The organism is Kitasatospora sp. NPDC023120 (assembly GCF_055560835.1).
Genome location: NZ_JBVHHY010000016.1, coordinates 168,816 through 212,587 on the forward strand (window position 1 = coordinate 168,816; position 43,772 = coordinate 212,587).

Here is a 43,772-nt window from a genome sequence, read left to right on the forward strand (position 1 = left end):
TGGCGGAGGGGCGCGGGGTGCACGCCGACCACGCGGACCTGCCCGAACTCCCGGGCTGGCACGCGGTCCAGGGGCCGGCGGCGGTGTTCGGGTTCGGCAACGAGCACCTGGCGGGCTGGCTCGCCGAGAACCGGGTGCTGCCGGCGCTGGTCCCGGCGCTGCGGTCGGAGCTGACCGGGGCGGGGCCGGTCGGGGTCAAGCTCTTCCTGGGCGGGAAGGCGGGGGACGACATCGCCGAGGTCCGGGTGGGCGGCGAGGTGTCGGAGGCGGCGTCGGCGGCGCTCCGCGCGCTCGACTGGCCGCGGGGCGAACGACTGTGCTGGGCAAGGCTGTTCGTCCTGCTGATGGCCGAACAGGCGGCACCGGAGCAGGCCGCGCCGGCGGGTGCCGTGGCACCCGCACCGATACGCGTCCCAGCCCCGGCGGCGGCGCGCCCCCGGGGTCTGTTCGCCCGCTGGCGGGAGGCCAGACGGGCCGGGCGGTGAGGGTTGCTCGCCCGCTCGCCTCCGGCGGGCGCGCCCGCATCAGCCTCCGGTGATGCTGGAGATGCTGTGCGCGAGGTTGGCCAGCAGGGAGTTGATCGAGGTCGCGACCGTGGTCTCGTGCAGCATGAAGCCGAACAGGGCGGCGACGATCGCGTGCGGGATCTTCATCTGCTTGTTGCGGATGAAGATGATGCTCAGGATCGCGAACAGGACCAGCGCGGAGACGGAGAGTGCCACCCGGACTCACTTCCTCGTTTTCATAGCGGGGTGCCACCACCCGGCGACACCAGCGAAAGCCGGACCCCGGCATGTCCGACGGTCCCGAGGCGGAATCGCGGACCGTCCGACACACCGCCGGTGAGGGAGCCCACGGTCGACCGCTGTCTGTCGTGCCGCACGTGACGCCCCCTATCCCCCGAATCCTGAACAGTCCCGCCCGGACTCAGTGTGGTCGACCGTGCCGATTGCGTAAAGGTCTGACTGTCGGCCCAACGCCGATATCCTGCGATGCGAGACGAGTTTCCGCCGACCGGGACGATAGCCGAGTCCCCCTGACGAATCGTCGGCGGGGCCTTGCTGAGCGGCCGGGAAGCGGTCGGGGGCGGTTAACGGAAGCCGCTGGTCCGGTCCGTCGACGGGCCGTCCGATTTGGCCGAAGATCAGCTGCCCTGCTTGACAGTTGCTGCCCCCGGCATGTGCCCCCGACCCCGGTAGGAGCCCCGGACGCCCGGCATGAGACCCGGGTTGCCACTCAATCGCGCCAGAGCAGCAGCACCGCGCGGTCGTCGTTGATGTCCCGGGCCACCGTCTCGATCAGCGCGGCGGCGGCGCCCGCGCCCGCGCCCCGGCCGCCGCCGGGCACCAGCCGGTCGGCCTCCCCCATCAGCCGGTCCATGCCCTCGGTGAGGTCCCGGCCCGGTGCCTCGACCATGCCGTCGGTGCACAGCAACAGCACGTCGCCCCGGTTCAACCGCCCGCGCACGCCCTCGAACTTGGCGCCGTCGTAGATCCCGAGCAGCGGGCCCTCGGCCTCCTTGACCTCCCAGCGGCCGGCGCCCGCGAGGCGCTGCATGCCCGGCAGGTGCCCGGCGGACAGCAGCTCGTACTCGCCGGTGTCCAGGTCCAGCACCAGGTGGACGGCGGTGGCGAAGCCCTCCTCCCAGGACTGGCGCAGCAGGTAGCCGTTGGCGGCGGGCAGGAAGTCGTGCGCGGGCAGCGAGCCGACCAGGCCGCCGAAGGCGCCGGAGAGCAGCAGCGCGCGGGAGCCGGCGTCCATGCCCTTGCCGGAGACGTCCGCGAGGACCACCTCCAGCAGCCGCTGGCCGGGGCCGGTGCGGGCGGCGACCACGAAGTCACCGGAGAAGGACTGGCCGCCGGCCGGGCGCAGCGCCATGTCCGCGTGCCAGCCGTCCGGCAGCGCGGGCACCCGGCTCTGCACCCGCAGCCGCTCGCGCAGGTCGAAGAGCATGGTGGAACCGCCCCACCAGGGCACGCCGACCCGGGCCCGGAACTGGGCCAGCAGCAGTCCGCCGACTCCGGCGGCGCCGACCACCAGGGCCGCGCCCGGGGTGACGCCGTAGAGGTAGGCCTCCGGGTTGTCGCTGGCGACCCGCTGGCCGGTGTGGATCACGGACTCGGCGGACAGGCCGAGCGCGGCCAGCGCGTAGAGCACCACCAGGCTGCCGGGGCGCAGCAGCAGCGCACCGGCCAGGATCGGCAGGACCAGGGAGGTGGGCGGCGCCCAGTCGGGGATCCAGATGTTGAGCAGGATCAGCACCGGGACGAGCAGGGCGAGCGCGCAGAGCACCGGCCAGTCGGCGGCGCCGCCGCGGAAGTAGTCCACACCGGCCGTGCGCAGCCTTCGGCGGACCCGGCGGAGCCTCTTGCGCAACCGGGCCGTCACGGGCTCGGACGCCGGGGCGGCGCCGGGCCTCGTCGCAGTCGTCTGGGGCGGTGCGCCCGGCGGTCTGCCAGCCATGGAGCCCGACCTTATCCACGGGTACGGCCCGGCGTCGACGGCTCGGACGCGGGCGGGGGCGCCGGGGTGCGCGGCGCTCAGTGGGTTTCGGCCGATCGGGGCGGGTTCGGGCGCGTCGTCAGGAGGCGTACGCAGGTTGGGCGTACGAAACCCGCGGGCGGCGTGTGCGCCCCGCGTGCGGGACCGTCCGCGCGCTGGGGCCTGTGGCCGATCCCACAGCTGCCGACGATCGTCGGCGGTCGCCCCGGGACGGCGGCGGCCGGCCGCACGGGAGCGTGCGGCCGGCCGTTGGGGAGGGTGGGTGGCGGCGGGATCAGCCCTGGGGGTGGTGGGCCGGGATCGGCGGGAGTTCGCCGGTGGTCTCGTACTCGCTCAGCATCTCGATCCGGCGGGTGTGCCGCGGCTCGCCGCTGTAGGGGGTGTTGAGGAAGATCTCGACGAACTTCGTGGCCTCCTCCAGCGTGTGCATGCGGCCGCCGATGGAGATCACGTTGGCGTTGTTGTGCTGGCGGCCGAGCTCGGCGGTCTGGGTGCTCCAGGCCAGCGCGGCCCGGACGCCCTTGACCTTGTTGGCGGCGATCGCCTCGCCGTTGCCCGAGCCGCCGATCACGATGCCCAGCGCCTCGGGGTCGGCGGCGGTGCGCTCGGCGGCGCGCAGGCAAAACGGCGGGTAGTCGTCCTCGGCGTCGTAGATGTGCGGCCCGCAGTCGACCGGCTCGTGGCCGGCCCCCTTCAGCCACTCCACCAGGTGGTTCTTCAGTTCGTATCCGGCATGGTCGGAGCCCAGGTACACGCGCATGCCCATGAGTGTGGCATGCGGGTGCGCCCGGGCTCCGCAGGGGGCGCTCGGCGGTTGCGCCCGGGCTCCGCGCGGGGGGCGGTCAGCGCTTGCCGACGAGCTTCCAGACCAGCGGCAGGGCGCCGGCGGCGAGGGCGGCCTTGAGGGCGTCGCCGACCAGGTACGGGTAGAGGCCGAGCTCGGCGGCGCGGGCGAGCGACACGTGCAGCGACAGGGCCAGGTACGGGACGCCGACCGCGTAGACGGCGAGGCTGCCGAGCGCCATGGTGACCGCGGTGTTCAGCGGGGTGCGGTCGGCGCCGCGCCGGGCCAGCGCGCCGGTGAGGGCGGCGGCGAGGACGAAGCCGAGCACGTAGCCGAGCGAGGGCATCGCCCAGCCGGAGGTGCCCTCGGCGAACCAGGGCATCCCGGCCATGCCGGCGAGGAGGTAGAGGCCGAGCGAGGCGGCGCCGCGGCGGGCGCCGAGCGCGGTGCCGACCAGCAGGGCGGCGAAGGTCTGGCCGGTGACCGGCACGGGCGAGCCGGGGACGTTCACCGACAGCTGGGCGGCCACGCCGGTCAGCGCGGCGCCGCCGGCCACCAGGGCCAGGTCGCGGACCTGGCCGCCGAGGCGGGTGGAGGCGGCGGGCAGCAGGTCGGCGAGGACGGCGCGGCGCGGTATCGGGGTGGTGGCAGTGGCCATCGGGGGTTCCTCCGTGGGGTCCAGGTGAGTGAACACCTGTGAACCTACGCGGTGATCCACTGCGCGAGCCGCACGGTTTCGGACAAAGCCCCGCCCTCGGGCGTTGTCGGAACCGGCCCGAAACGACGCACGGCGACGCCGCGCTCACTCCGAGTCGTCGCCCGGTCCGCAATGTGAGCCCGGACCGGACGCTCTTGGCATGGACAGAGGTGTCCCCGGATATTGGACAACTCATGTCGCATTCCGCACAGTCTGGAAACCCTATGGCCCCCACCTCCGCGCCCCCGGCGTCCGGGACCACCGACTCCGCCTCCCCGGAGTCGGGGCAACAGCTCTCCCACGGGCTGAAGCAGCGTCACCTGTCGATGATCGCCCTCGGCGGCGTGATCGGCGCGGGCCTCTTCGTCGGCTCGGGCGCGGGCATCGCTGCCGCGGGCCCGGCGATCATCCTGGCCTTCGTGCTCTCCGGCCTGCTCGTCATGCTGATCATGCGAATGCTCGGCGAGATGTCCGCGGCCCGCCCCGCCTCCGGCTCGTTCTCGGTGCACGCCGAGAAGGAGATCGGCCCGTGGGCCGGGATCACGGCGGGCTGGATGTACTGGGTGATGCTCTGCTGCGGCGTCGCCGCCGAGGCCACCGCCGCCGGGAAGATCGTCAACGGCTGGATACCGGGCGTCTCGTCCTGGGTCTGGGTCGCCCTGTTCATGGTCTTCTTCTGCGCCAGCAACCTCACCGCGGTGAAGAACTTCGGCGAGTTCGAGTTCTGGTTCGCCACCATCAAGGTCGCCGCGATCATCGCCTTCCTGGTCCTCGGCGGGCTCGGCATCGCCGGGGTGATCGGCCCCGGCGCCCCCGGCACCGAGAACCTCACCGGCCACGGCGGCTTCCTGCCCACCGGCGTCGACGGGCTGATCGTCGGTCTGCTCGCCTCGGTCTTCGCGTACGGCGGTCTGGAGACCGTCACCATCGCCGCCGCCGAGTCCGACGACCCCAAGAAGAACGTCGCCAACGCCGTGCGCACCGCGGTGTGGCGGATCGCGATCTTCTACATCGGCTCGATGGCCCTGGTGGTCACCCTGGTCTCCTGGAAGGACCCGGCGGTCGTCGCCGACGGGCCGTACGTCACCGTGCTGAGCCACCTCGGGGTGCCCGCCGCCGGGACGATCATGCAGATCGTGGTGCTGGTCGCGCTGCTGTCCGCGATGAACGCCAACATCTACGGCGCCTCGCGGATGGCGTACTCGCTGGTCGGCCGCGGCCAGGGCCCCAAGGCGCTGGCCAAGGTCAGCGGCGGGGTGCCGCGCCGGGCCGTGCTGGCCTCCTGCCTGTTCGGCTTCGGCGCCGTGCTGGCCGCCAAGTTCTGGCCGGACACCGTGTTCACCTGGCTGATGAACACCACCGGCGTCGCGATCCTGGTGGTCTGGCTGTTCATCTGCGTCGTCCAGCTGCGAATGCGCCGTCGGCTGGAGCGCGAGGCGCCCGAGCTGCTGACCGTGAAGATGTGGGGCTACCCGTACCTGACCTGGGTCGCGATGGCCGCCGTGGCCGGCATCCTCGCGCTGATGACCACCACCGAGGGCAACCGGGAGCAGCTGTACGCGGCCGGGGTGCTGGTCGCGCTGCTGGTCGTCGCCGGTCTGCTCAAGCAGCGCCGGGACGCGGCCGCCCGCTGAGTCCGTACGCGCGCACGGGGCCCGGTACCGCGAGCGGTACCGGGCCCTGTCGCGTCGCCGTCGCCGGCGCCGGGCTACTCGCGGGGGCCTACTCGAAGGACGGGCCGGCCGTCCGGGTGCGCTTGATCTCGTAGAAGCCCGGGGTGGAGGCCACCAGCAGGGTGCCGTCCCAGAGCCGGGCCGCGGCCTCGCCCTTCGGCGCCGGGGTGACCACCGGCCCGAAGAAGGCGACCCGCTCGCCGTCCGCGCCCTCCACCGCGATCACCGGGGTGCCGACGTCCTCGCCGACCAGGGTGATGCCCTCCTGGTGGGAGGCGCGCAGGGCGTCGTCGTGGATGTCCGTGTCGGCCGCGTCGGCCAGCTCGGCGGGCAGGCCCGCGGCCACCAGGGCGGCGGTTATGGTCTCCCGGTTCTGCGGCAGGCCCTGGTTGTGGAAGCGCAGGCCCAGCTCGGTGTAGAGCCGGCCGAGCACCTCCTCGCCGTGCTTCTCGGCGGCGGCGATGCACACCCGCACCGAGCCCCAGGCGTTGTTCAGCATCTCGCGGTAGTTGTCCGGGAGGTCCCGGTGCTCGTTCAGCACCGACAGGCTCATCACGTGCCAGCGCACGTCGACCGGGCGCAGCTGCTGGACCTCGATCAGCCAGCGGGAGGTCATCCACGCCCACGGGCAGGCCGGGTCGAACCAGAAGTCGGCGGTCTTGCGCTCAGCGGCAGTCGTCACTGCGAGTCGTCCTTCGTGAGGTGATCCGGGCAGGGGGAATTCCCCCCAAGAGCCCCAACACCCGCCCGGCGCCGCTGATTCCGGTGTCGACGCGTCGGTCTGTGCAATGGTACCGACGGAGCGGGGCGTGAAAGGATGACCCCGCGGGCACGGCCGACACCGCGCACCGAGACCGCACCACCCATCCGCGCACCACCGTGCGAGCCGGACAAAGGAGTACCGCCGTGCCGGGCAAGAACCTCAGCCGCGACGAAGCCCAGCAGCGGGCCAGCATCCTGGCCGTGGACGGCTACCGGGTCCGGCTCGACGTGACCTCGGCCCCGGATCCGGCGGCCGCCACCTTCCGGTCCACCACCACCATCGCCTTCCGCTGCTCCCAGCCCGGCGCGGACACCTTCCTCGACCTGCTCGCCCCGGCCGTCCGCTCGGTCACCCTCAACGGGCGCGCCCTCGACCCGGCCACCGCCTACGACGGCGCCCGGGTGCACGTGGACGGCCTGGCCGCCGAGAACGTGCTGACCGTCGAGGCGGACTGCGCCTACAGCCGCACCGGCGAGGGCCTGCACCGCTTCGTCGACCCGGTGGACGGCGAGACCTACCTCTACACCCACTACGAGCCGGCCGACGCCCGCCGGGTGTTCGCGACCTTCGAACAGCCCGACCTGAAGGCCCCGTTCACCTTCACCGTGACCGCCCCGGCCGCCTGGGACGTGTGGTCCAACGCCCCGCACGAGAACGTCACCGAGCAGGACGCCGCCGAGGAGGACACCGCCGGGCAGGACGGCGGCCGCACGTGGGAGTTCGCGCCGACCGAGCCGATCTCCACCTACCTCACCGCGGTCGTCGCCGGCCCGTACCACGTCGCCCGCGACCACTACAGCCGCGAGCTCGCCGACGGCACCACCCTGGAGATCCCGCTCTCCGCGATGTGCCGCAAGTCCCTGGCCCCGTACTTCGACGCGGAGGAGATCCTCGGCGTCACCAAGCTCGGGCTCGACTTCTTCCACGAGGAGTTCGACTACCCGTACCCCTTCGGCAAGTACGACCAGGCCTTCGTCCCCGAGTACAACATCGGCGCGATGGAGAACCCCGGCTGCGTCACCTTCCGCGAGGAGTTCGTCTTCCGCTCGAAGGTCACCGACGCCGCCTACGAGGCCCGGGCCAACGTCATCCTGCACGAGATGGCGCACATGTGGTTCGGCGACCTGGTCACCATGCGCTGGTGGGACGACCTCTGGCTGAAGGAGTCCTTCGCCGACTTCATGGGCTCCTACGGCCTGATCGGCGCCCGCACCCGCTACTCCTCCGCCTGGGTCACCTTCGCCAACCAGCGCAAGGCCTGGGCCTACAAGCAGGACCAGTTCCCCACCACGCACCCGATCACCGCGGACATCCGCGACCTCGAGGACGCCAAGCTCAACTTCGACGGCATCACGTACGCCAAGGGCGCCTCCGTCCTCAAGCAGCTGGTGGCGTACGCCGGTTCGGAGGCCTTCTTCGAAGGCGCCCGCCGCTACTTCAAGCGCCACGCCTTCGGCAACACCGAACTCACCGACCTGCTGGACATCCTGGAGGAGACCAGCGGTCGCGACCTCAAGTCCTGGGCCGCCGCCTGGCTGCAGACCGCCGGCGTCAACTCGCTCACCCCGCAGGTCACCACCGACGCCGAGGGCCGGATCACCGAGCTCGCCGTCCTGCAGGACGGCGAGGTCGTGCGCCCGCACCGGATCGCGGTCGGCCTGTACGACCGGGACGCCGACGGCGCCCTGGTGCGCACCGCGCGGATCGAGCTGGACGTCACCGGCAACCGCACCGTCGTCGCCGAGGCGGCCGGGCGCCCCCGCCCGGCGCTCGTCCTGCTCAACGACGACGACCTGACCTACTGCAAGATCCGCTTCGACGGGGACTCGCTGGAGACCCTGCGCACCGGCCTCGGCGACATCCGCGACGAGCTGTCCCGCGCCCTCGCCTGGTCCGCCGTCTGGAACCTCACCCGGGACGGCCTGATGCCGGCCCGCGACTACGTCGCCCTGGTGCTGCGCTTCGCCGGCCAGGAGGACAACATCGGCGTGCTGCAGTCGCTGCACCAGCAGGCCAAGACCGCCGTGGACCTGTACGCCGACCCGGCCTGGCGCGGCGAGGGCGGCCGGCTGCTCGCCGACGGCGCGCTGCGCGAGCTGCGCGACGCCGTCCCCGGCAGCGACCACCAGCTGGCCTGGGCCCGCTTCCTCGCCCAGACCGCGGGCGGCGCCGAACACCTCGGCCTGGTCCGCGGTCTGCTGGCCGGCAGCGCCCGGATCGACGGTCTGGAGGTCGACCAGGAGCTGCGCTGGTCGCTGTGGCTGGCCCTGGCCGCCGCCGGGCAGGCGTCCGACGAGGAACTGGCCGCCGAGCTCGCCGCCGACAACACCGCCGGCGGCAAGCGCCAGTACACCCAGTGCCTGGCCGCCCGGCCCACCCCGGAGGCCAAGGCCGCCGCCTGGTCGGCCGTGGTCGACTCGGACGAGCTGCCGAACGCCCTGGTCGAGGCCAACATCGCGGGCTTCGCGCTGCCCGCCCACCGCGACCTCACCGCCCTCTACGCGGCCCCGTACTTCAAGCTGCTGGAGAAGATCTGGGCCGAGCGGACCATCGAGATCGCGATGCGCTTCGTCGGCGGCTTCTTCCCGAGCGCCCACACCGACGAGCCGACCCTGGCCGAGGCCGACGCCTGGCTGGACGGGCACCCGCAGGCGGCGCCGGCGCTGCGCCGCCTGGTGCTGGAGCGCCGGGACGACCTGGCCCGCGCGCTGCGGGCGCAGGCCTGCGACCGGGCCTGACCGTCCTCGGGTGAAGGGCCCGCCGTGCTCGTCACGGCGGGCCCTTCGCCCATCGGCCGGCGCCGTCGCGGCCGTCGGCTCCGCGCGGCCGGCGTCGGCAGCCCCTGTCCGCCGAGCCGGCGTGCGCGACCCGGCGCCCGGTGATCGCCGGCAGGACCGCCAGGAACCGGGCCGCACCCGTGGAGGGGCGCGGCCCGGCCGCGTGGAGGCCCCAGGGCTGAGGCGCGAGTGGGCATACCGGACCTGTTCTCTGAAGCGGCATCAAATGGTCTGGACCAGATGGGGCAGAGGTTTAGTCCATCCGCCGTTCACCGCACAAGGGGGCCGGTCGGGGCGACGCAGCATGCAAAAGGGCCGGACCGCGGGTGCGGTCCGGCCCTTCAGGCGCCGGCGCGAGGCTCAGCCGCCGTGCTCGATCAGCCGATGAGCGAGCGCAGCACGTACTGCAGGATGCCGCCGTTGCGGTAGTAGTCCGCCTCGCCGGGGGTGTCGATGCGGACGACCGCGTCGAACTCCTTGTCACCGGCCTTGACCTTGACGGTCTTCGGGGTGCGGCCCTCGTTGAGCTCGGTCACGCCGGTGATGGAGAAGGTCTCCTCGCCGGTCAGGCCGAGGGAGTCGGCGTTCTCGCCCTCCGGGAACTGCAGCGGCAGGACGCCCATGCCGATCAGGTTCGAGCGGTGGATGCGCTCGTAGGACTCGGCGATGACGGCCTTGACGCCGAGCAGCGCGGTGCCCTTGGCGGCCCAGTCGCGGGACGAGCCGGAGCCGTACTCCTTGCCGGCCAGGACGACCAGCGGGATGCCGGCGGCCTGGTAGTTCTGCGAGGCGTCGTAGATGAACGACACCGGCGCGTCGGTCTGGGTGAAGTCGCGGGTGTAGCCGCCCTCGGTGCCCGGCGCGATCTGGTTGCGCAGGCGGATGTTGGCGAAGGTGCCGCGGATCATCACCTCGTGGTTGCCACGACGGGAACCGTAGGAGTTGAAGTCGCGCTTCTCAACACCGTTGGCGGTCAGGTACTGCGCCGCCGGGGTGCCCGGCTTGATGTTGCCGGCCGGGGAGATGTGGTCGGTGGTGACCGAGTCGCCCAGCTTGGCCAGGACGCGGGCGTCGGCGATGTCGGTCACCGGGCTCGGGGTCTTGGCCATGCCCTCGAAGTACGGGGGCTTGCGGACGTAGGTGGACTCGGCGTCCCACTCGAAGGTGTTGCCGGTCGGGACCGGGAGCGACTGCCAGCGGTGGTCGCCGGCGAAGACGTCCTGGTAGCCCTTGTCGAACATGGCCTCGTCGATGGAGCCGGCGACGACCTCGGCGACCTCCTGCTCGGACGGCCAGATGTCGGCGAGGAAGACGTCGTTGCCGTCGGCGTCCTGACCCAGGGCGTCCTTGGTGATGTCGACGTTCATGTTGCCGGCGAGGGCGTAGGCGACCACCAGCGGCGGGGAGGCCAGGTAGTTCATCTTGACGTCGGGATTGATCCGGCCCTCGAAGTTGCGGTTGCCGGAGAGCACCGAGACGACCGCGAGGTCGGCCTCGTTGACGGCGGCCGAGACCTCCTCGGGCAGCGGGCCCGAGTTGCCGATGCAGGTGACGCAGCCGTAGCCGACCAGGTTGAAGCCCAGCTTCTCCATGTACGGGAGCAGGCCGGCCTTCTCGTAGTAGTCCATGACGACCTTGGAGCCGGGCGCCAGGGTGGTCTTGACCCAGGGCTTGACGTGCAGGCCCTTCTCCACGGCCTTCTTCGCCAGCAGGGCGGCGCCCAGCATGACGGAGGGGTTGGAGGTGTTGGTGCAGGAGGTGATCGAGGCGATCACGACCGCGCCGTTGTCGATCTCGTAGGTCGAGCCGTCGGGGGCGGTGACGGCGGTCGGCTTCGAGGCCTCGGCGGAGTAGGTCGGCAGCGCCTCGGCGAACTTCTCGGCGGCCTCGGCCAGGATCACGCGGTCCTGCGGGCGCTTCGGGCCGGAGATCGACGGGACGATGGTGGAGACGTCCAGCTCGAGGTACTCGGAGTAGACCGGCTCGACCGACGGGTCGTGCCAGAGGCCCTGCTCCTTGGCGTACGCCTCGACCAGGGCGAGCTGCTGCTCGTCGCGGCCGGTCAGGCGCAGGTAGTTGATGGTCTCGGCGTCGATCGGGAAGATCGCGCAGGTCGAGCCGAACTCCGGCGACATGTTGCCGATGGTGGCGCGGTTGGCCAGCGGGATGGAGCCGATGCCGTCGCCGTAGAACTCGACGAACTTGCCGACCACACCGTGCTTGCGCAGCATCTCGGTGATGGTGAGCACCAGGTCGGTGGCGGTGGTGCCGGCCGGCAGCTCGCCGGTCAGCTTGAAGCCGACGACGCGCGGGATCAGCATGGAGACCGGCTGGCCGAGCATGGCGGCCTCGGCCTCGATGCCGCCGACGCCCCAGCCCAGCACGCCCAGGCCGTTGACCATGGTGGTGTGCGAGTCGGTGCCGACGCAGGTGTCCGGGTACGCCTGGCCGCCGCGGACCATGACCGTACGGGCCAGGTGCTCGATGTTCACCTGGTGGACGATGCCGGTGCCCGGCGGGACGACCTTGAACTCGTCGAACGCGGTCTGGCCCCAGCGCAGGAACTGGTAGCGCTCCTTGTTGCGGCCGTACTCGATCTCGACGTTCTGGGTGAACGCGTCCTTGGTGCCGAACTTGTCGGCGATGACCGAGTGGTCGATGACCAGCTCGGCCGGGGCCAGCGGGTTGATCTTGGCCGGGTCGCCGCCCAGCTCCTTGACGGCCTCACGCATGGTGGCGAGGTCGACCACGCACGGCACACCGGTGAAGTCCTGCATGATCACGCGGGCCGGGGTGAACTGGATCTCCTGGCTCGGCTGGGCGTTCTCGTCCCAGTTGCCGAGGGCGCGGATGTGGTCGGCGGTGATGTTCGCGCCGTCCTCCGTGCGGAGCAGGTTCTCCAGCAGCACCTTGAGGCTGTACGGCAGCCGCTCGGAACCCTCGACGGCGGAGAGCTTGAAGATCTCGTACGACTCGTCGCCCACCTGCAGCGAGCTGCGGGCGTCGAAGCTGTTCGCGGACACGACTGACTCCTTCTGGGTGCTTCGTGCGGTATCCGGCCGCCACGCGGTGGTAAGGTCAGCCTTAGTTAGGCCTACCTTCCCCGCATCGCCGGTGAGCGCCTCTCGGCAAGTATCTTGATGTCGAGATATATCGTAATGGGCAGTTATCTCGATGTCGAGATAAACCATAGTGCATGCCGTGGCTCACTCGTCGTCCGGGCCGCGCCGCTTGCGCTCCAGCCTGATCAGCCAGACCGCTCCCGCCACCACCGCGGCTGCCATCAGCAGCACCACCACAAGCTCACCACCGGAACCGTCGGTCGGCGAGGGGGCGATGTCCGCCAGCAGGATCGTCCTCATCTCTTCACCTCCGCTCCACGTGCGTTCTCCTCCGAGCCACCTGCGGGCTCCTCGCGCGCGCCGACGCCGACCAGCAGCATCAGCAGCACCGGGAACTCCAGGTAGGCGTGGTAGCTCGCCAGGGCCGCGTACAGCGACCGGCCCTGCGCGTAGTCCACCACGAACAGCAGCGCCAGCAGCGCGCCCGCCCCCGCGCCCAGCGCCCACGCCCGCGCGCCGCGCAGCGCGGGCACCCGGGCATCGAAGCGCTCCGCCGCCTCCGGCGCGTACCGGGGCAGGAACCAGACCCAGACCACGTAGTGCATCGTCTGCAGGAAGGCGAACACCGCCAGGAAGCGCAGGCCCACCACCGGCGTCAGCCAGCCCGGCGGGGTGTAGGCCGCCGCCAGCCGGTCCGTCCAGCCGCCCGGGCGCTGCGACAGCAGGCCGTCCCACAGACCGCTCAGCAACAGCGCCGGCACCAGCAGCACCCAGACGCCCTGCAGCGCCAGGAACGCCGCCCGACCGCGCCGCAGCCGACGCGACCACTCGGCCAGGAACAGCAGCGGCACCACGTTGTGCAGGTGGGCCAGCACCACGAAGTGGTACGCCGGGAAGGCCAGCGAGGCCGCGCCCGCCCCGGCCAGCAGCACCGCGCTCCCCGCCGACAGCCACCGCCGCCCGCGCAGCCCGTACCGGCAGGCCGCCGCCAGCAGGCCGTACGCGAGCAGGATCTCCGCACTCTGGGACACCCGGGAGGGCGGCAGCAGCCGGCACAGCACGATGCCCGTCACCAGCACCAGCAGCAGCCGCAGCAGCGGGCCGGTCAGGACGGCGGCGAAGCGGCCCGCCACGTAGCGCAGCTCCAGCACGTTGTGCAGCAGGCCGAAGACCGCCAGGCCCAGCACCGCCAGGCCGGTCGGGGCCCGCAGGGCCAGCGCCAGCGCCAGGAGCGCCGACACTGCGAAGCCGGCGTACGGCGCGGCGCCCAGCCGGGCCGCCGGGCCGGGCGCGGGCCAGGCCGCTACCGTCCTGACGTCGGTGGCCATCGTCCCCTCCCCGTGGCACGATCCCCGCCGTGCCCTACGCCCTCGCCCTGGCCCTGACCCTGCTGGTCGAGGTCCCCGTCTACACCGCCGCGCTCACCCGGGCCGGGGGCGTCCGGCCGCGGCGGGCGGCGGGCGCCGCCGTCCTGGTCAACCTGGCCACGCACCCGCTGCTCTGGTGCTCCCTGCGGCAGTTCTCCGCCGGGCCCGCCGCAGCGTACTGGACCGCCTTCGGGCTCGGCGAGGCGGCGGTCTGCGCGGTCGAGGGCGCCCTGCTCGCTCCGCTCACCGGGCTGTCGCCGCGCACCACGCTCCCCTGGGCCGCCGCCACCACCGCCAACGCCGCCTCGGTGCTCGCCGGGCTCCTGCTCGTCGGACTGCTGCCGGGGGGCTGAACCGTTTCCGGGGTCCGCCCCGGCTCCGGGTACGGTGGCCCCTGGTGTGACAGGCAGAGCTGACGCCCAGAGCCGACAGGCAGAGCGGGACAGGCAGAGGGGGCCTCCGATGATCGTGGTGGACGCGTCCGCGCTGGTGCTGGCGCTGGCCGACGAGGGCCCGCGCGGCGCCGCCGCCCGAGCCGAACTCGCCGCCGACAGCGAGTGGTTGGCGCCCGAGCACATCGTCGTCGAGGTGATGCAGTCGCTGCGCGGCCTCTACCTGGCCAAGGAGCTGACCGCCGAGCGGGTCGCCGGACTCACCGGCGAACTGGCCGCGGTGGCGATCCGCAAGGTCGAGGTGGCGCCGCTGCTCGGCCGGATCTGGGAGCTCAAAGACAACCTCACCCCGGACGACGCGGCCTACGTCGCGGTCGCCGAACGGTACGGGGCGCCGCTCGTCACCGCCGACCTGCGGCTGATGCGGGCCAGCGGGCCGCGCTGCGAGATCCGGGGGATCCGGCGCGAGTCCGCCTGAGGGCGGGTGGTCCCGTTGCGGGCGGCGTGCCTGGCGGGTCGGCGGTGACCTTTGCGGGCCGGCGATGTCCTCGGCGGGTCGGCGGTGTCCTCGGCGGGTCCACGCCGTTAGCAGGGTGACCGTCGCCCTGTCCGTGGAAGGCCCGACCGATGACCGCTCCGCTCGCCGCCGCCCTGCTGCCGCTGGCCCTGCTCGTCCCCGCCACCTCACCGGTCTCCGTCACCGAGGCCGCGTTCGACCCGGCCACCGCCTTCGTCCCGCCGACCGCCGTCAGCTACGCGAACGACCTGGTCCCGTACGGCTCGCGCGTCCGGCTCGTCACCGACCGCTCGGTGCCCGGACGGACGGTGCTGACCCTGACGGTGTCCGGGCTCGCCCCCGACCACGAGTTCCCGGCACACCTGCACGCCGGCAGCTGCGGGGCCGATCCGGCCTCCTCCGGGCCGCACTACCAGGACGTGGTCGACCCGGTGCAGCCGTCCACCGACCCGGCGTACGCCAACGAGCACAACGAGCTGCGGCTGGTGCTGCGCACCGACGGGCGCGGCGGGGGCACCGCGACGACCGCGGTGGACTGGCAGCCGCGGCCGGGCGAGGCGCGCTCGCTGGTACTGCACGCGGGCACCCCGGCCGGCCCGCACGCGGCGGGCGACCGGGTGGCCTGCGTCAAGCTGGAGCGCTGACCCGCACGGATCCCGGGGTCTTCACGAACCCCGCGCGCCTCGGGCCCTCAGGAGCCGAGGGTGGCGACCAGGACCGCCTTGATGGTGTGCAGGCGGTTCTCGGCCTGGTCGAACACGATGGAGTACGGCGACTCGAACAGCTCGTCGGTGCACTCCAGCTCGGTCATGCCGGTCGCCTCGTGCATCTGCCGTCCGACCACCGTGCCGAGGTCGTGGAAGGCGGGCAGGCAGTGCAGGAACTTCACGGCCGGGTTGCCGGTGGCCCGGACGGTGTCCATGGAGACCTGGTAGGGCTTGAGCAGCTCGATCCGCTCGGCCCAGACCTCCTTGGGCTCGCCCATCGAGACCCAGACGTCGGTGTAGAGGAAGTCGGCACCGGCCACGCCCTCGGCCACGTCCTCGGTCAGGGTGATCCGGGCGCCGGTCGACTCGGCCAGGGCCTGCGCCGACTTCTGCACGTCCTCGGTCGGCCAGAGGGCGCGCGGGGCGACGATCCGGATGTCCATGCCGAGCAGGGCGCCGGTGACCAGCAGTGAGTTGCCCATGTTGGAGCGGGCGTCGCCGAGGTAGGCGAGGGCGACGTCGGGCAGCGGCTTGACAGTGTGCTCGGTGACGGTGAGCACGTCGGCGAGCATCTGGGTGGGGTGCCACTCGTCGGTGAGCCCGTTCCAGACCGGGACGCCGGCGTGCTCGGCGAGCTCCTCGACGACCTCCTGGCCGTGGCCGCGGTACTCGATTCCGTCGAACATCCGGCCGAGCACCCGGGCGGTGTCTCTGATGGACTCCTTGTGGCCGATCTGCGAGGCCGACGGGTCCAGGTAGGTGGTGGAGGCACCCTGGTCGTGGGCGGCGACCTCGAAGGCGCAGCGGGTGCGGGTGGAGGTCTTCTCGAAGATCAGCGCGATGTTCTTGCCGCGCAGCCGGGGCTGCTCGGTGCCCGCGTACTTCGCCGCCTTGAGCGCGGCGGCGAGGTCCACCAGGAAGCGGAACTCCTGGGGCGTGAAGTCGAGCTCCTTGAGGAAGTGCCTGTTCCGGAGGTTGAAGGCCATACCGGGCTCCTGGGGTGACGGTCCGAGGGGGGAAGGCTGGCAAGTGTATACGACAGCCGGAATTTCTATACGGCACCGGTCCGGCTGAGGGGAGCCCCACCCGGTGGGACTCCCCTCGTGCCGCTACAGGCGCGGGTCGACCGGCTCGGACTCCAGCGCCAGCACCGCGAACACCGACTCGTGCACCCGCCACAGCGGCTCCCCTGCCGCCAGCCGGTCCAGCGCCTCCAGCCCCAGCGCGTACTCGCGCAGCGCCAGCGAGCGCTTGTGGCCGAGCGCGCGCTGGCGCAGCCGGTCGAGGTGCTCGGTGTAGTCCGGACCGTAGATGATCCGCAGGTACTCGCGGCCGCGCACCTTCAGCCCGGGCTGCACCAGCCCGCCCGGACGGCCCTCGCCGCGCGAGGTCCGCACCAGCGAGGCCAGCGGCTTGACCACCATGCCCTCACCGCCCGCGCCGGTCAGCTCCTCCCACCAGGCGGTGGCGGCTGCCATCGAGGCCTCGTCCTCGGTGTCCACCAGGACCCGGCCGGTGCGGTGCAGCACGGGCTCCTTCCCGGCGCCGGTGCCGACGGCGCCGGTGCCGACGGCGTCGGTGGCGGCGACGTCGGTGGCGGCGACGTCGGCCTCCACCAGGCGGTCGATCCAGGCCAGGTGCTCGTCGTGCGGACGCACCGCGAGGTTCGCCCCCTCGGCGGCCAGCAGCTGGAACGGCGCCAGCCGGATGCCCGACAGGCCCTCGGTCGGCCAGCAGTAGCGCCGGTACGCCTCGGTGAACGCCTGCGCGTCGACGGAGCGCTGCCGCTGGCGGGCGGTCAGCCCGGCCAGGTCCAGGCCGCGCCCGGCCGCCCGCTCCAGCGCGGACAGCACCTCCGGCAGGGCCGCCCCCGCCGCCGCGCCGACCGCCGCGTACTGACGGCGCAGCAGCTCCACCGCCTTCAGCGACCACGGCATCAGCTCGGCGTCCAGCAGCAGCCAGTCGGTGCCCAGCTCCTCGAAGAGGCCGGCGCGCTCGGCGGCCGCCCGTACCCGGTCGAGCACGGCGGCGGTCAGCCCGGCGTCGTTGAGGAAGGCGCGGCCGGTGCGGGTCCAGATCGCGCCCGGGCCGGCCACGCCGAAGCGGCGCTCCAGCGCGGAGTCGTCCCGGGCGACCAGCAGCACCGCGCGCGAGCCCATGTGCTTCTCCTCGCACACCAGGTGCCGCACGCCGTCCGCGCGGTAGGCGAAGAAGGCCTCCTCCGGGTGCTCCAGGTAGCCGTCCCGGCGGGAGGTGGCACTCGGCGCCATGGTCGGCGGCAGGTAGGCGAGCAGTCGCGGGTCCAGCGCGAAGCGGCTCATCACCTCCAGCGCGGCCGCCGCGTTCTCCTCCCTCACGGCGACCCGACCGTGCAGGCCGGTCTCGACGATCCGGCGCCCGGCGACGTCGGCGAGGTCCAGCGGACGGCCCTCGCGAGCGCCCGGCGCGTCGGTGATCAGCGGGCGCACCGGGGCGTACCACTCGCGCTCGGCCTCGACGCTCACCAGCTCGCGCTCCGGGTAGCGCAGCGCGGTCAGGCTGCCGCCGAAGACGCAGCCGGTGTCCAGGCAGATGGTGTTGTTGACGAAGCTCGCGGTCGGCACAGGCGTGTGCCCGTAGACCACCAGCGCCCGGCCGCGGTACTCCTCCGCCCACGGGTAGCGCACCGGCAGGCCGTACTCGTCGGTCTCGCCGGTGGTCTCCCCGTACAGCGCGTGCGAGCGGACCCGGCCCGAGTTACGGCCGTGGTACCTCTCCGGCAGACCGGCGTGGCAGACCACCAGGGCGCCGCCGTCCAGCAGGTAGTGGCTGACCAGGCCGCGCATGAACGCGCGCACCTCGGTCTTGAACTCCTCGGACTCGCCCGCCAGCTGGTCCAGCGACTCCTGCAGGCCGTGCGAGACGGTGACCTTCTTGCCGTCCATCGCCCGGCCGAGCTTGTTCTCGTGGTTGCCGGGCACGCAGATCGCGTGGCCGGCCGCGACCATGCCCATCACCAGGCGCAGCACGCCCGGCGTGTCGGGGCCGCGGTCGACCAGGTCGCCGACGAAGACGGCGGTACGGCCCGCGGGGTGCGCGGCGTCCACCGGGCGGCCCTCGGCGTCCCGGGTGAGGGCGTAGCCGAGGCGGGTCAGCAGGGTCTCCAGCTCGGAGCGGCAGCCGTGGATGTCGCCGACGATGTCGAACGGGCCGGTGAGGTGGCGCAGGTCGTTGTAGCGCTTCTCCAGCTCGATCTCGGCCGACGCCACCTCGGCCTCGCCGCGCAGGATGTGCACCTTGCGGAAGCCCTCGCGCTCCAGGCCGCGCAGCGAGCGGCGCAGCTCGCGGTTCTGGCGCGGGATGACGTGCGCGGGCAGCTGGCGGTCCGGACGCGAGCGGTTGCGCTCGGCGCACACCCCCGGCGGGACGTCCAGCACGATCGCGATCGGCAGCACGTCGTGCTCGCGGGCGATCCGGACCAGCTGGCGGCGGGCCTCGGGCTGGACGTTGGTGGCGTCCACGACGGTCAGCCGGCCGGCCGCCAGACGCTTGCCGACGATGTAGTGCAGGAGGTCGAAGGCCTCGGCGGAGGCGGACTGGTCGTTCTCGTCGTCGGAGACCAGACCGCGGCAGAAGTCGGAGGAGACGACCTGGGTGGGCAGGAAGTGGCGGCGGGCGAAGGTGGACTTGCCCGCGCCGCTGGTGCCGATCAGGACGACGAGCGAGACGTCCGTGACGGGGAGGCGGCGGGGGGCGGTGCTCTCGGTCGTTGCGTCGACCGCGGCGTCGGTCATCGGGGTTCGCCTCCTTCGGGCGTCGTGGTGTGGGTGGTGGTCGGCTGGTCGGCGGTGGCCCCTCGGGTGGCGGTGCCCGGCTGGGCGGTGGTGGCCCCTCGGGTGGCGGTGCCCGGCTGGGCGGTGATGGTCGGCGTTTCAGTGGTGGTGGTGAACAGGGCGAGCTGGGTCGGTGCGCCGACCTCCTCGTCCTGCGGACCGACCGGGCGCAGCACCACGGTGTAGCCGTAGGCGGCCGCGACCTTCTCGGCCCAGGCGCGGAACTCGGCGCGGGACCACTCGAAGCGGTGGTCGGCGTGCCGGACGCCGCCCGCCGGCAGGGTCTCCCAGCGGACGTTGTACTCGGCGTTCGGCGTGGTGACCACGACGGCCCGCGGACGGGCGGCGCCGAACACGGCGTACTCCAGGGCGGGCAGCCGCGGCAGGTCCAGGTGCTCGATCACCTCGCACAGCACCGCCGCGTCGAAGCCCTTCAGCCGGGCGTCGGTGTACGTCAGCGCACCCTGCGCCAGCGTCACCCGGGACACCTGCCGCTCCGGCAGCCGCGCCAGGCGCAGCTTGCGGCTCGCCGCCTGCAGCGCCCGCACGGACACGTCCACACCGAGGATCTCGGTGAACCGGGCGTCCTTCAGCAGCGCGCCGATCAGCTCGCCCTGGCCGCAGCCGAGGTCGGCGACGCGGGCTGCACCCGTCTCGCGCAGGGCGTCGAGGATCGCGGTGCGGCGCTGCTCGGCGAGGGACGGCGGGCGGGGCTGCTCCGGCTCCGGCTGCTCGTCATCGCTGCCCGGGGCGGCCCCGGCGCGCCGGCCGGTCTCGCTCCGCCGGTCGGTCTCGCTGCCCTGGCCGGACTCGCTGTGCCGGTCGGACTCCTCTTCGGGCCGGTCGTCGACCGCGTTGTCGATCTCCTCGACCTCGCGGTCGTCCGCCTCCGCGAGCCGGGCCAGCTCCACGCGCTCCATCGCGGCCCGGGTCAGCGACCAGCGCCGGGCGAGGTAGCGCCGGGTGATCAGGGCACGCTCCGGGTGGGCGGCCAGCCAGCCCTCGCCGGCGGCGAGCAGCTTGTCCACCTCGTCCGGGGCGACCCAGTAGTGCTTGGCACCGTCCAGCACCGGCAGCAGTACGTACAGCTGCTGGAGCGCGTCGGCGAGCCGTATGGTCTCGGCGGCGAGCGCGATCCGCACGTACCGGGAGTCGCCCCACTCCGGGAACGCCTCGTCCAGCGGGATCGCCGCGGCCTCGACCCGCCAGCCCAGCGGCTCGAACAGCCGGGCCACCATCGCCGGGCCGCCGCCCTCGCCCGTGCCGCTCGCGGGCACGGCGGGCAGCTCGATCCGCAGCGGACGGGCCCGCCCCGGCAGCTCGGGGCGGAGCGGGCAGGCGCCCTTCATCGCGGACCGGAACACCGTCCGCAGCGCCACCGCGAGCAGCGAGGACGCGGCGTACGGGCGGTCGTTGACGTACTGGGCGAGCGCGAAGTCGGGCGAGCCGCCGCGCCCCTTGCCGTCGCCCCGGCCCTTGCGGACCAGCGCGATCGGGTCGATGTCCAGCAGGAGCGCCGCCGTGCAGATCTCGTCCCCCGCCTCGGGGTAGAAGACGTGGGCCTCGCCGTGCGACGTCGTGAACCGCTGGACCTTGCCGGGGTGCTTGTGCAGCAGGAACCCGAGATCCGTGGCCGGGTCCTCGGCGCTGCCGGTGGTGGAGATCGACATGAACACCCGCCGAAGTATTGCCCAGCGGACGACCGCTGAGCACCGGGTTTTCCCGCCCCGCACCCCGCCGGCCGGGAAGTCCGCCGGGCATGTCCGCCCGGTGGTCGTGTTCGGCACCGGGGCCCCGTATTGGTTAACGTGCACGATGTGACTGCTGAATCCTCCTCGCTCGAATCCGCCTCCCCGGCGCCCGGCGCCGTGGCCGCCGGTCTGGCCACCGTCGCCGCCGACGGCACCGTCCTCGACACCTGGTACCCCGCCCCCGTGCTGGCCGCCGAGCCCGGCCCGGCCGGCACCGTCCGCCTGACCGCCGAGCAGGCCGAGGCCGAGCTCGGCTCCGGCGCGGCCGAGGCGCTGCGTGCCGACGCGCGCCGCGGCGTCGAGGTGGTCGCCGTGCGCACCACCATCGCCTCGCTGGACGAGAAGCCGCTCGACACGCACGACGTGTACCTGCGCCTGCACCTGCTCAGCCACCGCCTGGTCAAGCCGCACGGCCAGAACCTGGACGGCGTCTTCGGCCTGCTGGCCAACGTCGCGTGGACCAGCATCGGCCCCGTCCCGGTGGACAAGGTCGAGCAGGCCCGCCTCGCCGTGCGCGCCCAGGGCGGCCAGCTGGCCGTGTACGGGATCGACAAGTTCCCGCGGATGACCGACTACGTCGCCCCGACCGGTGTGCGCATCGCCCACGCCGACCGCGTCCGGCTCGGCGCGCACCTCGCCGTCGGCACCACCGTGATGCACGAGGGCTTCGTCAACTTCAACGCCGGCACCCTGGGCACCTCCATGGTCGAGGGCCGGATCAGCGCGGGCGTCGTCGTCGGCGACCACAGCGACATCGGCGGCGGCGCCTCGATCATGGGCACCCTGTCCGGCGGCGGCAAGCAGGTCGTCTCGGTCGGCGAGCGCTGCCTGCTCGGCGCCAACGCGGGCATCGGCATCTCGCTCGGCAGCGACTGCGTGGTCGAGGCCGGCCTCTACGTCACCGCCGGCACCCGGGTCACCACCCCGGACGGCACGGTGGCCAAGGCCGTCGAGCTGTCCGGCCAGGACAACCTGCTGTTCCGCCGCAACTCGCAGACCGGCGCGGTCGAGGTCATCGCCCGCTCCGGCTCCTGGGGCGGCCTGAACGCCGACCTTCACGCCCACAACTGACCTGCGGGCAGAGGCCGTCGGGGTCCGGTGCCGGATGGCGCCGGGCCCCGCTCGCGTTCCGGGGCCCGCACGCCCCTCGGGGTTCGCTCGTGTCTCGAGCCCCGCACGCTCCTCTGGCCCCGCTCGTGCCTCGGGCCGGGTCGAGGGGCGTCCGGTGGCTCACGCCCCTCGGGGCTTGCGGTGGCGTCCCCGCGCCTTCCGCGACCGCTGCGCCCGGTGCGCGGGGCGCAGCAGGCCGTCACCCTCGATGCCGTGCAGGATCCGCTGGGCCGCGGCGTAGTCCTCGGCCACCGTCTCCGGCAGCCACTGGTAGCCGTCCCACCGCACGATCAGCCTCGGCTCGCCCGGCGCCACATGGGCGCCCCGATGCCGCCCGTCCGCGAGCCGTACGGCCCGCAACTGCCCGACCGGCCGCAGCCGTTGCTCCCGCCTGGCCGCCCATGACGCCAGCGGTTCCTCCTCGTCCATCGCCCCAGTCTGGCCTCCGGACGCCGTCGGCCGACACCCGTGTCACTCGACCGGGCGACGGGGCGGTGGGGTGACGCGGCGGCGGGCGTTCCGGCCCCTGCGCGCGCTCCGCTCCTCTCCGTCCTCTCGGCTGCTCTCCGCTCCTCCCTGTTGCGCTCCCTCCCGTCTGTTGTGCCCCTCCCGTCTGTTGTGCCCCTCCCGACTCAGGAACTCCTGAGGACCACCAGCCGCTGGGTCGCCCGGGTCATCGCGACGTAGCGGTCGACGGCTCCCTCGATACCGCCGCCGAACGCCTCCGGGTCGACCAGGACGACCAGGTCGAACTCGAGCCCCTTGGACAGCTCCGGGGTCAGCGACCGGACCCGCGGGCGGGCCCGGAAGCCGGGTGCGCCGATCACGCAGGCGACCCCTTCGGCGTGCTCGGCGAGCCAGCCGTCCAGGACCGCGTCCAGCTCCGACACGGAGCCGTGCACGACGGGGATGCCGCTGCTGCGCACGGAGGTCGGCACGTTGGCGTCCGGCAGCGCGGCCCGGATGGCGGGCTCGGCCTCGGCCATGACCTCCTCCGGCGTCCGGTAGTTGATGGTCAGCGAGGCCACCGTGGCGCGGTCCAGTCCGATCCGCTCCAGCCGCTCCGGCCAGGACTCCGTGAAGCCGCGCCGGGCCTGCGCGCGGTCGCCGACGATGGTGAAGCTCCGGGACGGGCAGCGCAGGATCAGCATCTGCCACTCCGCGTCGGTCAGCTCCTGGGCCTCGTCCACGACGATGTGCGCGAACGGGCCGGCCAGCGGCTCCGGATCGGCGACGGGCAGGGCGGTCTCGTCCACCAGGGTGTCCTGGAGGTCCCGCCCTCGCAGCATCGTGACCGCGCCCTCACCGTCGTCGTCGGCCTGGAGCAGGTCGCCGATGACGTCGGCCATGCGGGCGCGCTCGGCGGCGGCCGCGGCCTCGCGCCGGCGCTGCCGCTGCGCCGCCTCCGGATAGCCGAGCCGCTGCCGGGCGGCGTCCAGCAGCGGCAGGTCGGACACCGTCCAGGCCTGCGGCGCGTGCTTGCGCTGCAGCGCGCGGACCTCCTCGGGCTGGAGCCAGGGCGCGCACATCCGCAGGTAGGCGGGCACCGACCAGAGGTCGCCGACCAGGTCGGCCGCTTCGAGCAGCGGCCACGCGCGGTTGAGGGTCTCCGCCAGCTCCCGGTCCTGGCGCAGCGAGCGGCGGAAGAGCTCGGGCGACACCTCCTCGTCGTCCGCGTCCAGCTTGTCCATCAGGATCGTGGCGAGCTCCTCCCAGATCTGCTCGCGCGCCTCGTTGTGCGGGGTGCCCGGGTCGGGCGCGTCGAACGCGTCGGCCCAGTCCTCGGCGCTCAGCCAGAGGTCGGACCAGTAGGTCGTGACCGCCATCCCCTCGGTGGGCGGCTCCTCGTAGAACCGGACTGCCTTCTCGATCGCCTTCACCATGTCGACCGAGGACTTCAGCCGGGCCACCTCCGGATCGGTCTCGATCCCCGCCTTCGCGCCCTCGGCGACGAGGTCCCGCACGGTGCAGGTCCGCACGCCCTCCTCGCCGAGGCTGGGCAGCACGTCCGCGACGTAGGCCAGGTACGGCTGGTGCGGGCCGACGAACAGCACGCCGCCCCTCCGGTGGCCGAGCCTGGGGTCGGAGTAGAGCAGGTACGCGGAGCGGTGCAGCGCGACGACGGTCTTGCCGGTGCCCGGTCCGCCGTCGACCACCAGGGCGCCCCGTGACCCGGCCCGGATGATGGCGTCCTGGTCCGTCTGGATGGTGGCCAGCACGTCCCTCATCCGGGCCGAGCGCTCGCTGCCCAGGCTGGCGATGAACGCGGACTGGTCGTCCAGCGCGGCGTGCCCCTCCAGGGCCTCGGTGCTGAACACCTCGTCCCAGTAGTCGGTGATCCGGCCGCCGGTCCAGCGGTACCTGCGGCGGCTCGCCAGGCCCATCGGGTCGGCGTGGGTCGCCGCGAAGAAGGGCTCGGCCGCGGGCGAGCGCCAGTCGACCAGCAACCGGCGCCCCTCGCTGTCGGTCAGCCCGAGCCGCCCGATGTACACCGGCTCGGGGTCGTCCGAGCCGACGACGCGTCCGAGGCAGAGGTCCAGGCCGAAGCGACGCAGGGCGCGCAGGCGACTGGTCAGCTTGTGGACCTCGATGTCCCGGTCCATCGCCTCCCGGCCGACGCCGCCCGGCGCCCGGCGCAGGGCGTCGAGGCGGTCGGACAGCTCGGCGATCGTCCGCTCGAGGCTCTCCGCGATGGCCGCGAAGTGCCGCTCGTCGCCGCCGATCAGCACCGGGTCGGCTTTGCCGGAGAGGCGGTCAGGCAGGTCGAACGCGCTGGTCGTCAGGGGGGTCATGGCATCAACTCCGATCTGAGGCCTGCGATTCTGCGGCACCGAGGGGGCCTTGCCGCAAGACCCCCCGTGCGCTATACCTTGAGAGTGGCAAGGGGTGGGTTCTTCCCCCTTCCTCCTCCTCTCCTTCCGCCGGCTTCGACCGGCGCTCCGGCTCGCGCTCGCGCGCGCCCGGCGGGAATCGCCGGACAGGGCCTAGCCGAGGCGCGCTGCGGCGGCAACCCCGACTCACCCGAGAGGCTTACGGCGTACCGGAGTTGGACCGCATCGGGTGGTGCCCGGTGACCGGCCGCCGGAACGGTTCGTTGGTCGCTGCGGCACACCGCACCACCGATCCGAAGAGGTCCCGTCATGTCCGAACCCTCTGCCACGCCGCAGCTCCCGAGCAGCCCGACGGGCTCGGCCGTCGGCGCCTGGGCCAGGCCCACCGCGCCCAAGAGCCTGCTGGAGCAGATGCAGGAGCTGCTCGCCTCGGTCACCGCGGATCTCGCCGAGCTGCAGTCCTCCGGCGCCGCCCGGGGTACCGGCCCCGCCGCTCACCCGACCGGCACGGACACCTCCGAGGCCCCCGCCGCGCCCGGTACCCGGTAGCCGGGCACCCGCTCCCGGCCCGGTGGCCCGCCCGCACCCGGCGGGCCGCCGCGCATCGGGCCGACCTCGCCCGGCAGCCCGTCCCCGTCCTGCGGCTCGTCCCCGTCCTGCGGCTCGCCCCTGTCCCGCGGCTCGTCCCCGTCCGGCGGATCGAGCCTGACGACGAGTAACGGCGAACCGCAGCCCGCCCGTTCGGTCTCCGCGCCGCCGAGCACCGTCCGCTCCTCTCCCCCGGCCCGGACCGCCGCCTCCCGCAGCCGCCCGGCGAGGTCCTTGCAGTCCGACATCGCGTCGACGCCGTCGATGCACGTCCAGTAGAGGCTCTCGGTGTCGGCCCCGCAGGCCAGCACCACGAGCGTCTCCCCGACCTCGTGCAGCAGCCCGTCCAGCGCTCCCAAAGCCGCTGCCGGCTCCCCGAGTTGGGTGAGCCGCGCGGCCCGGCCGCCGCTCACCAGGGCGGCTCGGACGACGGATCGGTCCAGGCAGACCGCCGCGTGCGCCCCGGCCTCGGCGAGCTGCTGGCCGAGGCCGGCGAGATCCTCGTCCTCCGACTCCGTCAGCCGCGCGCCCACCGCCTCGGTGAGCAGCGCGGCCTGCCGCGCCTCGGCCAGTACGTCCGGTACGTGCCGGGCCTCGGCCAGGGCGTGCCGGGCCGTCTTGATCAGTCGCAGCGCCTCCATGGCCACCGCTCCTCTCGCTCGCTGTCGCCGTCGACCCCGACCGCCGAGAGGGCGGCCGGATGGTCACGGCGACAGCGTGCGAGGAAGTGCGCGAACTCGCATCCGCCTTGTCGGAAGCTGTGGACAACTCGGGGGTTGTGGATAACTTTTGTCCCTCACAAGGGTTGGTCGCCCACGTCCGAGTTGACGTCGGTCGGCTTGTCCGACGCGGCCGACCCCTCCGGCACAGCCGAACGGTCCGACGCGGCCGGACCGTCCGGCACCGGGAAGCGGTGCTCGTTGCGCTCGATCTTGGCCGCGAGCGCCTCCAGCGGGTCCACCCCGACAGCCGTGCAGAACTGCAGCAGGTACGCCAGCACGTCCGCGACCTCGTCGCGCACCCGGTGCGCGCGCTCCGGCTCGGACATCACCGCGGCCGCCTGCTCGGGAGTCAGCCACTGGAAGATCTCGAGCAGCTCCCCCGCCTCCACGCTCAGTGCCGCCGCGAGGTTCTTCGGCGTGTGGAAGGGCTCCCACCGCCTGGCCGCCGCGAAATCCACCAACCGCTGCCGCAGGGCCTCCAGGGTCGGCTCCCCCGGTCCCGTCACTCGTTCGCTCACGCCTCCAGGTCTACCCCATCGCCGCCCGCCACCGGCCCGGCCCCCTCCGTCGCGGGTCCCTCCCCCACGACCCCGGCGGCAGCGTCGTTCCCGCCCCCGCTCCCATCCCCGTCCCCGCGCCCGCCCTGGGCCGGCACCCGGGCCGTCTCCGGCCGCAGCACCGTGAACCCCGAGCCGGGATCCCGCCGGCACTCGACGACCGCCACCGCGTCCGACCGCGGCTCGCCCCCGCCCAGCGCCTCCCGCACCGCCGCCGGCTCCTGCAGCGCGGCCACCACCCGCAGCTGGTTGCGCTCCGCCATGTCCCGCGCCAGCCGCAGCAGCGAGGCGGCCTGCTCGGTGGAGAGCCCGGCGCCCAGGTCCTCGGCCAACACGGTGAGCTGCCGGTGTGCCCACGGCACCTCAGCGGCCACATCGAGGTCGAGCACCCCGGCCCCGGTCAGCAGCACCGCGGCGAACGCGAGGTGGCGCAGCATGCCGTCGGAGGCCTGGTCGGCCCCGGTACGCCCGAGGACGCCCTCGTCGAAGACGGCCAGGACGCTCCGCACGCCCGCGTCGCTCTCCCGCTCCGCCACGGTCAGCCCGAGCAACGGGTGCGGCGCGGCGGACTGCACGACGCGCAGGAGCTGCCCGTACCGGCGCTGACACTCGTTGCCCAGCCGGGCGATGACGGCGGAGATGTTGGCGGCGTTGCCGCGCAGCCGGGCCTGCGGGTCGGCCCGGGCCCAGCCGCGCATCAGGGCGGGGACGGGGTGCAGCGGGAAGACCTCGCGCAGCGCGGTGAGCAGGTCCTCGGTGGCGGCCAGGACCAGGCACTCGCCGGCCGACGAGCCCGCGACCCGCAGCGGCAGCTGCGCGGTGATCATGGTGCCGCTGGGGAACGGCGCCCGGATGTCGCCCTGGCGGGTGTCGTTGTGCCAGCAGACGTTGACCCGCCGGTGGCGGACGTCCTGCTCGCCGGTGTCCACCAGGGTCTGCCCGTCCAGGGTGAGCGACTCCCGGGCGATCCGGACCGGGCCGTCGGTGCGGATCACGACGTCGAGCCGGATCCGGCCGTGTGGGGAGCGGACGGTGCAGCCGAGGATGATCGCGTCCCGCCCGTGCGGGACGCAGCCGTCCAGACCGCCCCGGACGGGCAGGGCGAGCGGGCCGGTGCGGTCGGGCAGCCCGTCCAGCGAGTCGGCGATCTCCTCGCCGAGCGCGAGGCGGGACAGCACCGCGAGCGCGTCGAGGGCGTTGGACTTGCCGACGCCGGCGGGCCCGTGCAGCACGGTGAGGGGCGCGAGGGGCAGCACCGCGCGCCGGTAGGACTTGAACGAGGTGAGCCGGAGCTCCTCGACGGTGGGGCGTGGCACGGGCGCCCGATCGGGCCCCGGGGCACCCGGTCGGAGGGGGGCCGGCCCAGCGGGCCTGGTGGCGTCGCGGTTCACCCGTCGGACGTTAGCTTCAGGCCGACCGGCAGAAACGTGTCTGCAGGACAGATTCATCCCAACGTGGCGCCCCGCCCCGACCCGATGACCGCCCGCGCCACCCGGGCACCGAATCGCCCCGAAACGACCGCACCGCTCCGAGGCACTCCAAGGCGCCCCGAGCGCCCCGAGCGCCCCGCGGCGCTCAGCGCCGGTAGGCGGCCACCGTCACCGAAGCGGTCACCTCGACCGGGTCCGGCAGCGCCGCCAGCGCGGCAGCGAGCCGCTCCGGGTCGGTGTGCCAGGCGCTGGGCCCCATGCCGACAACGGTACGCACGTCCTGCGGGCCGAGCCGCAGGGTGAACTCGACCTCCCGCCGCCCCGCCGGCGTCAGGTACGGCCCGAGCTTCTCGTCGATCCGCCGCTGCTTCTCCTCGTCCACCGACAGCAGCCCCAGCGCGTCGACGAGTTCGCGCAGGTGGCGGGCGGTGGGCGAGACCAGCAGCAGGGTGCCGCCGGGGCGCAGCACCCGGCGGATCTCGGGCCCGTTGCGCGGCGCGAAGACGTTGAGCATCAGCTCGGCGGAGGCGTCGCGCAGCGGCAGCGGGCGCCAGGCGTCGCAGACGACGGCACCGATCCGCGGGTGCGCCTTGGCGGCGCGGCGCAGCGCGTACTTGGAGATGTCGAGGGCGGCGCCGACCCGGCCGGGCAGGGCGTCGAGGACGTGGGCCAGGTAGTGCCCGGTACCGGCCCCGAGGTCGGCGACCAGGCCCTCGGACTCGGTCGAGGGGTCGGTGGAGGACTCAGTCGAGGGCTCGGTCGAGGGATCGGCCGAGGAATCGGTCGAGGAGCCGGTCGAGGAGCCGGTGCCGGGCTCGGCCATAGCCTCGGCGGCGGCCTCGGCGAGGGCGTCCGCGATGGGCCGGTAGTGCCCGGCGGCGAGGAAGTCCGCGCGGGCGGCGACCATCTCGGCGGTGTCCCCGGTGCCGGTGTGGGCGTCGCCGGCGAGGAGGCTGACGTAGCCCTGCTTGGCGAGGTCGAAGCTGTGCCCGGCGGGGCAGCGCAGGCTGCGGTCGTGCCGGGTGAGGTCCTGCGCGCAGAGGGGGCAGGCCAGGTAGCGCTCGATGTCCTGCAGCAACGTTCCGTCTTCTCTCGCCGTACGCCCCGGTCGGTCGGGGCGCCAGCCAGCCTAACGACCCGGCCCGCCCGACCGCGCGAACCGCCCCAGCGGAGCCCAGGCCCGGCAGTCCCGCGGCCCGGCAGCCCTCGGTCCCGGTGCCCCTACCGCACCTGCCCCGCCGGCACCCGCCCCCGCTCCGCCGCGACCCGCAGCGCGAACGCCGCGAGCGCCTCGGGCGCGCCTGCCCGGCCCCGGACCCCGGGGAAGGCGTTGACGTCCACGATGACGGGCTCGGCCGGCCCGTCGAGCAGATCGACCCCGTACACGTCGAGCCCGAACACCTCGCCGACGCGCAGCGCGAGCGCAGCCCGATCGGCGGGCGGCTCCCAGTCCTCCGCCGGCCCGGACTCCCCCGATCCGGAGGCGAGCTCGGACCGCCGCCGGGCGGCGAACACCTGCCCGTCGATCACCCACAGCTTCTGGTCCCAGCCGGTCCCCGGGACGAACGGCTGGGTGACGACCGGCTCTTCGGACCACTGCCCGGCGAGCCCGCGAAGCCGGTCCGGCCCGTCGACCCGCGCGACCAGGTCGTGGCGCCGACTGTGCCGGCTCTTGACCACGAACGGGTAGTCCGGGGCCGCGAGTTCGCCCAACCGCCCGGCGGCGAGCGTCACCGCGAACGGCAGCCCGGCGGCGCGCGCGAGGTCGGCCATCTGCACCCGGTCCTGGCACAGCTGCGTCGCCGCCGCCGAGTTCACCACCGGCACACCCAGACGCTCCAACTCCCGCGCCAGCTCCAGCGCCTGCGGCGTACGGGCCTTCAGCAGGCAGACGTCCACCGGCTCCCCCACCGCCCGCGCGGACGGTACGGCGACCACCTCGTGCCCCCGCTCCGCCAGCAGCGCAGCAGCCGCCGCCAGCACCGGGTGCCCGGGATCCCGGGCGATCAGCCCGATCCTCACAGCAACTCCCCCTCACCGAAGCGCAGTTGTCCGTACGAAGCCCCGCCCGCCGACACCAGCGCGACGGCCGGCCCACCAGGCACCGACACGGCCGGCTCACCGGGCACCGACACGGCAGGCTCTCCGGGCACCGAGACCGCGGTCCCGCTGCGCGCGAGCCGCAGCACCGCCCGGGCCACCCTGGCCACCGCGTCCGGCACCTGCCGGAAGCTCGGGAAGTCGTTGACGTCGACCACCACCGGCCCGTCGGGCCCGAGCAGCACGTCGACCCCGAACAGGTCCAGCCCGAACACCTCGCCGACCTGCGCCGCGATCCGCGCGACGCTCCCCGGCAGCGGCACCTGCCGCTCCCGGACGCCCTGCCCGGGGTGCAGCGGGGAGGAACGTTCCGTCGCGAAGAGCTCGCCGTCGACGCTGTACACCTTGAGGTCGGTGCCGGAGTTCGGCACGTACGGCTGCGCGATCAGCAGCCCCTCCCCGGCCAGCTCGGGCCCGACCTCGAGCAGGTGGTCCGGGCTGCGCACCAGCCGCACGGCGCGCCCGGAGCTGCCGTCCGCGGGCTTGACCACCAGCGGGTACTCGGCGGCCGGGATCTCCGCGAGCCGCTCCCAGCGCGCGGCCGCGTACGTCACCGGGACGGGCAGCCCGCGGGTGCGGCCGATCACCGCGGCGAGCGCCTTGTCCCGGACGCCGCGGATCGAGCGCACGTCGTTCACCGTGGTGAGGCCGACGGCGGCGGCCGCCTCCAGCAGGGTCAGCCCCGGCCCGCCGGAGACGGTCTTGAGTACCCAGGCGTCGTGGCTGCCGGCCCGTACCGCCTCGGAGATCGCCAGCAGCGAGTCCCCGGGGCGCAGCACGTCCACCCGGTGTCCCCATGCGGTGAGTTGGCGTGCCACATCGAGCGGCATGCCGTCGTGCCGGTAGTGTTCCTCCACCAGAAAGCAGAGCCTCATGGGCCTGTCTTCCCCCTTGCGTCGCCGAGTGCAGACGTCCGCCGTCCCCCTCGGCAGAGCTGTAAAAGCATCAGCATGCACGCTGTGTGCACACAAGATCGCTGCGGGGCGGTAAGCGTTCGGCAACAATCGCCGCCCGAACCGCGCACAAATCGGTGGCAGCCCACCCGCGCCCCTGCTTGGATGCACGCCGTGACTCCTGACGATCATGCTCCCGACCGTCCGCTGCTCGACGAGATCGAGCACTACTACGACGCCGCACCGCGCAGCGCCGCCCGCGCCGAGGACTTCGGCCCGCTGACCCTCTTCGTCCGCAAGGGCGAGACCGGCTGGCACTACTACGCCCGCCCGACGCTCGGCCACGACGGCCCGGCGGTCACCGCCGAGGACGTCCGCCGGGTGCTGGCGCGGCAGCGCGAGCTGGGCGCGCCGGAGGCCTTCGAGTGGGTGGCCGAGCAGAACCCGGAGCTGCGCGCGGCGGTGGAGGCGGCGGGCCTGACGGTGCACGAGCACCCGCTGCTGGTGCTGGGCCCGCAGGACGAGGCGGCCCCGGCACCGGTGCTGCCGGAGGGGGTGGAGGTGCGGGTCCTGGGCCCGGACGCGCCCGAGCTGGCGGAGGCGGTGGCCGTCCCGCACGTGGCCTTCGGCACCCCGGGCACCGCCATCGGCGCGGCCGGAGCGCCCGAACTGGCGCAGAGCGTGGCGGCATTGACGGCCGATGGCGGGGTCACGCGGATCGCGCAGCGGATCACCGACGGGGTCACCGTGCAGGCCGCCGCGCTGGAGGACGGCGCGGTGCTGTGCGCGGGCCAGTGCAACCCGGTGGGCGCGGTCGGCGAGGTGGTCGGCGTGGGCACGCTGCCCTCCGCCCGGCGGCGCGGTCTGGGCCTCGCGGTCACCGCGGCCCTGGTCGCGCACGTCCGGGCCGACGGCGTGCGGACGGTGTTCCTGTCCGCCGCCGACGAGGACGTCGCCCGGATCTACCGCCGGGCCGGCTTCCGCCCGTTCGCGACGGCCCTGATCGCCGAGCCCGCCTCACCCCAGGCCTAGGGTCCGGCTGCCGAGCCCCCGGGCCTGGCCGGACGGGGACGGCGCTCAGTCGTCGTCCCCGTCCTCCTCGTCCGTCCCGCTGACGCCCTCCCCTTCGGCCTCGTCCACCACCCACGCCGCCAGCCGCTCGGCGACGCCGGACACCCCGAGCCGCCCTTCGCGGATGGCCCGGGAGAGGCTGCGCACCTCGCGGGCGGTGGTGGCGACGGTGCAGCCGCTGGCGACGAGGTAGGCGTACGCGACGGCGGTGGCGAAGAGCTCGTTGGTCTTCTCCAGGGCCGGCACCCGGATCAGCTGGTGCATCAGCGCGGCAGCGCGGTCCTGCGGTTCGGGGTAGACGGCGATGTCGAATATCTCGGCCTGGTGCCGGGTGACGGCCGCGAGCAGCGAGCCGTAGTCGGTGACCTGCGGATCACCGGGCGTGTACTGCTCGGCGGTCATGAGCAGCCACGAGAGGTCGACCTCCAGTTTCAACGGCGCACGTCCTGGAGGTCGCCCGGCTCCCCGAACTCGGCGAGGAAGGCCGTCTCGTACTCCTTCATGAACTGCGCGGCCGCGTCGACGAACGCCCGCCCGGACTCGCCCATGTCCTGCTGGACCAGGCGCTCGATGTACTGGTTCATGCTGATCCCCTGCTGCTCCGCCCGTTCCCGGGCCATCTCCGCGGTCGTGGCGTCCACGCGGACGTTCAGCTGCTTCTTGGCCATGCCCCTCAAGCTAGCGCTGAAGCGCTAGCACAACAAGGGCGCGCGCACACCGCCCACACACCTGCCGCACGCCCCCACGCAACCTCCCCGTCACCGAATCCGTCGCCGGATCCTTCGGCGAAACCGTCACGAAGCCCTCGCCGGACCCCTCACCGAAGCCGTCACCTGCCCCCGCTCCGGGTCGCCCATCTCCCATACCCGCCCACCGCCGCCCCACCCCCGGCAGGACGAGCGAGACTTGAAGAGTCCTTCACCATCCGGGACTCTGAACTCCCCTGAGCGTTCCACTAGCGGCACCGACCGGTGTGGAGGCCGGCAGATGACAGCCATGTTCGACCAGGAGCTGCGCGAGCAGCTCGCCCAGGCCCGACGGGACCTCGCGGCGGCACGGGCCGAAGGGGACGCCGACGGCGTCCAGGCGTACGAGGGCCGGGTCGCCTCGCTCCTGCGGCTCGCCGCCCAGCACGGCATCGACCTTCCGCACAGCGCCGACGAGGAGGAACACAACGACTGACCGCTCCTCGAACACCGCGAGCATTGCGAACACCACGATCACCGCGAACACGGCGGAGAAAGCGAACCCCGCGGAGAACGCCACGGAGGCGGCACCCGTTCGGGTGCCGCCTCCGTCGCTGAGCGCCGGGGGTCACTCCCCGGCCGGCTCCAGGATCGCCACGCACTCGAAGTGGTGCGTCATCGGGAACAGGTCGAAGGCCCGCAGCGAGACCGGCCGGTAGCCGCCCTCGCGGAAGAACTTCAGGTCCCGGGCGAGCGCAGCAGGGTCGCAGGCCACGTACGCGATCCGGCGGGCCTCCAGGCCGACCAGGTGGGCGACGGTCTCGCGGCCGGCGCCCGAGCGCGGCGGGTCCAGGACGATCAGGTCGGTGGCGGTGATGCCGGTGCGCGGCAGCAGCGTCTCGACCCGGTCGCACTCGATCCGCACGTTGTCCAGCGCGGCCAGGTTGTGCCGGGCGTCGACCACGGCCTGCTTGGCGGACTCGATGCCGAGCACCGCGCCCTCCTCGCCGACCCGGTCGGCCAGCGCGCCGGCGAACAGGCCGACGCCGCAGTACAGGTCGAGCGCGTTCTCGCCCCACTGCGGGTCCAGGCCGTCCAGCACCGCGTCGACCAGGGTGTCCGGCGCCTCCGGGTGGATCTGCCAGAAGCCGCCGTTGCTGACCCGCCAGGTCCGCCCGGCCGCCCGCTCGCGCACGAAGCTGCGCCCGTGCACCTTGTGCAGGTCGCCCTGCCCGTCCACCCGGGCGATCGACACCGGCTTGTCCAGCTCGACCAGCGGCAGCTGGGCGCCGTCGCGCGGGGTCAGCACCACCTGGCGGTCCGAGGAGCCGCTCGCGGCGATCGCCTCGACCGAGGCCACGCCCGGCCAGTCGCGGGACTCGATGCCCAGCTCGGTGACGCCCTCGGCGGCGATCAGGCAGCGGTCGATCGGCTGCACGTCGTGCGAGCGGTGCTTGCGCAGGCCGACCTTGTCGGTCTCCGGGTCCACCGCGTATTGCACCCGGGTGCGCCAGGCCGGCACCTGCCCGGCCGGGAGCTTGCCGCCGACCGGCTCGACGCTGCCGTCCCAACCGGCCTCGGCCGGGGTGAGCCCGGCCAGCTTGGCCAGCTGCTCGGTCAGCACGGACGCCTTGAGCTTGCGCTGCCCGCCCGGAGTGACGTGCTGCCAGTCGCAGCCGCCGCACTTGCCGGGCCCGGCGAACGGGCACGGCGCCTCGATCCGCTCCTTGGCGGGCTCCAGGACCTCCACCGCGTCGGCCCGCAGGAACCGCGAGGTGGTGGTGCCCTCGGTCACCAGGGCGACGACCTTCTCGCCGGGCAGCGTGTGCCGCACGAACAGCACCCGGCCCTCGTGCCGGGCCACGCAGTGCCCGCCGCCGTGCGCGACCGGGCCGACCTCGACCTCGTACCGCTGGCCGACCAGCGGCTCACCGGACGGCGTCTCGGGCCGCGGCGCCCGCGCGGCGGTGGGGCGCAGCGCCTTCGGCGGCCGGACCGCCTGCCTGCGCGGCGCCTTCCGCGCGCCCCCGGCACCGCCCTCGGCACCCTTCGCAGCAGCGCCCTTCGCAGCGGCGCCCTTCCCGGCCGCACCCTTCGCAGCGGCGCCCTTGCCCGCCGCGCCGCCCTGGCCCGGCTTCCGGTCCTCCGACGGCGCCTCCCCCGGCACGATCGGCGCGGTGCGCGCGGTCAGGCCGTCGCGGTCGGTGGCCTCCGGACGGGACGGCCGGCCCCAGCGCGGCCGGGCGACCTGCCCGGGCTGGCCGCCCCGGCGGGAGCCCTTGCCGGAGGAGCCCGAGGAGCGGGGCGGAGTGTTGCGGGTCACTGGGAGGAGTCCTTGCTGCGGTCGGAGGTGTCACCGGCACTCGTACCGGTGGAGACGGAATCCTTCGACTTTACGGCCTTCGGCGCCCGAGGCTCGCCACGCCGGACGGCACCCGGCGCCGACCAGGCCTTCTGCGACTTGCGCCGCTCCGAGGACTCCAGCTGCCAGGGCACCGAGGTGACCATCACACCGGGCTTGAACAGCAGCCGCCCCTTGAGCCGCAGCGCGCTCTGGTTGTGCAGCAGGTGCTCGTACCAGTGGCCGACCACGTACTCGGGGATGTAGACCGAGACCACGTCGCGCGGGCTGCTGCGGCGCAGGTTCTTCACGTAGTCCAGCACCGGCCCGGTGATCTCGCGGAACGGCGAGTTCAGCACCTTGAGCGGCACCTCGATGCCGCGCTCGTCCCACTCCCGGCGCAGCGCCGCCGTGTCGGCCGGGTCCACGTTGACCGTGACGGCCTCCAGGGTGTGCGCCCGCGCCAGCCTGGCGTACGCGAGGGCGCGCAGCGCCGGCTTGTGCAGCTTGGAGACCAGCACGATCGCGTGCACCCGGGTGGGCAGCACCACGTCGTCCGGCTCCTCGGCGGCGACGAGCTCCTCGGTCACCCGGTCGTAGTGGCGGCGGATGCCCTTCATCATCACGAACAGCACGACCATCGCCGCGATCGCGATCCAGGCGTGGCTGATCTTGGTGACCAGGACGACGATCAGCACCGCCATGGTCATCACCAGACCGAACGTGTTGATCGCCCGGCTGCGCTGCATGCGGCGGCGCTCGGCCGGGTCGGTCTCGGTGCGCAGCAGCCGGGTCCAGTGCCGGATCATGCCGGACTGGCTCATGTTGAAGGAGACGAAGACGCCGACGATGTAGAGCTGGATCAGCCGGTTGGGGTCGGCGTCGAAGGCGATGATGAACAGGATCGCGGCGATCGCCAGCAGGATGATGCCGTTGGAGAACGCCAGCCGGTCGCCGCGGGTGTGCAGCTGGCGCGGCAGGTAGCGGTCCTGGGCCAGGATCGAGCCGAGCACCGGGAAGCCGTTGAAGGCGGTGTTGGCGGCCAGCACCAGGATCAGGCCGGTCACGGCGGCGACGAAGTAGAAGCCGGGCGTGAAGTTGCTGAACACGGCCTCGCTGATCTGGGCCAGCGCGGTCTTCTGGTGGTAGTCCGACGCGGCGCCGCCGAGCTGCTCGGCCGGGTTCTCGGCCATCTGGACACCGGTCAGCCGGGCCAGCCAGATGATGCCCATGAACATCACGACGGCAATGGTCGCCATCATCAGCAGCGTGGTCGCGGCGTTCTTGCTCTTGGGCTTGCGGAACGCGGGCACGCCGTTGGAGATCGCCTCCACGCCGGTCAGCGCGGCACAGCCGGAGGAGAAGGACTTCAGCAGCAGGAACACCAGCGCGAACCCGCCCAGCGACGCGTTCCCCGGCGTAGCCTCCAGCGTGAATCCGGAGCTCTCGGCGGGCATGTCCTGGCCGAGCACGAAGTGCCGGACGATCCCGTAGCCGACCATCCCGATCACGCCGATCATGAAGGCGTAGGTGGGAACGGCGAAGGCGCTACCGGATTCGCGCACACCGCGCAGGTTCATCCCCATCAACAGGACGACCACGATCACCGACACGACCAGTTCGTGGCCGCGCAGCGCGGGAACGGCGGAGACGACGTTGGCGACGCCCGAGGTGGTGGACACGGCCACGGTGAGCACGTAGTCGACCATCAGGGCGCTGGCGACCACGAGACCGGCGGCGGGCCCGTGGTTGACGGTCGCGACCTCGTAGTCGCCGCCACCGCTCGGATAGGCGTGCACGTTCTGCCGGTACGAGGCGACGACGGCGAGCATGACGATCGCGACGACGAGGCCGATCTGCCAGGAGAAGTGGATCGCCGAGGCGCCCGCGACGGACAGCGTGAGCAGGATTTCCTCGGGGGCGTACGCGACCGAGGAGAGCGCGTCCGAGGCGAATACGGGCAGTGCGATCCGCTTGGGGAGGAGAGTCTCGCCCAGCTTGTCGCTGTGCAGAGCGCGCCCGATCAGGATGCGTTTCGGAAGGTCTTTCGGCATAGGCACGTTAAGGAATCGTAGGGGCTTCCCAGCAGGGCTTGCGCCGTTTGTCCCCCCCTTCGTCGCGACTGCGTTCTATGGACCGGCTAGCGTGTCGGATACGAGTCGGCGGGCAACACTCGGGTTGTCGGGTGTTGCCGGGGCCGGCGCCCCACGAGGATGCTCGTCCCGGACGACCGGGCGGGAAAGGGAGATGAGCGGTGTTTGCGCAGGTCAGTACCCTGACGGGACGGGTGAGGTAGCGCCGGTGCACATCGTCATCATGGGCTGCGGCCGCGTGGGCTCCGCCCTCGCGAGAGCACTGGAGAAACAGGGCCACTCGGTGGCCGTCGTCGACCAGGACCCGACCGCCTTCCGCCGGCTGGGCGCCGGGTTCAACGGGCGCCGGGTGACCGGTGTCGGCTTCGACCAGGACACCCTGCGCGAGGCGGGCATCGAGGAGGCCGGCGCGTTCGCCGCGGTCTCCAGCGGCGACAACTCCAACATCATCGCCGCGCGGGTGGCCCGGGAGAACTTCGGCGTCGAGAACGTCGCCGCCCGGATCTACGACCCCCGCCGAGCCGAGGTGTACCAGCGCCTGGGCATCCCGACCGTGGCGACGGTCCGCTGGACGGCCGACCAGATGCTGCGCCGGCTGCTGCCGAGCGGCGCCGAGCCGCTGTGGCAGGACCCGAGCGGCGGTGTGCAGCTGGCCGAGGTCGCGTACGACCCGCGCTGGGTCGGTCACCGGATCGGCCTGCTGGAGGAGGTCTCCGGCGCCCGGGTGGCGTTCGTCACCCGGCTCGGCGAGGGCGTCCTGCCCACGCCGCAGATGGTGGTGCAGGAGGGCGACCTGGTGCACGTGATGCTGCGCCGGGGCGACCTGACGGCCGTCGAGGCCGCGTTCGCGCAGGGGCCGAAGGAGGAGGGTCACTGATGCGGGTCGCCATTGCCGGGGCCGGTGCCGTGGGCCGCTCGATCGCGGGCGAGCTGCTGGAGAACGGCCACGAGGTCCTGCTGATAGACAAGAACCCCAACTCCATCTCGGTGGAGCGGGTGCCCATGGCGGAGTGGCTGCTGGCCGACGCCTGCGAGATCACCTCACTGGACGAGGCCGCCCTGCAGCGCTGCCACGTGGTGATCGCCGCGACCGGTGACGACAAGGTCAACCTGGTCGTCTCGCTGCTCGCCAAGACCGAGTACGCGGTGCCCCGCGTCGTCGCCCGGGTGAACAACCCCAAGAACGAGTGGCTCTTCAACGAGTCCTGGGGCGTGGACGTGGCCGTGTCCACGCCGCGCCTGATGTCCGCCCTGGTCGAGGAGGCGGTCAGCGTCGGCGACCTGGTCCGCCTGATGCGCTTCAGCCAGGGCAACGCCAACCTGGTCGAGCTGACCCTGGCCTCCGACACCGAACTGGTCGGCACCCGGGTCGGCGACGTGGCCTGGCCGCAGGACACCGCGCTGGTGACCATCATCCGCGAGGGCCGGGTGCTCGTGCCGGGCAAGGACGACACCCTGGAGGGCGGCGACGAGCTGCTCTTCGTCGCCGCGCAGGAGCGCGAGGAGGAGCTGGAGGAGCTGCTGTCGGCCACCTCCGGCGCCCAGTAGCAGCAACGCGGCCACGGCAGAGGGCCCGCACCCGCTCCCTGAGGTTCCAGGAAACGGGTGCGGGCCCTCTGCCGTTCGGGTGGAGCGGCTACTTCGCCGACTCCTCCTCGTCGTCCAGCTGCGCCTTGATCGGCGGCGGCGCCTTCAGCAGGATCTGCCAGGTCACGTACATCGCCAGCAGCATCGGCGGGATGCCGAGCGCGACCTTCAGCCAGCCGAGCAGGTTGACGTTGTGGGTGAAGTACAGCGGGAAGAGGATCACCGGCTTGAGGCCCATGATCACCACCCAGGCCCAGGTCGCCTTGGTGTAGGCGGCCAGGCGGCCCGGGTTCTCCTTGCGCCAGGTGAACATCTCGCCGGTGATCGGGCCGAGCATCAGGCCGATCATCGGCCAGCGCACCAGGGCGGAGACCGCGAAGCCGACGCAGTAGGCGACGTTCCAGAGCAGGCCGGGCAGGTAGAAGTCCTCGGCCTTGCCGCTCTTCATCGCGATCCAGGCGCCGAGGGCGACTCCGAACACCCCGCTGAAGGCGTGCTGGATGGTCTGCCGCTTCGCCAACCGGGCCACCACGAACAGCGCGCTCAGCCCGAGCGCGGCCCAGGCGGCGCTGCCGACCTGGTGGGTGAGGTTGTACGTGACGATGAAGACCAGGCCGGGCAGCGTCATGTCGATCATGCCGCGCACGCCGCCGAAGGCTTGCAGAACGGTGTCGGCGGCCTCCTTGGAGGCAGCCGCCTTCCGGGCCTCCTCCTCGGCCGCCGCGTCGGCGGACAGGTCGAGCTGGGCGGCCGTGTCGCCGCCGGGCTGGTTGCTCACGCTCATTCGCTCCCGTGTCCGACCGGACGCAGCTCGTAGCGGGGGTTGAACAGCACGCGGCGCCCGCGTGCGTGACTGATCCGACCGCTGGCGACCAGCCTGCGGCCGGGCTCTATGCCCGCGATCGAGCGGCGGCCGAGCCAGACCACCTCCAGGGCCTCGGTGCCGTCGAAGAGCTCGGCCTCGAGGGCCGGCACCCCGGCCCGCGGGCGGAGCGTCACCGTGCGCAGCGTGCCCGCGACGGTGACCAGCTCGCGGTCCGCGCAGCCGGCGATCGGCGTGCACCCCGACTCCGCGGCGCTCTCCTGCCGCAGGTCCTCGGCGTCCAGCTCCTCGGCCGAGGAGGTCAGCCGACTGAGCATGCGGCGGAACCGCCCCTGCGGCTGGCCGCTGCTGTTGTCACCACTCATGTCGGAAGGGTACCGGTTTCCGGGCCCCCGGCGGCAGGTCGTTCAGCCGCCGGGGGCAACGGCGGTCAGCTCTCGAACCGGTATCCCATTCCCGGTTCGGTGATGAAGTGGCGCGGGTGCGAGGGGTCGCGCTCCAGCTTCCGGCGCAGCTGCGCGAGATAGACCCGCAGGTAGTTGGTCTCGGTGCGGTAGGCGGGGCCCCACACCTCCTGGAGCAGCTGGGTCTGGCTGACCAGCCGCCCGGCGTTGCGGACCAGGACCTCCAGCAGGTGCCACTCGGTCGGGGTCAGGCGGACGTCGGCGCCGTCCCGGTTGACCTTCTTCGCCGCGAGGTCGACGGTGAAGCTCTCGGTGACGACCAGCGAATCGGCCTCCCCGGCCACCGGCTCGGCCCGCCGCACCGCGGCCCGCATCCGGGCGAGCAGCTCGTCCATCCCGAACGGCTTGGTCACGTAGTCGTCGGCGCCGGCGTCCAGCGCCTCGACCTTCTCGTCCGAGGCGTGCCGGGCCGACAGCACGATGATCGGCACCCGGGTCCAGCCGCGCAGGCCGCGGATCACCTCGACCCCGTCCATGTCGGGCAGGCCCAGGTCGAGGACGACGACGTCCGGATGGCGGGCGGCTGCCAGTTCCAGGGCGCTCGCGCCGTCATGGGCCGCCTCCACCTCGTACTTGCGGGCCTTGAGGTTGATCACCAGCGCGCGGACGATCTGCGGTTCGTCGTCCACGACGAGGACCCGGGTCATTTACGGGCTCCGCCTTTCAGGGCTTGTCTGACGTGAGGACTGTGGGACTGGCTTTCGGTACTTGATCCGGTTCTTCCGGCTCTTCCGCCCCGGACGGCCCGGACGGCCCGGACGGCCCGGACGGCTCGGACGGGTCGGACGCCTCGGACAGCCCGGACGGGTCAGACGCCTCGGACGGCTCAAGCGGCCGTTCGACGGCGGGCAGGCTGACGACCATGGTGAGGCCGCCGCCGGGGGTGTCCTCGGCGGTGACGCTACCGTCCATCGCCTCGACGAAGCCGCGCGCCACCGCGAGCCCGAGGCCCACGCCGGCGCCGCGCGGCGCGTCGCCGTAGCGCTGGAACGGCGCGAAGATCCTCTCCTTGGCATCCTCGGGCACCCCCGGCCCGCGGTCCACGATCCGCAGCTCGACCCGGCCCGGCACCCCCGGCTGCTCCAGCACATCGGCCTTGACCAGCACCTTGACGCCGTCCGGGCTGTACTTGACGGCGTTCTCGACCAGATTGGCCAGCGAGCGCTCCAGCAGCCCGCCGTCGGCCCGGATCATCGGCAGCGTCTCCGGGACGTCCAGCCGGACGGACTCCAGCGGCACCCCGCCGAGCGCGTAGGGCACCACCTCGTCCAGGTCGGTCTCCTGGATCAGCGGGGTGACGGTCCCGGTCTGCAGCCGGCTCATGTCGAGCAGGTTGTTGATCAGGTGGTCCAGCCGGTCGGCCCCGGCCTCGATCCCGGCCAGCAGCTCGGCCTCGTCCTCCGGGTCCCAGTCGACGTCCGCCGAGCGCAGCGAGCTCACCGAGGCCTTGATACCCGCCAGCGGGGTGCGCAGATCGTGCGAGACGGCAGCCAGCAGGGCGGTCCGGATCCGGTTGCCCTCGGCCTCCCGCCGGGCTGCGGCGGCCTCCCGGGACAGCCGGCGGCGCTCCAGCACCACCGCGGCCTGGGCGGCGAAGGCCCCGAGCAGACGCCGGTCCGCCCCGGGCAGCACCCGGCCGCGCAGCACCAGCGCCAGGCTGTCGCCGACCGGGACCTCCACGTCGGCCTCCTCCGGACGCTCCGGCGGCCGCGGCCCGGCGGTCGCCACCGGCACCCACGGCCCGAGCGGATCCGGACGCTCCAGCAACGCGGCGCTCTCCTGCCCGAAGGTCTCCCGGACCTGCTCCATCAGCGCGGTCAGCACCCCGTCGCCGTTCGGCGCGCCGCGCAGCACCGTGCCGGCCAGCGCGCTGAGTGTCTGCGCCTCGGTCTGGCTGCGGGCCGCCTGGTGGGTGCGCCGGGCCGCCAGGTCCACCACGGACGCCACCGATATGCCGACGATGGTGAATATCGCCACCGCCATGATGTTCTGCGGCTCGCTGATGGTGAAGGTGTGCACCGGCGGCGTGAAGTAGTAGTTCAGCACCGAGGAGGCGACCAGCGCCGAGCCGATCGCCGGCAGCAGCCCGCCGACCAGCGCCGCGCACACCGTCAGCGACAGGAACAGCAGCATGTCGGTGGAGAGCCCCAGGCCGCCGAGCGTGGTCAGCACGATCGCCATCAGCGGCGGACCACCCAGCCCGATCAGCCAGCCGGCGACCGTCCTGGTCCGCCCCAGATCGGTGGTCCGGCGGACGGGTATCCGCCCGCGCCCGTGCCCGGCGTGCTCGTGGGTGACCATGTGGACGTCGATGTCCCCGGCCTCCCGGGTCACCGTGGTGCCGACGCCCGGCCCGTACAGGAACTGCCAGCCGGGCCGGCGGCTGGTGCCCAGTACGATCTGGGTGGCGTTCACACCTCGGGCGAAGTCCAGCAGCCCCACGGCCGGGTCGTCCCCCAGCAGCGCGTGGAACGAGCCGCCGAGGCTCTCCACCAGCGCCCGTTGCTCGATCAGCGTCTGCGGCGAGCCCGGGCCCACGAGGCCGTCGGAGCGGGAGATGTGCACCGCGAGCAGCTCACCACCGGAGACGCGGGCCGCGATCCGGGCCGCCCGGCGGATCAGCGTCGCCCCCTCCGGACCACCGGTCAGGCCCACCACGATCCGCTCCCGGGCCTGCCAGGTGCCCTCGATGCCCTGCTCGGCCCGGTACTTCTGCAGGTACTCGTCCACCCGGTCGGCGGTCCACAGCAGCGCCAGCTCGCGCAGCGCGGTCAGGTTGCCCGGGCGGAAGTAGTTGGCGAGCGCCGCGTCGATCTTCTCCGGCGCGTACACGTTCCCGTGCGCCAGCCGCCGCCGCAACGCCTGCGGGGACATGTCCACCAGCTCGATCTGGTCGGCCCGCCGGACCACCTCGTCCGGCACGGTCTCGCGCTGGCGCACCCCGGTGATGCCCGCCACGGCGTCGCCCAGCGACTCCAGGTGCTGCACGTTGACGGTGGAGATCACGTCGATCCCGGCCGCCAGCAGCTCCTCGACGTCCTGCCAGCGCTTCTCGTTGCGACAGCCGGGGACATTGGTGTGGGCCAGCTCGTCCACCAGCGCCACCTGCGGACGGCGGGCGAGGACGGCATCCAGGTCCATCTCGGAGAACCGCGCACCGCGGTGCAGCACCTGCTGCCGCAGCACCACGTCCAGTCCGGCGACCATGTCCGCGGTCCGCCGGCGGCCGTGGTCCTCCACGAACGCCACCACGACGTCCGTGCCACGCTCCCGCCGCCGGTGCGCCTCGGCGAGCATGGCGTACGTCTTGCCGACCCCGGGGGCCGCCCCGAGGTAGATGCGCAGCCTGCCTCGTCCCATGAGCACCATTCTTGATCCGGCCATGCCCGGGAGCCACCCCCGGACACCTGTTCCCCTTCCTTCGAGACTACGGCGTGAGCAGCGATTTTCCGCTGATCAGTGCACTGATCAGGTGGTTTTAGCGGCATATTGACGGTGAACCAGCCACTCGGCGGGGGTCACTCGGCAGGGGCCCGACCGGCTTCCGCTCAGGCATCTCGGCGTCTCGGGCGTTCATGGGCCCGGAAATGCGAAGAACCCCCATCCGGAAACCGGATGGGGGTTCTTCTGAAGAATTGTTCGGCGGCGTCCTACTCTCCCACAGGGTCCCCC

General features: G+C 73.2%; 39 protein-coding genes (1 of these 39 only partly in view). 12 read left to right on the plus strand and 27 right to left on the minus strand.

Annotated elements, in window-relative coordinates; all coding sequences use genetic code 11:
* Window positions 1-485: the 3' portion of a DUF6348 family protein gene (locus ACZ3TI_RS24140; RefSeq protein WP_465729425.1), read on the plus strand. Its footprint begins 307 nt before the window's first position; the window shows 485 of its 792 coding nt (coding positions 308-792); the start codon falls outside the window, past its left edge; the stop codon is at window positions 483-485.
* Window positions 486-524: 39 nt separating this feature from the next.
* Here ACZ3TI_RS24140 and ACZ3TI_RS24145 read toward each other — a convergent pair whose 3' ends face one another.
* From ACZ3TI_RS24145 to ACZ3TI_RS24160, 4 genes are all read right to left on the minus strand, one after another.
* Complete coding sequence (locus ACZ3TI_RS24145) at window positions 525-722, minus strand: hypothetical protein (RefSeq protein WP_030058274.1); 198 nt, start codon at window positions 720-722, stop codon at window positions 525-527.
* A gap of 514 nt (window positions 723-1,236) precedes the next feature.
* The gene (locus ACZ3TI_RS24150) at window positions 1,237-2,376 is read right to left on the minus strand and encodes a SpoIIE family protein phosphatase (protein WP_465729427.1); all 1,140 of its coding nucleotides are present in this window, start codon (window positions 2,374-2,376) and stop codon (window positions 1,237-1,239) included.
* A 400-nt stretch (window positions 2,377-2,776) separates the two neighbouring features.
* On the minus strand, window positions 2,777-3,262 hold the full coding sequence (locus ACZ3TI_RS24155; RefSeq protein ID WP_465729429.1) for a ribose-5-phosphate isomerase: 486 nt from the start codon (window positions 3,260-3,262) through the stop codon (window positions 2,777-2,779).
* Between the two features lie 82 nt (window positions 3,263-3,344).
* The gene (locus tag ACZ3TI_RS24160) at window positions 3,345-3,944 is read right to left on the minus strand and encodes a biotin transporter BioY (RefSeq protein ID WP_465729431.1); all 600 of its coding nucleotides are present in this window, start codon (window positions 3,942-3,944) and stop codon (window positions 3,345-3,347) included.
* 263 nt (window positions 3,945-4,207) lie between these two features.
* Here ACZ3TI_RS24160 and ACZ3TI_RS24165 point away from each other — a divergent pair, with 263 nt between their 5' ends.
* Window positions 4,208-5,617: an amino acid permease gene (locus tag ACZ3TI_RS24165; protein ID WP_465729433.1), complete on the plus strand. Its 1,410-nt coding sequence runs from the start codon at window positions 4,208-4,210 to the stop codon at window positions 5,615-5,617.
* 88 nt (window positions 5,618-5,705) lie between these two features.
* Here ACZ3TI_RS24165 and ACZ3TI_RS24170 read toward each other — a convergent pair whose 3' ends face one another.
* Entirely contained in the window at window positions 5,706-6,338 is a 633-nt protein-coding gene (locus ACZ3TI_RS24170; protein ID WP_465729435.1) for a mycothiol-dependent nitroreductase Rv2466c family protein, read from the minus strand.
* Window positions 6,339-6,562: 224 nt separating this feature from the next.
* Here ACZ3TI_RS24170 and pepN point away from each other — a divergent pair, with 224 nt between their 5' ends.
* Window positions 6,563-9,157, plus strand: a complete 2,595-nt coding sequence (gene pepN, locus ACZ3TI_RS24175) for an aminopeptidase N (protein ID WP_465729437.1) — start codon at window positions 6,563-6,565, stop codon at window positions 9,155-9,157.
* 416 nt (window positions 9,158-9,573) lie between these two features.
* Here pepN and acnA read toward each other — a convergent pair whose 3' ends face one another.
* The 3 genes from acnA to ACZ3TI_RS24190 all read right to left on the minus strand — a co-directional run bounded on the left by acnA (window position 9,574) and on the right by ACZ3TI_RS24190 (window position 13,586).
* Entirely contained in the window at window positions 9,574-12,219 is a 2,646-nt protein-coding gene (gene acnA / locus ACZ3TI_RS24180; protein WP_465729439.1) for an aconitate hydratase AcnA, read from the minus strand.
* 183 nt (window positions 12,220-12,402) lie between these two features.
* Window positions 12,403-12,558, minus strand: a complete 156-nt coding sequence (locus tag ACZ3TI_RS24185) for a hypothetical protein (protein ID WP_465729441.1) — start codon at window positions 12,556-12,558, stop codon at window positions 12,403-12,405.
* On the minus strand, window positions 12,555-13,586 hold the full coding sequence (locus ACZ3TI_RS24190; RefSeq protein ID WP_465729443.1) for a hypothetical protein: 1,032 nt from the start codon (window positions 13,584-13,586) through the stop codon (window positions 12,555-12,557). Before ACZ3TI_RS24190 ends, ACZ3TI_RS24185 begins: the two co-directional genes overlap by 4 nt.
* Before the next feature lie 29 nt (window positions 13,587-13,615).
* Between ACZ3TI_RS24190 and ACZ3TI_RS24195 the strand changes: the two genes are divergently transcribed.
* The 3 genes from ACZ3TI_RS24195 to ACZ3TI_RS24205 all read left to right on the plus strand — a co-directional run bounded on the left by ACZ3TI_RS24195 (window position 13,616) and on the right by ACZ3TI_RS24205 (window position 15,178).
* Window positions 13,616-13,978, plus strand: coding sequence for a hypothetical protein (locus ACZ3TI_RS24195; protein WP_465729445.1), 363 nt, complete (start codon window positions 13,616-13,618; stop codon window positions 13,976-13,978).
* Between the two features lie 109 nt (window positions 13,979-14,087).
* A complete protein-coding gene (locus tag ACZ3TI_RS24200; protein ID WP_465729447.1) occupies window positions 14,088-14,495 on the plus strand; it encodes a type II toxin-antitoxin system VapC family toxin in 408 nt (135 codons plus the stop codon).
* A gap of 149 nt (window positions 14,496-14,644) precedes the next feature.
* On the plus strand, window positions 14,645-15,178 hold the full coding sequence (locus ACZ3TI_RS24205) for a superoxide dismutase family protein (RefSeq protein ID WP_465729449.1): 534 nt from the start codon (window positions 14,645-14,647) through the stop codon (window positions 15,176-15,178).
* Window positions 15,179-15,225: 47 nt separating this feature from the next.
* Here the strand turns inward: ACZ3TI_RS24205 and argF are convergent, their stop codons facing one another.
* The 3 genes from argF to ACZ3TI_RS24220 form a co-directional block, all read right to left on the minus strand.
* Window positions 15,226-16,227, minus strand: coding sequence for an ornithine carbamoyltransferase (gene argF / locus ACZ3TI_RS24210; RefSeq protein WP_465729451.1), 1,002 nt, complete (start codon window positions 16,225-16,227; stop codon window positions 15,226-15,228).
* 123 nt (window positions 16,228-16,350) lie between these two features.
* Window positions 16,351-19,014, minus strand: coding sequence for a polynucleotide kinase-phosphatase (locus ACZ3TI_RS24215; RefSeq protein ID WP_465729453.1), 2,664 nt, complete (start codon window positions 19,012-19,014; stop codon window positions 16,351-16,353).
* Complete coding sequence (locus tag ACZ3TI_RS24220; protein WP_465729455.1) at window positions 19,011-20,723, minus strand: 3' terminal RNA ribose 2'-O-methyltransferase Hen1; 1,713 nt, start codon at window positions 20,721-20,723, stop codon at window positions 19,011-19,013. Before ACZ3TI_RS24220 ends, ACZ3TI_RS24215 begins: the two co-directional genes overlap by 4 nt.
* Window positions 20,724-20,870: 147 nt before the next feature.
* On the opposite strand from ACZ3TI_RS24220, the gene dapD reads away from it, so the two are divergent.
* A complete protein-coding gene (gene dapD, locus ACZ3TI_RS24225) occupies window positions 20,871-21,875 on the plus strand; it encodes a 2,3,4,5-tetrahydropyridine-2,6-dicarboxylate N-succinyltransferase (protein ID WP_465729457.1) in 1,005 nt (334 codons plus the stop codon).
* A 159-nt stretch (window positions 21,876-22,034) separates the two neighbouring features.
* On the opposite strand, the gene ACZ3TI_RS24230 is transcribed toward dapD, so the two are convergent.
* A complete protein-coding gene (locus ACZ3TI_RS24230) occupies window positions 22,035-22,343 on the minus strand; it encodes a DUF6087 family protein (RefSeq protein ID WP_465729459.1) in 309 nt (102 codons plus the stop codon).
* A gap of 203 nt (window positions 22,344-22,546) precedes the next feature.
* Window positions 22,547-24,706, minus strand: coding sequence for an RNA polymerase recycling motor ATPase HelR (gene helR / locus ACZ3TI_RS24235; RefSeq protein WP_465729461.1), 2,160 nt, complete (start codon window positions 24,704-24,706; stop codon window positions 22,547-22,549).
* 348 nt (window positions 24,707-25,054) lie between these two features.
* Here helR and ACZ3TI_RS24240 point away from each other — a divergent pair, with 348 nt between their 5' ends.
* On the plus strand, window positions 25,055-25,294 hold the full coding sequence (locus ACZ3TI_RS24240) for a hypothetical protein (RefSeq protein ID WP_465729463.1): 240 nt from the start codon (window positions 25,055-25,057) through the stop codon (window positions 25,292-25,294).
* On the opposite strand, the gene ACZ3TI_RS24245 is transcribed toward ACZ3TI_RS24240, so the two are convergent.
* From ACZ3TI_RS24245 to ACZ3TI_RS24270, 6 genes are all read right to left on the minus strand, one after another.
* Complete coding sequence (locus tag ACZ3TI_RS24245; protein ID WP_465729465.1) at window positions 25,240-25,974, minus strand: DUF6099 family protein; 735 nt, start codon at window positions 25,972-25,974, stop codon at window positions 25,240-25,242. The genes ACZ3TI_RS24240 and ACZ3TI_RS24245 overlap by 55 nt on opposite strands.
* A gap of 155 nt (window positions 25,975-26,129) precedes the next feature.
* Window positions 26,130-26,537: a nucleotide pyrophosphohydrolase gene (locus ACZ3TI_RS24250; RefSeq protein ID WP_465729501.1), complete on the minus strand. Its 408-nt coding sequence runs from the start codon at window positions 26,535-26,537 to the stop codon at window positions 26,130-26,132.
* Between the two features lie 32 nt (window positions 26,538-26,569).
* Entirely contained in the window at window positions 26,570-27,928 is a 1,359-nt protein-coding gene (locus ACZ3TI_RS24255) for an AAA family ATPase (protein WP_465729467.1), read from the minus strand.
* Between the two features lie 259 nt (window positions 27,929-28,187).
* The gene (locus ACZ3TI_RS24260; protein WP_465729469.1) at window positions 28,188-29,120 is read right to left on the minus strand and encodes a putative RNA methyltransferase; all 933 of its coding nucleotides are present in this window, start codon (window positions 29,118-29,120) and stop codon (window positions 28,188-28,190) included.
* 143 nt (window positions 29,121-29,263) lie between these two features.
* Window positions 29,264-30,064, minus strand: a complete 801-nt coding sequence (locus ACZ3TI_RS24265) for an ATP-grasp domain-containing protein (protein WP_465729471.1) — start codon at window positions 30,062-30,064, stop codon at window positions 29,264-29,266.
* Window positions 30,061-31,017, minus strand: coding sequence for an ATP-grasp domain-containing protein (locus tag ACZ3TI_RS24270; protein ID WP_465729473.1), 957 nt, complete (start codon window positions 31,015-31,017; stop codon window positions 30,061-30,063). The genes ACZ3TI_RS24265 and ACZ3TI_RS24270 overlap by 4 nt, the downstream gene beginning before the upstream one ends.
* A 192-nt stretch (window positions 31,018-31,209) precedes the next feature.
* Between ACZ3TI_RS24270 and ACZ3TI_RS24275 the strand changes: the two genes are divergently transcribed.
* Window positions 31,210-32,067, plus strand: a complete 858-nt coding sequence (locus ACZ3TI_RS24275; RefSeq protein ID WP_465729475.1) for a GNAT family N-acetyltransferase — start codon at window positions 31,210-31,212, stop codon at window positions 32,065-32,067.
* A gap of 45 nt (window positions 32,068-32,112) precedes the next feature.
* Here ACZ3TI_RS24275 and ACZ3TI_RS24280 read toward each other — a convergent pair whose 3' ends face one another.
* Together ACZ3TI_RS24280 and ACZ3TI_RS24285 are read right to left on the minus strand one after the other, a co-directional pair.
* Window positions 32,113-32,541 carry a fic family toxin-antitoxin system, toxin component gene (locus ACZ3TI_RS24280; protein WP_465729477.1) on the minus strand — a complete coding sequence of 143 codons (429 nt, stop codon included), beginning with the start codon at window positions 32,539-32,541 and terminating at the stop codon, window positions 32,113-32,115.
* Entirely contained in the window at window positions 32,538-32,774 is a 237-nt protein-coding gene (locus ACZ3TI_RS24285; RefSeq protein ID WP_350526055.1) for a toxin-antitoxin system HicB family antitoxin, read from the minus strand. The genes ACZ3TI_RS24280 and ACZ3TI_RS24285 overlap by 4 nt, the downstream gene beginning before the upstream one ends.
* 319 nt (window positions 32,775-33,093) lie before the next feature.
* Here ACZ3TI_RS24285 and ACZ3TI_RS24290 point away from each other — a divergent pair, with 319 nt between their 5' ends.
* Window positions 33,094-33,288: a hypothetical protein gene (locus ACZ3TI_RS24290; protein ID WP_465729480.1), complete on the plus strand. Its 195-nt coding sequence runs from the start codon at window positions 33,094-33,096 to the stop codon at window positions 33,286-33,288.
* 132 nt (window positions 33,289-33,420) lie between these two features.
* Here the strand turns inward: ACZ3TI_RS24290 and ACZ3TI_RS24295 are convergent, their stop codons facing one another.
* Entirely contained in the window at window positions 33,421-34,770 is a 1,350-nt protein-coding gene (locus tag ACZ3TI_RS24295) for a class I SAM-dependent RNA methyltransferase (protein ID WP_465729503.1), read from the minus strand.
* A 341-nt stretch (window positions 34,771-35,111) separates the two neighbouring features.
* Window positions 35,112-37,187, minus strand: a complete 2,076-nt coding sequence (locus ACZ3TI_RS24300; protein ID WP_465729483.1) for an APC family permease — start codon at window positions 37,185-37,187, stop codon at window positions 35,112-35,114.
* Between the two features lie 247 nt (window positions 37,188-37,434).
* Here ACZ3TI_RS24300 and ACZ3TI_RS24305 point away from each other — a divergent pair, with 247 nt between their 5' ends.
* Window positions 37,435-38,103 (plus strand): potassium channel family protein, encoded by a 669-nt coding sequence (locus tag ACZ3TI_RS24305; RefSeq protein ID WP_465729485.1) that lies wholly within the window; start codon window positions 37,435-37,437, stop codon window positions 38,101-38,103.
* Window positions 38,103-38,774 carry a potassium channel family protein gene (locus ACZ3TI_RS24310; protein ID WP_030060763.1) on the plus strand — a complete coding sequence of 224 codons (672 nt, stop codon included), beginning with the start codon at window positions 38,103-38,105 and terminating at the stop codon, window positions 38,772-38,774. Before ACZ3TI_RS24305 ends, ACZ3TI_RS24310 begins: the two co-directional genes overlap by 1 nt.
* Window positions 38,775-38,862: 88 nt before the next feature.
* Here the strand turns inward: ACZ3TI_RS24310 and ACZ3TI_RS24315 are convergent, their stop codons facing one another.
* The 4 genes from ACZ3TI_RS24315 to ACZ3TI_RS24330 all read right to left on the minus strand — a co-directional run bounded on the left by ACZ3TI_RS24315 (window position 38,863) and on the right by ACZ3TI_RS24330 (window position 43,460).
* Complete coding sequence (locus ACZ3TI_RS24315) at window positions 38,863-39,591, minus strand: DUF3159 domain-containing protein (RefSeq protein ID WP_465729488.1); 729 nt, start codon at window positions 39,589-39,591, stop codon at window positions 38,863-38,865.
* Between the two features lie 2 nt (window positions 39,592-39,593).
* Window positions 39,594-40,001 (minus strand): OB-fold nucleic acid binding domain-containing protein, encoded by a 408-nt coding sequence (locus ACZ3TI_RS24320; RefSeq protein ID WP_465729490.1) that lies wholly within the window; start codon window positions 39,999-40,001, stop codon window positions 39,594-39,596.
* Window positions 40,002-40,066: 65 nt separating this feature from the next.
* On the minus strand, window positions 40,067-40,747 hold the full coding sequence (locus ACZ3TI_RS24325; protein WP_465729491.1) for a response regulator: 681 nt from the start codon (window positions 40,745-40,747) through the stop codon (window positions 40,067-40,069).
* Window positions 40,748-40,763: 16 nt separating this feature from the next.
* Window positions 40,764-43,460 carry an ATP-binding protein gene (locus ACZ3TI_RS24330; protein WP_465729493.1) on the minus strand — a complete coding sequence of 899 codons (2,697 nt, stop codon included), beginning with the start codon at window positions 43,458-43,460 and terminating at the stop codon, window positions 40,764-40,766.
* Window positions 43,461-43,772 lie beyond the last annotated feature (312 nt).

What these genes read in the sequence shown, in the direction of transcription:
- ACZ3TI_RS24165 (WP_465729433.1), top strand. Translation starts at nt 4,208, where the DNA reads ATGGCCCCCACCTCCGCGCCCCCGGCGTCCGGGACCACCGACTCCGCC.
- ACZ3TI_RS24245 (WP_465729465.1), bottom strand. Translation starts at nt 25,974, where the DNA reads ATGGAGGCGCTGCGACTGATCAAGACGGCCCGGCACGCCCTGGCCGAG.
- ACZ3TI_RS24330 (WP_465729493.1), bottom strand. Translation starts at nt 43,460, where the DNA reads ATGGGACGAGGCAGGCTGCGCATCTACCTCGGGGCGGCCCCCGGGGTC.
- ACZ3TI_RS24325 (WP_465729491.1), bottom strand. Translation starts at nt 40,747, where the DNA reads ATGACCCGGGTCCTCGTCGTGGACGACGAACCGCAGATCGTCCGCGCG.
- ACZ3TI_RS24220 (WP_465729455.1), bottom strand. Translation starts at nt 20,723, where the DNA reads ATGTCGATCTCCACCACCGGCAGCGCCGAGGACCCGGCCACGGATCTC.
- ACZ3TI_RS24205 (WP_465729449.1), top strand. Translation starts at nt 14,645, where the DNA reads ATGACCGCTCCGCTCGCCGCCGCCCTGCTGCCGCTGGCCCTGCTCGTC.
- argF (WP_465729451.1), bottom strand. Translation starts at nt 16,227, where the DNA reads ATGGCCTTCAACCTCCGGAACAGGCACTTCCTCAAGGAGCTCGACTTC.
- ACZ3TI_RS24185 (WP_465729441.1), bottom strand. Translation starts at nt 12,558, where the DNA reads ATGAGGACGATCCTGCTGGCGGACATCGCCCCCTCGCCGACCGACGGT.
- ACZ3TI_RS24320 (WP_465729490.1), bottom strand. Translation starts at nt 40,001, where the DNA reads ATGAGTGGTGACAACAGCAGCGGCCAGCCGCAGGGGCGGTTCCGCCGC.
- ACZ3TI_RS24155 (WP_465729429.1), bottom strand. Translation starts at nt 3,262, where the DNA reads ATGCGCGTGTACCTGGGCTCCGACCATGCCGGATACGAACTGAAGAAC.
- ACZ3TI_RS24240 (WP_465729463.1), top strand. Translation starts at nt 25,055, where the DNA reads ATGTCCGAACCCTCTGCCACGCCGCAGCTCCCGAGCAGCCCGACGGGC.
- ACZ3TI_RS24285 (WP_350526055.1), bottom strand. Translation starts at nt 32,774, where the DNA reads ATGGCCAAGAAGCAGCTGAACGTCCGCGTGGACGCCACGACCGCGGAG.
- ACZ3TI_RS24160 (WP_465729431.1), bottom strand. Translation starts at nt 3,944, where the DNA reads ATGGCCACTGCCACCACCCCGATACCGCGCCGCGCCGTCCTCGCCGAC.
- ACZ3TI_RS24215 (WP_465729453.1), bottom strand. Translation starts at nt 19,014, where the DNA reads ATGACCGACGCCGCGGTCGACGCAACGACCGAGAGCACCGCCCCCCGC.
- ACZ3TI_RS24190 (WP_465729443.1), bottom strand. Translation starts at nt 13,586, where the DNA reads ATGGCCACCGACGTCAGGACGGTAGCGGCCTGGCCCGCGCCCGGCCCG.
- ACZ3TI_RS24200 (WP_465729447.1), top strand. Translation starts at nt 14,088, where the DNA reads ATGATCGTGGTGGACGCGTCCGCGCTGGTGCTGGCGCTGGCCGACGAG.
- ACZ3TI_RS24230 (WP_465729459.1), bottom strand. Translation starts at nt 22,343, where the DNA reads ATGGACGAGGAGGAACCGCTGGCGTCATGGGCGGCCAGGCGGGAGCAA.
- ACZ3TI_RS24310 (WP_030060763.1), top strand. Translation starts at nt 38,103, where the DNA reads ATGCGGGTCGCCATTGCCGGGGCCGGTGCCGTGGGCCGCTCGATCGCG.
- ACZ3TI_RS24290 (WP_465729480.1), top strand. Translation starts at nt 33,094, where the DNA reads ATGACAGCCATGTTCGACCAGGAGCTGCGCGAGCAGCTCGCCCAGGCC.
- ACZ3TI_RS24270 (WP_465729473.1), bottom strand. Translation starts at nt 31,017, where the DNA reads ATGAGGCTCTGCTTTCTGGTGGAGGAACACTACCGGCACGACGGCATG.
- ACZ3TI_RS24300 (WP_465729483.1), bottom strand. Translation starts at nt 37,187, where the DNA reads ATGCCGAAAGACCTTCCGAAACGCATCCTGATCGGGCGCGCTCTGCAC.
- helR (WP_465729461.1), bottom strand. Translation starts at nt 24,706, where the DNA reads ATGACCCCCCTGACGACCAGCGCGTTCGACCTGCCTGACCGCCTCTCC.